Here is a 55,977-nt window from a genome sequence, read left to right on the forward strand (position 1 = left end):
GTCGCCAAACCGGCTGACCGGCAAACAAGGGCGAGGGCGGATAATGCCCCGCGCTGGCAGATTGTGCTATCGCGCCGGGGTATGCACCTTTGGGGTTGAGCATGATGTACACATCAGGTACTTGCCCGTCGCCCAGCAGCACACCGTCGACGAAGGCGAAACCTTGATGCCATTCAAGCTGCAGCGGCTCCCAGTCAGCAATAGCCGTCTCTATGTCTGTCATAGTATTGAGACCTGAACGTTTGTCATTGCTAGCCAAGGACTACAGTTTTTCCGCGAGCTCGACACTGGAGAGGTCGGGCCAAGAGTGTAAACTTCGGCAAGTTTTTCCCAAAGCAGACGAAGTCATGAGTACCCTGAACATCTCTCTGACGGACGCTCTCAAATCCTTCGTGGATGTTCAGGTTAGCCTGCGAGGCTACAGCACCCGTAGCGAATATGTGCGAGAGCTCATTGACAAGGATCAGAATCGACAGCACCTGCGCGGTCTGGTATTGGCTGGGGTGGAGTCGGCTCCCACTGTTCCAGTCAATAGCGACTACTTTGAATGCCTATGGGCCAAAGTACGGTGAGGATGAGGTCCGCGAACCTCCAGAGCCGCTGAGCCTGTAGCAGCCATGTAGGCGCTGACGAGTGCAACGAGGCTGCGATCGTTCCCCAGACACTTGGGGGCCAAGCGAAAGATCAAAAGATCGCAGGCTTCGCCAGCTCCAGAACCAAGCCACTGGCCGCCGCCACGCTCAAAAAACTAACTTGAACAGCGCAATTACCACGATCAGGCCAATCAGGAAAATGATACCTACGGTACCGCCAAGGAATTTCAACATAAAAACGCTCTCATCGGATGGGCTTAATCGTCTAGACCGCTACCGATAACGCGCGTTTCGTTGAATATTCAGTCGCGATGATCAATGGACCGCAAAGGACCTTGGCACCGGCACATGCTCGAATTTGGAAATGGTCTTGATCCAGTAACGGCGATAGTCCGTCTGATCCGGCGCCAGCGGTTTGTGGCTGGACCATGGATGTTTCTCCTTCAGGCTGGCGCGGTACGCTTCCCATTCTTTCTGTTCGGCCACTTCCCGGGCTTTGCTCCGGTCATCGAACCAGCCCAGAACGTAAGCTTCGCCCTGATCCGTGCCGTGCGCTATCAGCAAATAAATCTCTGTCATGACTGACCCACCGTTTTATCCTGCGCCCCGGCCGCGGGGGCTTATCCTGGGTATCGGCCGATATTGTCCGTTTTTTAGATGTATGGGTGAGCTGCGTTTATTGCGGATCTGGGCGATGAGGCGCCCCCCGGTTTACGACTGACCCACCCGCTTAGAACGTCTGCCCCAAGGAAAATTGGAACACTTGTGTATCAGCGTTATCCGGCATTCGGACCGCAAAGGCGACATTGGCGCTCATCGGTGGCCTTTATGCGGTCAAGGCGAAAGGTTAGGTGCGGCGACTTTCCCTACCGCCCAGTCGTCATCAGATCAGAGCCATCCTTGGCTCTCCCAGGCACTAGCGCCTAGAACTTGAAGCGCCCCACCAAGCCCTTGAGCTGCCCGGAAATATCGGTCAAGCGCCCCGAGCCGGTCTGCGCCGAGTGGGCGAATTCCTCGACCAACTGCGCATCGGCATGGATCTGCGCGATGTGCCGGTTGATGTCTTCGGCCACCTGGTGTTGTTCCTCTGCTGCTGTGGCGATCTGGGTGTTCTGGTCGCGAATCGAGTCCACCGAGTTGCGGATCTTGTCGAAGCTGTCACGGGCCTGCTGGATGCGCTCGACGCTGGTGTGCGACACCTGCAGGCTGCTTTGCATCTGTTGGGTGACTTCCTGGGTGCGCCGTGCGAGGTTGCCCAGCAGGCTGTCGATCTCACCGGTGGAGTCGGCGGTACGCCGTGCCAACGCCCGGACCTCATCGGCTACCACGGCGAACCCGCGACCTTGATCGCCGGCCCGTGCCGCTTCGATGGCGGCGTTCAGAGCCAGCAGGTTGGTCTGTTCGGCGATCGAGCGAATGGTGTCGAGGATGGTGTTGATGTTCTTGCTGTCCTGTTCCAGCGCCTGCATGGTCTGGGTCGATTGTTGCAGGTCTTCGCTCAGTTTCAGCACGCTGCCCGTGGCTTCGCCGATGTGATGCTGACCATTGTGTACATCGCGATAACCTTCGTCCGCACTGGAGGCGGCCTGGCTGCAAGAACGGGCCACTTCGTTGGCGGTGGCGACCATTTCGTTGAACGCGGTGCTCACCAGCTCCACGGCCTGGCGCTGGCGCCCGGCTGCGTCGTTCATGTTCTGGGCCACGTGGCTGGTATCGGCTGCGGCAGTTTGCAGGTCGGAGGAGGCGCTGCCGATACGCTGCATCAGTTGCGCGATCATGCCCAGGAACTGGTTGAACCAGCCCGCCAGGGTGGCTGTTTCGTCCTTGCCTTGCACGATGAGTTTGCGGGTGAGGTCGCCTTCACCTTCGGCGATTTCCTGCAGGCCGTTGGCAACACCGCGAATCGGTCGCACGATCACACTGGCGAAACTGGCGCCGACCAAAGCGAACACCGCAGCCAGCGCGGCAGCAATGGCGGCGATCAGCCAAGTCAGGCTCGAAGCCTTGGCCATCACCTCATCGCGTTTGATCAGGCCGATGAAGCGCCAGCCCAACCCTTTGGAACTGACCACGTTGGCCATGTAGGGCACACCGTCGATCTCGATCTGGGTCACGCCATCGCTGCTTTTTGCCAGCTCGGCATAGTTGGGGCCCAGGTCGGCCAGCGGCTTGAAGTTGTGCTTGGCATCGGCGGCGTCCACCAGGACGTTGCCGTTGGCTTCGACCAGCATCAGGTAGCCGCTTTCGCCCAGCTTGATGTTCTTGACCAGTTCGGTCAGTTGCTTGAGCGATACGTCCAGGCCAACCACGCCCACCAGTTTGCCGGCGGCGTCTGAAACCGTGTGCACGATGCCGATCAAGGACACATCATCCGGCGCCCAATAATAGGCATCTGTCCGTACAGTAGTGCCCGGCGCGGCGACGGCGGCCTTGTACCATGGACGCACCCGTGGGTCGTAGTTGGATATCTTGGGGTCGTCAGGCCAACTGGCATAACCACCGTCGGCCAGGCCCAGGGAAAGATAGGCGGTGGTCGGGTGGCTCTTGGCGAATCTGTCGAAGATCTCCAAAAGCTGTTTATTGTTCTCAGGGAGAGGGATTTGTGCGGCGTCGGCACCCGAGTAGTTTTTCAAGTCCTTGGCGGCGACGATCCGTGGATCCTTGGCGATGAATTCGACGTTCTGGCTGATCCCATCGAAAAACTGCTTCATGCCGTTGTCGATCTGGCGGATTTCACGGCCGCTGCTGTCCAGGAAGTTGGCCTTCGCGGCGTCGCGCAGGTTCATTACGACAAGCACCGCCACCAGGATAACCGGGAGGCAGGCGATGGTCGCGAACGCCCATGTCAGCTTTTGTTTGATATTCATGACTTCTCCCGCGGAATATTTTAAGTGTTGGAGCGGCGGAAACAGCAGTGTTTGGCGTTGCGAGTCTCTTAAAGGGAAAAGCGCCCATGCCTACTGCCAGTGTATCGACCAAAGTCATAGGCACTTGAGGCGTTCCCTTTTGGCGCGGGCCGATCAGTAGGGGGCGCAGGCGCGATTGCAGCCGGCTTGACTTGCCTGGAAGATAGCGTGGTCTGCTCTGCGCCTTCGCCCTGCGGCTCAAGGCGCCCACGTGCAGCACATCCTCATCGTCTTTAATGTATTCACGAGGCCCTATGCCAAGCGCATTCGAGAGCGTACTCAAAAACAAGAACATGGCTTATCGACCGCTCGGATCAGCGTCAGCCAGCCAGACGCCGATCCGCGTCGCGTTTATATTGATGGACAATTTCTCGATGATGTCCTTCACCGGTGCGGTGGACGCGCTGGTGACCGCCAATCTGATGAACGACATGCCCCTCTACGAGGTGCTGACGGTGGGGGTTTCAGGAGGGCAAGTGACGAGCGACCTGGGCATTGTCATCTCGACCGACATCGAACTGGCGCAGATGCCGGAAAACCAGGACGTGCTGATCGTCGCCGGGGGCTTTCGCGTGAAGTTGCAAGGTCATCCCTTGCTGCGCCGCAAGCTGCGCGCCCATGCGGCGTCCGGGGCGATCCTGGGCGGGTTGTGGAACGGTGCCTTCTTCGTGGCCGATGCCAATCTGCTGGACGGTTTCGAATGCGCTGTTCATCCGGAAAGCCGTGCCATGATGGTGGAGGTGTTTCCCCATGTGAAGGTATCCAGCCGGGCCTATGTCGTTGATCGGGAGCGGGTCAGTTGCGCGGGCGCCAACAGTTCGCTGCGCATGATGCTCCAGTTGATTCGCCAGACGGGCGGGGCGGCGCTGGTGGGCGCCATCGAGGAAATTCTTCGCTGTGATGAGTCAGGCGATGATGCGACGGACTTGCCTCCGGTTTTCGTCGAGACCGACCCGACGCTGCCGGAAAGCCTCAAGTTGGCGTTGGAACTGATGTGGCAAAACGTAGAAGAGCCGTTGACCATCGATGAGCTGGCAGCGTGCGTCAAGATTTCCAAGCGGCAGTTGGAGCGACGGTTCTGCAGTTTTCTCGGTGCGACCCCCACACGCTATTACCTGGAACTGCGCTTGACGCGTGCCCGCCAGCTCATCCAGCAAACCAATCGATCCGTGACCGAAATCGCCGTGGCGACAGGCTTCGTCAGCTCCCCGCACTTCCAGCGTCGTTTCCGGGATTTTTTTGGTGTGCCACCGGGTAGCTACCGCTCGAAATCGGAGCGCAAACAAACCGTGCGATGAAGACGCTGGCAGATCAGAGATGAGTTTTTAGCGTGGGGAAAGGGCGTTGCCGCGCTGTAGCGCCAGAGCTGTGTGGGAGCAGGCGCTCCTGCACAGCTCCCGCGCTACGGAGATAAATCAGGTGTTATCGCCTGCTTGTGTTTCGGTGGGCAGGTCTTCAGTTTGCTTCGCTGCTTGCGAAGCGGTCATGGTTGTTGTGTCCTTGCAGAGCACTTTTCCAACTTCGTCGGCTATCGAGCCGTCGACGATTCGTCCTTCCATCTGGTCGAACTGAGCTTTTTCCACCCCTGAAAGGCTGTTGTACATCCCCATGTGCCGAACATTGCGGGTGGCACAGTCGAGTTCGAACTTTGTGTAGTTGGTGAAGTAAGCGCCCGATCTTTGTACGGTGGCCTGGATGGCTGAACCACTGTCGACAAACGAAACGATGGAGTACACGGCATCCGAATCATCGTAGAGGTAAGTGATGTTCTGGACGTCCGCAGTTGCACTGCACGCAATGGAGAGTAAAGCGAGGGACATAGCGGTTTTCATGCTTTCTTCCGTGAATAAGCAAGTCAGGAGAATCAATGGCAAAGTGGAATCATTTTGCCTTGGCGCACGCATTGGGTCAATTCGCGCAGGATAGCATCCAACGACCATTGGTCGGAGTCGAGGTTCTTCCGGGAACTTTATAGATCGACCAAGCTTGTGGCAACAGACGAACGCATTTGAGGCGCTCCAGTGGCCTTCTCCCAATGCGCGGCTCTCCATTAGCAAAGCCTGGATTTTTCAAGTTGCCCGACTTTTTTTAGATGTTTTTCGCCTGAAATACGTCATTGATCATGGATTCAGGACTTTCGAGTTTTTTTCACTTATTGCGGGAGATAAACATTGTGGGCGCATGCTCGCTCCCACAATGGTTCTCGGTGGCTTCATGGCATCTGTGGCAGTTCCTGTGGCCGCAGATCGAACACCAGCACCTCGGCATCCTGACCGTTACTGAAGGTCAGGACCTGCTCCTCGCGCACCCGCACGCCATCACCTTCCAGTAACGGTATGCCGTTGAGCTCGACAGCGCCTCGTGCCACGTGCACGTAGGCATAGCGATCCGGCACCAGGGTCAGGGTGGCGCTTTGCTCGCCATCGAACAACCCGGCGTAGACCCGCGCATCCTGGCGCACCAGGAGCGAGCCGTCGGCACCGTCGGTGGAGATGATCAATTGCAGGCGACCGCGTTTCTGCTCGCTGCTGAAATGCTCCTGTTGGTAGCGTGGCGTGGCACCGCTGACGTTGGGCACGATCCAGATCTGCAGGAAGTGCACCCGTTCGTCCGCGCTATGGTTGAACTCGCTGTGGGCCACGCCGCTGCCGGCGCTCATCAATTGCACGTCACCCGGGCGAATGACCGAGCCTGTGCCCAGGGTGTCCTTGTGCTCCAGCGCCCCTTCGAGCACATAGGAAAAGATTTCCATGTCCCGGTGGGGATGTTGACCGAAACCCTTGGCGGCGGCGACCCGGTCATCGTTGATGACCAGCAGGTCGGAGAAGCCCTGTTCGTTGAGGTCACGGTAGCTGGCGAACGAGAAGGTGTGGAACGAGGTCAGCCAGCCGTGACGGGCAATGCCGCGATCCGAAGCTTTGCGAAGGGTCAGCATGATCAATTCTCCTGATGTCTGTGGGCGACGACTGGGCCGTTCGCCGGGTTCAGAAGAAGGTTAATGGTTATCCAGATGTTCAATAAGTAGGTTAAAAATGAAAGACTGTCCGCTTTGGGTGGACAATCGATAATGCCTACCGGCTGAAGCTTCGCTTCGACATAATGCTGAGGCTTTGAGGCTCTATAACCTGTGGGAGCGAGCCTGCAACATAGAATCTCCCACATGGGACATCTACACGTTCTGGATTTTTTGGCGTATCCCCGATGAAAACCGTTGCAATGGTGCTGTACCCGGATTTTTTGCTGCTCGACATGGCCGGGCCTCTGGAGGTGTTTTCCATCGCCAATCGTTACCTCGCAGCGGATCAGCGTTATCAACTGCTGACCCTGGGCACCGAGCGCGGGGCGTTACGAGCCTCCAACGGCGTGACGGTGCAGGCCGATATCCATATCGACCAGGCATGGGCGGCTTATGACGTGTTGTTGGTACCGGGCGGGCCGGGGGCCTATAACGACCAGCATCCGGGGCTGCACACTTGGCTGCGGGCCGCGGCGCAACGGGCTACGCGCTACGGCTCCATCTGCACCGGGGCTTTTGTGCTCGGTGAGGCGGGCTTGCTCGACGGTTATCGCGTCACCACCCACTGGCATTACACCGAACGGCTGATACAACGTTTCCCCAAGGCCCTGGTGGAAACCGACAAGATCTTCCTGCAGGACCGGCGCCTGATCACCTCCGGCGGCGTCACCGCCGGGATCGACATGGCCTTGTCCATCGTCGCTCAGGACCACGGTCGCAAGGTCGCGTTGGACGTGGCGAAGGTGTTGCTGGTGGTGATGAAACGCCAGGGCGGACAGGCGCAATTCAGCCCCTCGGTGGCGGCGGTGGCGACACAGGAGTCGGCCATTACCCGCGTGCAGAATCATGTGATGGAACATCTGGAAGAACCCTTCACCATCGAGCGCATGGCCGCGTTGGCCGCCATGAGCTCGCGGCATTTCGCCCGGGTCTTTGCCCGTGAAGTGAAGATGACGCCCATGGAGTTCCTCCAAGGTGCGCGCATCGACCGGGCGCGTCAGTTGCTGGAAACCACCGACCTGCCGCTCAAGACCGTGGCGTTTCGCAGTGGCTTCGGCAGTGTGCGGCACATGCGCTTTTTGTTCAGTGAAAAACTCGGCCTGACCCCGGTGCAGTATCGCCAGCAGTTCAGTTGAGCCATCGATGTCCGTCCAGGGCACCGTGATGTCCGTGACGCTCCCTGTGCCAGCATTGTCCTGAGGCCTGTGCCTGCCAAGATAACGGCGAACCCTTTGGAAAGGATGCGCAGGAGCCAGGGCAGACGTGTTCGGTGATCCGCACGCTGACGCCCAGACCGGTTATCCGGCGCTGGATCGCCCATGAACAGTTTCGTCAAACCTGATAGCGAGCCGGCGGTGGGCTTCGGTCCGTTTGCCTTCTACCGGCAGCAGCGGCTGGTCACCCGTGACGGCCAGCCCCTGGCGCTGGGCGGCCGCGCCTTGGATGTCCTGCAGGTGCTGGCGGAACACGCCGGCCACTACGTCAGCAAGCAAACACTCATCGCCCACGTCTGGCCTGACAGCGTCGTGGAGGCCATCAACCTGCGGGTGCACATCGCGGCGCTGCGCCGGGCCTTCGGTGACGGGCGCGATGGCGCTCGCTATATCCTCAATCATCCTCGACAAGGCTATTGCCTTGCGGTGCCCCTGGCGGTGCAAGAGCGCGTTGGCTCGCCTTTCAGTCACCCAACCGAGCGGCACAACCTGCCCATGCGGTTGAGTCCGGTGGTGGGTCGCGACAAAGTCCTGGGGCGGTTATTGGCGCAAGTACCCCGTCAAGCTGTGACCACCGTGACCGGCCCCGGCGGGGTCGGCAAGACCACTGTGGTATTGCGGGGGGCGGAGTTGCTGCTCGAACACTTTGAGGACGGTGCCTGGTTCGTTGACCTGGCGGCCGTCACCGACTCCTCGGAAGTGGTGGCGCAAGTGGCCGGTGTGCTAGGCGTGGAGCAGGGTGCTTTGGCCCGCTGCCTCGAACCCTGTCGGATGTTGCTGGTGCTCGACGGTTGTGAGCACGTGCTCGATGCTTGTCGGGAACTGGTCCAGGCAGTGGCTGCGGCGGCACCCGGGGTGTCTCTGCTGCTCAGCAGTCGCGCACCTTTGGACGTGCCGGATGAAAGGGTGGTGTCACTGCCGGGCCTGGCCGTGGCGTCGCCCCTGGAACCTGCGCACCAGATCGAGGCCTGTCCGGCGGTGCATTTGCTGATCGAGCGCGTTGGCGCCCGGCAGGAGGGTTTCAAACCGGGTGGCCACGATTGGCCGACGCTTGCACAGATCTGCCAGCGTCTGGACGGATTGCCGCTGGCGTTGGAACTGGCAGCGGCCCAGGTTGACGCCTTGGGAGTGGCCGGGGTCCTGGAGCAACTGGATTACGGTTTATCACTCTTGAGCCACGGGCGGCGTACGGCGGTAGCCCGGCACCGCAGCCTGGAGGCGGTTCTGGACTCGAGTTTTGAGCGTTTGAGCACTGACGAACAAACCGTATTCCAGCGTCTGGCGGTGTTCGAGGGGCCATTTACGCTCAAGGCGGCGCTGGCCGTGATCAGTTGCGCTGAACTGAGTGTCGGGCAATTACCCTCGCTGCTGTCACGGCTTGTGGACGTGTCACTGCTGATGGTCGAGCCGCTTGCCGAAGGGGGGCGCTTCCATCTGCTCCACACCACTCGCGCCTTTGCCATGGATAAACTGCGCCGCAGTGGTCAGTGGCCTGTGTTTCATCGACGTCACGTGCTGCAAGGCGCTTGGGGAGTCCGGCGTTCAAGGCTCCAACCGTTGGGGCAGCGCCTGGAGCAGCGCGCCGGCTTCCAATAGGTCGGGGCTCTCGAAACCTTCGGTGAAACGTCGATAGATGGGCTCAAGCAGTGCCTGCGCGGCATGCGCCTGCCCCTGGCGTTGCCACAACCGGGCCAAGGACGTGGCGCTGCGCAGTTCCCAGGCCAGGGCCTGGTGACGACGGGCCACGGCCAGGGCGCTCAGCAGTTGCGCCTCGGCTGCTTGCTCAAGAGACGGTTCGTTCCGGGCCAGTAAGGTCTCGGCGTCGGCCCGCAGGATCTCCGCCGAACACCAGCCTGCGGCGCCGCTGCGCGCCCGTTCGATTTGCGCCGGGCTGACGAAGTCGCTGCGCAGGGTGACGGCGATGTCCTGGACCAAGCCGTTTGTCGGGCGGGTTGCCAGGGGCTGGCCATCAAATGCGCAGTCGTAATGGCAAGCCCAGTCATGGAACAGCATCACCGAATGTTTCTTGGCCTGCTGCTTCAACAGGTCGAGCCTTTCCCGGGCGCTGGGGTAATCGCCGTTGTAGTGGGCGATCACGCAACCGGCCAGCGCCAAGGTGTAGCAGATCGAAATACCGTGGTTGATCTGCACGGCGATCTGCAGCGCCAGGTTGGCGGTGCGTCGGGCTTTCTCGGCAAAACCTTGCAGCCAGAGGATGCGCGCCAGAACCGTCAGCGAGGCCACGCTCTGATCGTATTGCACGCCGAAGCCGAGGCTGAAGCGGCTGAGGTGACCGCTCTGGGCCAGGCGCTGGATCACCTGTTCGGCTTCGCGCCGCGCCGCGCCCTGGTCGCCGGTGAAGTGCAACGCCAGCACCCGCAGGCGTTGGGTGCTCAAGGACAGGGTCGGGTCGCCCTGCAAGCCCAACCGGTCGAAATCCCGGCTGTGTGCCAGGGCTTGTTGGTAGTCGCCGCAACTGAGGTCGACGGTCATTTGCCCGGACACGGCCCGCAGTTCGCCGGCCAGGTCCTGGCATTGCCGGGCCAGTTGCCGGGCCGTGGCAAAGGCCCGCACGGTGGCCGGCGTGCCGCCCTCGGTGTGGTAGTTGAAACTGGCGTGGGCCAGCTCCAGGGCCAGGGTCAAGCGTGGGCATGGCGCGGGGCTGGCTCGCAACAATTGCAGCGCTTTGTTGACGTAGAGGCCGTGTTCCTTGAGCAACGACAGCTCCTGCCAGAGAGGCAGGGTGCGGGCGGTCAGGCGGATCGCTACGGCGTGTGAACCCTGCGGGCCCAAGCCTCGGTTGAGCGCCGCGCGGATGTCATCGCGATAGTCGGCGTAGCGGGCGATCCACAGTCGGCTGGGGGTGCTTTCCCAATCGCTTTGCGCTTGTCCCATGAGCGCCAGGCAGCGCTCGGCGTGGCGTTCCTGGCTGGCCGCCAGTTCCCCGGCTTCGGCCAGTTGCTCCAAGGCATGGCGGCGGGTGGTGTCCAGTAGGCGATAGCGCACCTCTTCATCGCCGATTTCTACATTGAGCAGCGATTTGGCGACCAACTGGCTGACCGACACCAGCACCTGGTCGGGCGCGACATGCTGGCCGACGATCACCGCAGCGGCCGAGGCCAGGTTGAAACTGCCCATGAACACCGCCAGCCGCCGCAGGCAAGTCTGCTCGCAGGCCGTGAGCAACGCGAAGCTCCAGTCCAGGGTGGCGCGCAGGGTTTGCTGGCGCGGTGCGGCGTCGGTGTCGTTGTGAAGCAGGGCGACGCTGTCTTGCAGTTGCCGGTGAAGTTCCTCCAGGGTGAAACGGCCGATTTGCGCGGCAGCCAGCTCGATGGCCAGGGGAATGCCGTCGAGCCGTTGGCAGATGTCGATCACCAACGGCACGTCGTGGTCGCTCAGTTCGAAGTCGTCACGACTGGCCAGCGCGCGCTCGGCAAACAGTTGCAGCGCCGGGTATTGCAGGGCGGGATAGCCCTCGATGGGCATTTCCCGGGGCGGGAACGCCAGGGCATCCAGGCGCTGCATGTGTTCGCCTTCGGCGCGCAGGCCTTCGCGGCTGGTGGCCAGGATGTGCAGGTGGGGGGCGCCGCGCAGCAGGGCTTCGCTGAGCTGGGCGACGGCGTCGATCAGGTGCTCGCAGTTGTCGATCACCAGCAGAAGATGCCGCTCCTTGAGCTGCCGGGCGATGGCGTCCAGCGGATCACCGTCCTGCAGTGGCAGGTCGAGCAACGCGCACAGGTTGGGGGCGACCATGGCCGCGTCGTTGAGCGATGCCAGGTCCAGCAGATGAGTGCCGTCACGGTAATGGCCGATCAGCCGTTCAGCGACCCGCAGGGCAACGGTGGTCTTGCCGATGCCGCCGGTACCGACCAGGGTAATGAAGCGTTTTCGCGGTAGTTGGGCCACCAGGTTTTCCAGCAGGGCCTGGCGTCCGATCATACGCGTGCGCTGCAGCGGCAGGTTGCGCGTCAAAGACGGATGAGGGATGCGCGCCCATTGTTCGAGCGGTTCGAATGACAGCGGCGCGACAAAACTGTAACCGCGCTGCGCCACGGTGACGATGTAGCGTTGCCCGGCCTGGCCATCCCCGAGGGCTTTACGCAGTGCCGCGACATGCACGCGCAGGTTGGTGTCTTCCACCACGCTCCTGGGCCAGACCCGGGCGATCAATTGCTGCTTGCTCACCACCTCGCCGGCGTGTTCGAGCAACACCAGCAGAATCTCCACGGCCCGCCGTCCCAGGCGCAACGGTTGCTCGCCCTCGAGCACGAGGCGCTGGCGAGGGTGGACTCGGTAAGGGCCGAAATGCACCGTCTGTTCAACGGGCAGGCTGAGGTATTGGCTCATGTTGCTCTCAATGTTCTGGACCCGGTGCCTGGGCTTTACCCGAGCATATTCCTCAGGTTTTGTGTCAAGCGCAACGGCGCAGGCTCTACGCCCAGCCTTCCAGACGCCGAACCTGTGGCGAGGGAGCTTGCTCCCGCTGGGCTTCTGTAGGCGCTGGCGAAGCCTGCGATCTTTTGATCTTTTGATTTTTCGCTTGAGATTCAAGTGGCTGGGGAAAGATCGCAGCCTCGTTGCACTCGACAGCTCCTACGCAGCTCTTACGGGGGGAGCCCGGCGGGAGCAAGCTTTCTCGCCACACAAGCGGGGTTTTAACACCGCCGTCCCGAAAAAATTAACAACGTTTAACTCACGCAGGTGCCCCCCTTGGCCGGACCATAAAGCGATCCACCCACCTCAAGGAGTCATGTCATGAGCACTTTCATCACCCGCGACGGCACCGAGATTTACTACAAGGATTGGGGCAGTGGTCAACCGGTGGTCTTCAGCCACGGCTGGCCGTTGAACTCGGACAGTTGGGAGGCGCAGATGATGTTCCTGGCGTCCAATGGCTACCGGGTGGTCGCCCATGACCGCCGTGGGCACGGGCGCTCCAGCCAGCCTTGGGACGGCAACGACATGGACACCTACGCCGATGACCTGGCCGAGCTGATCGAGCGCCTGGACTTGAAGGACGCGGTGTTGCTCGGCTTCTCCACCGGCGGTGGCGAAGTGGCGCGCTATATCGGCCGCCATGGCGCTGGCCGTGTCGCCAAGCTCGGGCTGATTTCGGCGGTGACGCCGCTGATGCTCAAGACCCCGGCCAACCCCGGCGGTTTGCCGGTGGAAGTCTTCGACGGCTTCCGCCAGGCCTCCCTGGCCGACCGTTCTCAGCTATACAAAGACGTGGCCAGCGCATTTTTCGGTGCCAACCGCCCGGGCGCCAAGGTGTCCCAAGGCATGATCGACTGGTTCTGGATGCAGGGCATGGTCGCCGGCCACAAGAACACCTACGACTGCATCAAGGCGTTCTCGGAGACCGATCTTTCCGAAGACCTGCGCAATATCGACGTGCCGACCCTGGTGGTCCATGGCGATGACGATCAGGTGGTCCCCATCGAAACAGCTGGCATCGCTGCCGCCAAATTGCTCAAGAACTCGCAGTTGCTGGTCTACCCCGGCGCACCTCACGGCCTGACCGACACCCACAAGGACCGCCTGAACGCGGACCTGCTGGCGTTCATCCAGGGTTGACGCAAGCAAGCTAAGACCTGTGGGAGCGAGCCTGCTCGCGAAGGCGTCAGGACAGTAGATATGAATGCAAGCTGACCCACCGCCATCGCGAGCAGGCTCGCTCCCACAGTTAAAACGGGACCTCACACCCATGAACCGCAATGATTTACGCCGTCTCGACATGAACCTGCTGGTGATCTTCGAGGCGCTGATGTTCGAGAAAAACCTGACCCGCGTCGCCGAAAAGCTGTTCATGGGCCAGCCGGCGGTGAGCGCGGCGCTGGGGCGGTTGCGGGATCTGTTCGATGATCCGTTGCTGATCCGCCACGGTCGCGGCATGGAGCCGACGCCGCGGGCCCTGGCGATCCTGCAAGAGCTGCAACCGGCCATGGACACCATCTCTGGCGCGGTCAGCCGGGCCAAGGCGTTCGATCCGTCCACCAGTTGCGACGTGTTTCGCATCGGTCTGTCCGACGATGCCGAGTTCGGCCTGTTTCCACCGCTGCTGAGCCAACTGCGCGATGAAGCGCCGGGGATCATCGTGGTGGTGCGCCGGGCCAACTTCCTGCTGATGTCGTCGCTGCTGGCCAGTGGTGAAATCAGCGTCGGAGTCAGCTACACCACCGATCTGCCGGCCAATGCCAAGCGCAAGAAACTGCGGGACATTCCTTGCAAAGTCTTGCGTGGCGATAAGCGCCCGGGGCCCTTGACCCTGGATGAATACTGTTCGCGGCCCCACGCCATGGTCTCGTTCTCGGGCGACCTGAGCGGCAACATCGACCTGGACCTGGCCCGCATCGGCCGGACCCGCAAAGTGGTGCTGGCGGTGCCGCAATTCAGTGGGCTGCGGGCCTTGCTGGCCGGCACCGAGTTGATCGCCACCGTGCCCGACTATGCCGCCTGCGCGCTGGTGGAAGGCTGCGCGCTGCGCGCCGAGGACCCGCCGTTCGAGATCAATGCCGCGGAACTGTCGATGGTCTGGAGCGGTGTGCATGACAACGACCCGGCCGAGCGCTGGCTGCGCTCGCGCATTGCCAGCCATATGTCCCAACCATTGCCGGCCGCTGCCTCGGCCGCCCCGGACGGAGCCCACCGATGAGCCTGACCGATGAGCGCCCGTTGCAGGACCTGGGCTTGTTGTTCCTGCGCCTGAGCGGCGGGCTGTTCCTGCTGTGGGTCCATGGGCTGCCGAAGCTGTTGCACTACAGCATCGAGCTGAGCCGCATCGAAGACCCGTTTCACTTGGGCGCGGCGCCGACCCTGATCCTGGCGATTTTCGCCGAGGTGCTGTGTCCGCTGCTGATCATGGCCGGTGTGCTGGTGCGCCTGGCGTGCCTGCCGATCCTGTTTCTGCTGGCCGTGGCGCTGCTGGTGGTGCACCCGCAGTGGAGCCTGGAAGAAGGCCAGTTTGGCTGGTTGCTGCTGATTGTATTTACCAGCGTGTTCATTGCCGGCCCTGGACGCCTGGTGCTGAACACGCGTTTTGATGGAGTGCTTCGTCATGTCTGAATCCAAAGCTCTGGAATCCACCGCAAGCCCGGCAGTGCCCGGTTTCGATGAAATCGTCACCTTGGTGGTCAAGCACCGGATCAAGGTTGGACAGAACGATGCCTACGAGGCCTGGTTGCGGCGCATCGTGACTGTGGCCGGTCAGTGGCCGGGGCACCTGGGCGTCGATGTGGTCCGGGGCAAGCTGGATGGGTTGTCGCTGTTTACTTGCGTGCTGCGTTTTCGCTCCACCGAGGCCATGCAGCGCTGGCTGGACTCCCCCGAGCGGCGCGAATTAGTGACCGAGGCCGCGCCACTGTTGGCCGACGGCGATCAGATTGAGGTCGGTTCCCACAAGGAGTTCTGGTTCGCCCCGCTGGCCGATGCCGCCACGCCACCGCCGCGCTGGAAACAATCGGTGGTGACGCTGCTGGTCATCCTGCCGCATACCTTGCTGGTGCCGCTGATCTGGGGCCCGTTGCTGCAACTCAACGCGTTTCTGTCCAACTACGTGGTCGCCACGTTTCTGATCACCGTAACCATCGTGCTCTCGGTGGTGTACGTGTGCATGCCGCTGGCGACCCGGCTGTTCGCGCCGTGGCTGGAAGCGTCCAAGGCCCATGAACACCTGGAGCCCTAAGCAGCGCCGAACTTTTGTGACAAGCACTGTGTGGCGAGGGAGCTTGCTCCCGCTGGACGCGTAGCGTCCGCTCTTTTTGGGGGCCGTTTCGCAGCCCAGCGGGAGCAAGCTCCCTCGCCACGGATTTGTCCGCATATCCATTGTTGAAGGAAAAACCGATGAACGCCGATCTGATTCTGTTCAATGGCCAGTTCCATACCGTCGACCGTGAAAAGCCCCGCGCCAGCGCGGTCGCTATCAGCCAGGGGCGCTTTGTCGCGGTCGGCACCGACGCCGAGGCCATGGCCTTGCGTGGCAGCGGCACCCAGGTCATCGACCTCAAGGGCCGCACCGTCATCCCCGGGCTCAACGACTCGCACTTGCACCTGATCCGCGGCGGCCTGAACTACAACCTGGAGCTGCGCTGGGAGGGCGTGCCGTCCCTGGCCGATGCCTTGCGCATGCTCAAGGACCAGGCCGACCGCACGCCAACGCCACAATGGGTGCGCGTGGTGGGGGGCTGGAACGAATTCCAGTTCGCCGAAAAACGCATGCCGACCCTGGAAGAACTCAACCAGGCGGCTCCCGATACGCCAGTGTTTGTGTTGCACCTGTATGACCGTGCCTTGCTCAACCGTGCCGCGCTGCGGGTGGCCGGCTACACCCGTGACACGCCGAACCCGCCGGGTGGCGAGATCGTGCGTGACAGCAAGGGCGAGCCCACCGGCATGCTGGTGGCGCGGCCCAACGCGATGATCCTTTACTCGACGCTGGCCAAGGGACCAAAGCTGCCGCTGGAATACCAGGTCAACTCCACCCGCCAATTCATGCGTGAACTCAATCGCCTGGGCCTGACCAGTGCCATCGATGCCGGTGGCGGCTTCCAGAACTACCCGGACGACTACGCGGTCATCGAGCAGTTGGCCCGCGAGCAGCAGTTGACGGTGCGCATCGCCTACAACCTGTTCACCCAGAAGCCCAAGGAAGAACTCAGCGACTTCAAGAACTGGACCGGCAGCGTCAAGTTGCACCAGGGCGATGATTTCCTGCGGCACAACGGCGCCGGGGAAATGCTGGTGTTCTCGGCAGCGGATTTCGAGGACTTCCTGGAGCCGCGTCCGGACCTGCCGCCGGGCATGGAGCAGGACCTGGAGCCGGTGGTCCGGCACCTGGTGGAGCAGCGCTGGCCGTTCCGTCTGCATGCCACCTATGACGAGTCCATCAGCCGCATGCTCGACGTGTTCGAGAAGGTTAACCGCGACATCCCATTCAACGGCCTGCCTTGGTTCTTCGATCACGCCGAGACCATCACACCGAAGAACATCGAGCGTGTGCGGGCGCTGGGCGGCGGGATTGCGATCCAGGATCGCATGGCTTTCCAGGGTGAATACTTCGTCGATCGCTACGGCGCCAAGGCCGCCGAAGCCACGCCGCCGATCAAGCGCATGCTCGCCGAAGGCGTGCCGGTGGGCGCCGGCACCGACGCCACCCGCGTCTCCAGCTACAACCCCTGGACCTCCTTGTACTGGATGGTCAGCGGTCGCACCGTCGGTGGCCTGTCGTTGCACGAAGAAGGCCTGCCGCGCCTGACCGCGTTGGAATTATTCACCCACGGCAGTGCCTGGTTCTCGTCGGAGCAGGGCAAGAAGGGGTTGATCAAGGTTGGCCAACTGGCAGACCTGGCGGCCCTGAGCGCGGACTTTTTCAGCGTCGAGGAAGAAGCCATCAAGTGGATCGAGTCGGTGCTGACCGTGGTCGATGGCAAGGTGGTGTACGCCGCCGGCGACTTCGAAAAACTCGGACCGGCCAGTGTCCCGGTACTGCCCGACTGGTCGCCGGTGGTCAAGGTCCCTGGCCACTGGCGCCCGACGTCACCGTTGCAGGCCCAGGTCCACCAGTGCAGCGGTCCGTGCACGGTGCATTCTCATAGCCATGAACGGGCGCGACTGTCGAACGTCCCGGTCAGCGACTTCCAGGGGTTCTGGGGCGCGTTTGGCTGTTCCTGCTTTGCCTTCTGACTAACGCACCGTTTCTCCCCTGTGGGAGCGAGCCTGCTCGCGAAAGCGTCGGCACATCCGACATCGCCGCAAGCTGACACACCGTCATCGCGAGCAGGCTCGCTCCCACATTGGTTTTCAATACATCCATCCCAAAGGAGTCATCCCATGAGCAACGTTCCCACCTACAACCGTCTGAACAAAGACGACGCGGTCGTCCTGCTGGTCGATCACCAGACCGGCCTGATTTCCCTGGTCCAGGACTTCTCGCCTAACGAGTTCAAGAACAATGTGCTGGCCTTGGCCGATCTGGCGAAGTTCTTCGAACTGCCGACCATCCTGACCACCAGCTTCGAACAAGGCCCCAACGGCCCGATCGTGCCGGAACTCAAGGAAATGTTCCCGGATGCGCCTTACATCCCGCGTCCAGGCCAGATCAATGCCTGGGACAACGAAGATTTCGTCAAGGCGATCAAGGCCACCGGCCGCAAGCAACTGATCATCGCCGGCGTGGTCACCGATGTCTGCGTGGCGTTCCCGACCCTGTCGGCGCTGGCTGAAGGTTTTGACGTGTTCGTGGTGACCGACGCTTCGGGCACGTTCAACGAAACCGTGCAACAGGCCGCCTGGGTCCGCATGACCGCTGCCGGCGCGCAGATGATGAACTGGTTCTCGGTGGCCTGTGAGCTGCACCGCGACTGGCGCAACGACATCGAAGGCCTGGGCAACCTGCTGTCCCAGCGCATTCCGAACTACCGAAACCTGATGAACAGCTACTCGGCGCTGACGGCCAAGTAAGCGGTTCATGCTGAACGACGCCCGCCTTGTGCGGGCGTTTTCGTGTTTGGCATTAACGCCTCGCAAGTTGTGCCACCGCTATCGCGAGCAAGCTTTGCTCCCACCGTTTTTCCCACAGATCCAATGTGGGAGCAAAGCTTGCTCGCGATGACGGTGGCACATTCCACACCTTCCAAATCTGTCTTAGCTCAACCACAATGGCCGACAGAAACGCCTGACTGTCCACCCCAGGAATGACAATGAACCCCTTCGAAGAAATGCGCATCTTTGCCCAGGTCATGGAGTCGGGCAGTTTCACCGCTGCGGCGGAAAAACTGGGGCTGTCCAAGCAGTTTGTCAGCCGCAAGCTGATGGAACTGGAACAACGCCTGGGTGTGCGCCTGCTCAATCGCTCGACCCGGCGGCTGGACGTCACCCCCCTGGGCCAGCGCTATTACGAGGCGGCGCTGCGCCTGCTCAATGACGTCGAACAGGTGGAGCAGGGTATCAGCGGCCAGACCAGCGAGCCCCGCGGCACCCTTCGCCTCAGCGCACCGCTGTCCTTCGCCGTGGCGCACCTGGGCAGTCTGCTTCCGCTGTTTCTGCAACGCTATCCGGGCGTCAGCGTCGAGGTGGACCTGAGTGATCGCTCGGTGGACCTGCTGGGGGAGGGCTACGACCTGGCGCTGCGCATCGGTGTGCTGGAGGATTCGACGCTGATTGCCCGGCGCATCGCGACCATCGAGCGGGTGTACTGCGCCAGTCCCAGCTACCTGGCGCAAAAAGGCACACCCGCGCGGCCTGAAGACCTGCGCAATCACGACTGCTTGCCCTATGGTCACAGCCGTCAGGTGCAGTGGCGTTTCGTGGGGGCCAGCAAACCGTTGACCCTGGAGGTCACGGGGCGCATGCGCGCTAATAACGGGGATTTGCTCAGGGATGCGGCCATTGCCGGCATGGGCATCACCTATCTGCCCGCTTTCATCCTCGGCGATGCCTTGAAGGATGGGCGGCTGATCAAGGTCCTTGAAGGCTTCGAGACCGAACCGCTGGCGCTGTCGGCGGTGTATCCACAGCATCGCCAAAGTGCACGCCCGGTGCAGGCATTGGTGGAATTCTTGCGTGAACAAATGCAATAAAGCGCCGCAACGCCTTCAGCCGTCACATGACGGCTGAAGCCGCTACGGCGCTTTGATCAGGCGGCGAGGTTGGCGCTGCTCAGTTCTTTCTTGTACTGCGCTTTCATGGTTTCCATGTCTGCACCCAAGGTGTCCAGTTTTGCCTTGCCCAGCAGTTTTTTCGCGTGGGGGAACATTTCCTTTTCTTCTTCCTCGATGTGGTGCTCAAGCAGTTCCTTGACCACTTTCACCCGGCCGGCGAATTCTGGCTGGGTTGGATCGGTGGCTTTCAGGTCCGGCAGCACCAGCGAGTCGACGGTACGGTGTTCTTCCTTGGCCTCGTAATACATTTCGGCCTCGTCCTTGCCACCGGCCTGCTTGAAAGCCGGATACAGAATTTCTTCTTCCAGGCGGGTGTGAATGGAAATTTCCATTTCCAGTTTCGCCAACAGGTCGGTGCGTTTTTTCACGGCGCGTTCGGTCGACTCGCTCAGTTGAGTCAGGATGGCTTTGACGCGTTCGTGGTCGGCTTTCAGCAGATCGATGGCATTCATAAGTAGCTCCTCGGCAATACACGGATGCGGGCAGGCTTCAAGCGCCGACGCCGCGTAGGTGCTGAATTGCATCAGCTGTGCCAGCCGGGGATCGATTTAAAACCCTTTAAAAACAATCAGTTGAGACGCTAATAATGTCCGGCGTCGTGCAGGCTGCATGAGCGGGGTGCAAAACGCGTTGCACTTTGCGCGGGTGACTAGAGACTTTCGATCTGTTGTCGGACCCGACTGGCGATTGCCAGGCAGGACGTCAGCCCTGGCGATTCGATCCCGAGCAGGTTGATCAACCCTGGCACCCGGTGTTCGGCCTCGCTGCTGATGACAAAGTCGCGGGCCGGTTCGCCGGGGGCAGAGATCTTCGGGCGGATGCCGCTGTAGGCCGGTTGCAGGCTCTGGTCCGGCAGGCCCGGCCAATAATTGCGGATCGCCGGGTAAAACGCTTCGGCCCGGGCCGGATCCACTCGGTAGTCCTCGGACTCGACCCACTCGGTGTCCGGCCCGAAACGCGCCTGGCCGGCCAGGTCCAGCGTCATGTGGATGCCCAGGCCGGCGGCTTCCGGGGCGGGATAGACCAAGTGCCGGAACGGTGCCCGCCCGGTGAGGCTGAAGTAGTTGCCCTTGCACAAAAAGTCCTCGGGCACCGATTGCATCTCCAGGCCTTCGATGCAGCGGGCGAGGGCGGGCGCCTGGAGGCCGGCGGCGTTGATCAGCAGGCGACAGGACAGGGTCATCTGCGCCGTGCCGCCCAATTCCAGCATGAAGCCCCCAGTGATGACGCGAGAGCCCAGTAAAGGCGTGTGGAAAACAATGTCCGCCCCGGCCGCTTCGGCGTCACCCAGCAAGGCCAGCATCAGAGCATGGGAATCGACGATACCGGTGGAAGGCGAATACAGCGCGGCGACACAGGCCAGGGCCGGTTCCAAAGCCTGCGCCTGTTCGTGGTCGAGCAGGCGCAGGTCGTCCACGCCGTTCATCAAGCCCCGCTCGAGCAGTGTTTCGAGTCCGGCCACCTGCGCCTGATCCGTGGCAACGATCAACTTGCCGAGCCGGCGGGTGGCGACGCCATGGCTTTCACAATAGGTGTACAGCCGGTGCCGGCCTTCGACGCACAGCTGCGCCTTGAGACTGCCCGACGGATAATAGATGCCCGCGTGGATGACTTCGGAGTTGCGCGAACTGATGCCCATGCCGATGGCTTCGGCGGCTTCGATCAGCAGCACTTCATGACCGGCTCGGGCCATTTTCCGTGCCACGGCAAGGCCAACGACGCCTGCGCCGACCACCACGCATTCGATATCGACGCTCATCCCTGCCGGACGTCGAATAAAAAAAGATTCTGCGTGACGGCAGTCAGTCCGCTCGAGCCCAAGTCATCGATCCTCACGTGTGTGCCACAGGCGTAGCAGGAAAAGGGTGGAACCGGCTATTTCATAGCGCATTTCGTAGCGCCCCACTTGGATTCTGCGTACGTCTCGAGGTTCGAACTCTTCCAGGCGTTCACCAATGCGCGGGTTAGCCAGCAGAGAGGTTGGCGCGGCCGTGAGTTGTTGCACTGTTCGCGCGGCCGCGGGTTGATTCACCGACGCCAGAAATTCATAAAGTTGAGCAATGTCGGAAAGCGCCTTGCTGGTCCACTTCAACTCCATCAGCGCGGTACCGGCAACGGGGCGTCGTTGCTGAGACTATCGGCCCAAGCCTGGACAGCCTGGTGGTCAATCACTCGGCCAGCGTCAACATCGGCCAAGGCCTCATGGGTCAGGCGGCTTCGCTCCTCCTCCTGCTCGATCCAGGCAGATAGCGCTTGTTTGACGATCCAGTTCCTGGAGCGCTCAAGGCGCTCGGCCATCAGGTCGACTTTTTCGGCCAGGTGCACCGGGACGTGAGCTGTGACCGACCGGGTTTTCGCGGTGGTTGTCATGGTGGATTTCTCTTAGGCAATTGGCAGTACAAGCCAGTCTTCTGAGCAACCGCTTCCGGGGCTACTTACTATCGGTGAATAATACCGAATCTATATTCAGCGAAATGATTAAGAATTAATCATATTGAATAATGGTGAAGCGTCAAGCACTCCGTTCGTAACAGCTCCGGATACTCAAAAGCATGTCGGAACATGCGCAGGTTCCGCAAAGCCGCCTCGAGATTGACTTGTCTGGCCATCCTCAGCACTATCCGACCATGATTTACATACGCCGAATGAACATGATGTGTACCTCCATGACCGCCTCTGGCGGGCCATGAGGTCATGCGTGCATAGAATTTGACGTGTTACCCCCAAGCCCCGCCAGAGATGGACGGGGCTTTTCAGTTCTCCGTCCGAACATGGCTGACGGAGAATGAAATGTTCGAGATTAGACGAGCCAGCCACAGCGATTCCCAGACAGCATTCGACATTCGCCTTCTAGCGATCCGGCATCAATGCATCGGCGCCTATACCCAGGCGCAGCTATTAGCCTGGACAGCTGGTGCGGCCGAGGATGGCTATGACACGCTGATGGAGAAGCACTTCTATCTGGGTTGTATTGATGGAGAGGCGGTGGCGACAGGAATGCTTGACCTGGAGAACAGCGAAATCGGCGCGATCTTTGTGCATCCTGACTTTATGCAGCGAGGTATCGGTAGGAGAGTCCTGGATTACCTCGAATGCCTGGCGCGGGAGTTGGGCCTGGAGGAAGTCAAGCTTGATGCGACTTTGAATGCGGCTGACTTTTACCGACGCTGCGGTTTCGTGGGTGAGGCGCCTGCGATTTACCAATCCCCTTCGGGGCTTCAACTGGCATGTGTTCCCATGGTGAAGAGGCTTTTATAGGCAAGTTTGATTGATCGCATAAGAACTGGAGCAAGAAAGGCTGCGATCACGGGGTTCTGAAAACCCATCATGCCCCAAACGCAAAAACGGCACCCAAAGGTGCCGTTTCTGTTTTCTACGAGCTACCGCTACGCGATCAGCCCGTCAAGCCAGCCTGCTGAACCAGGGTCAGCAACGGCTGTGGGTACACACCGAGGAAGAACGCCAGTGCGGCGATGGCCAGCAGCATCACGCCGCCTGCCTTCTGTTCCCAGTGCAACTCGGCGTCGTGGCGACGCAGGTTCGGTTCCATCAGGTACAGGGTGACCATGACGCGCAGGTAGTAGAACACGCCGATGGCACTGCCCAGCACCAGGGAGCCGACCAGCCACCATTGGTGGGCCTCGACGCCGCTGGCGATGATGTAGAACTTGCCGATGAAGCCGGCGGTCAGTGGGATGCCGGCCAGGGACAGCATCATCACGGTCAGCACGGCGGTCAGGTACGGACGGCGCCAGAACAGGCCGCGGTATTCGTACAGGGCGTCGGCGTCGCGGCCGTTGTACGGCGAGGACATCAGGGTGATCACGCCGAACGCACCGAGGCTGGTGATCACGTAGGTGACCAGGTACACGCCGATGGCTTCCATGGCCAGGCCCTTGCTGGCGATCAGGGCGATCAGCAGGTAGCCGAAGTGGGCGATGGACGAGTAACCCAGCAGACGCTTGAGGTTGCTCTGGGTCAGTGCCAGCAGGTTACCGAACAGGATCGACGCGATGGCGATGATGGTCAGTACGTTGCTCAGCACACCGCTGCTGGCCACTGGCGAGATCTGGAACAGACGCACCATGACCGCGAACACCGCCACTTTCGACGCGGTGGCCAGGAACGCCGCCACTGGCGCCGGGGCGCCTTCGTAGACGTCCGGGGTCCAGAGGTGGAACGGTACCAGCGACAGTTTGAACGCCAGGCCGATCAGCATCATGCCCAGACCCAGTTGCGCGATCGGGCTAGGCAGGCCGGTGGCCGCCAGGGCCTGGCCAATGCCAACGAAACTCAGGGTGCCGGCTTCGGCGTAGAGCAAGGCCATGCCGAACAACAGGAACGCCGAACCGGCTGCCGACAGCACCATGTATTTGATGCCGGCTTCCAGGGAGCGCTTGTTGAAGAAGGCGTAGGCCACCAGGCCGTAGACCGGTACCGAGAGCAGTTCCAGGCCGATGAACAGGCTAGCCAGGTGCTGCGCGCTGACCAGGACCAGGCCACCGGCGGCGGCCATCAGGATCAGCAGGTACAGTTCTTCGCGGTTGCCCGGGTAACCCGAACCGCCATCGCCGAGGTAGGCGTGGGCGAGGGTGACGCAGGCCAGGGTGGCGACCAGGATCAGCGCCATGTACAGGCAGGCGAAGCTGTCGATCTGTATCAGCGGGGTGACCGCCAGGGGCGCGACTTTCAGGGCCGGCAAAATCGACAGCAAGGCCAGGTTCAGCCCCGCCACCGACAGCAGGAAGGTTTGTGAGTGATTGCGCCGCCAGGCGATCGCCAGCATCACCACGATGATCGTGGCGCTGGTGATCAACAGCGGCGCAAGCGCGATAAAGTGTTGAATCGTGAATTCCATAGCGCTCTTACCGGGCCGAAGCGAGTTGAGAGAAGGCGGTGCCGAGCCACTGCTGCACGCCATGCATCGTGGCGGCAGAGGTGTCGAGGAACGGTTGCGGGAAAACGCCGAGGTAAACCAGCAGCACCGCAAGACCAAGCACCATGATCAGTTCGCGACCGTCCATGCCACGCAGCACTTCGTCCGACTTGGTTGGGCCGAAGTAGGCACGGTGGATCATGATCAGCGAGTAGACCGAACCGAACACCAGGCCGGAGGTGGCGATGGCGGTGATCCATGGAGCGCTGGCGAACGTGCCGATCAGGATCAGGAACTCGCCGACGAAGTTGCCAGTGCCTGGCAGGCCCAGGGACGCGGCGGCGAAGAACAGGCTGATGGCCGGCAGGTAGGCGATACGCGACCAGATGCCGCCCATCTCACGCATGTCCCGGGTGTGCAGGCGTTCGTACAACTGGCCGCTGAGGATAAACAGCGCTGCCGCCGACAGGCCGTGAGCCAGCATCTGGATCACCGCGCCTTGCAGGGCGAGCTGGCTGCCGGAGTAGATCCCGATCAGCACGAAGCCCATGTGCGAAACGCTGGAGAACGCGATCAGGCGCTTGATGTCGGTCTGGGCGAACGCCAGGAACGCACCGTAGAAAATCCCGATCAGGCCCAGGGTCATGGCGATCGGCGCGAACTCGGCCGAAGCGTTGGGGAACAGCGGCAGGGCAAAGCGCAGCAGGCCGTAGGCCGCGGTCTTGAGCAAGATACCCGCCAGGTCCACGGAACCTGCGGTCGGCGCCTGGGCGTGAGCGTCGGGCAACCAGGAGTGGAACGGCACCACCGGCAGCTTCACCGCGAAGGCGATGAAGAAGCCGAGCATCAGCACGTACTCGGTGGTCTTGGACATCTGCACTTTCAACAGGTCGGCGTAGTTGAAGGTAATCACGCCGGTGTTGTTGAAGTTGACCAGCACCAGACCAAGGATCGCCACCAGCATGATCAGGCCGGAAGCCTGGGTGAAGATGAAGAACTTGGTCGCCGCGTAGATCCGGGTTTTCTTGCCGTCCGAAGAACTGTGACCCCAGAGCGCGATGAGGAAGTACATCGGCACCAGCATCATTTCCCAGAAGAAGAAGAACATGAACAGGTCCAGCGCCAGGAACACGCCGATCACGCCGCCCAGGATCCACATCAGGTTCAGGTGGAAGAAACCGACGTGACGCTGGATCTCTTTCCAGGAGCAGAGTACCGAGAGGATACCCAGCAGGCCGGTCAGCAGGATCATCAGCAGCGACAGGCCGTCGAGGGCCAGGTGCACGCTGATACCGAAGCGTTCGATCCAGATGTGCTTGAACTCAAGCGCCCAGGTCGGATCGGCACCAGGGGCCGGTGCAAATGAATAGTCGCCGGTCGCCCACAGCCAGAGGCCGAGCGCGAGTTCCAGGGACATGGTCAGCAGCGCAATCCAGCGCGGGAGCGTGGAGCTGGAGCGCTCCGCGATCCAGCACAGCAGGCCGCCGATGAAGGGGATCAGGATTAGCCAGGGCAGAATCATGACGGGCTCGTTTCCTTTCGCAAGTTCGCAAGGTTCATATCAGACCGCTACCAGCACGATGGCGCCGATAACCAGCACGGCGCCAGCCGCCATGGAAGCCGCATACCAACGCAGTTGACCGGTCTCGGTACGGCTCAGGGCAGTGTGGCCGCCCTTGGCCATGCGCGGGATCAGGCCAATGGTCTGGTCGAGCGGGTCTTTGCGCAGAATGTGGCTGATCGCAAGGTATGGCTTGACGAACAGTTTGTCGTAGATCCAGTCGAAGCCCCAGGCGGCGAACCACCAGGCCGAAAGGAATCGCCCGATGCCGCTGTTGGCGATCGCCGTGACGAAACGACGCTTGCCCAGGAACAGCAGGGCGGCCAGCAGGATACCCGACAGGGCAATGGCGCCCGAGGCGATTTCCAGGCTGTGCTTGGCTTCGCCGCCGGCATGGCCGACGCTTTGCGGCAGCACATCGGCCAGCGGTGGGGTGATCAAGGCGCCGACGAAGGTCGACAGCACGATCAGCACCGACAGTGGCAGCCAGTGAGCAATGCCGTGGCCGGCATGGGCTTCGGTCTTGGCTTCACCATGGAACGCGATGAAGATTAGGCGGAAGGTGTACAGCGAGGTCATGAACGCACCCACCAGGCCGGCATAGAGCAGCGCCTGGTTACCGCTGGCGAACGCTTCCCAGAGGATCTCGTCCTTGGAGTAGAAACCGGCGGTGACCAATGGCAGGGCCGCCAGGGCCGCGCCGCCGACGATGAAACTGGCGTAGGCCAACGGCAGTTTCTTCCACAGGCCGCCCATCTTGAAGATGTTCTGCTCGTGGTGGCAGGCAACGATCACCGCACCGGAAGCAAGGAACAGCAGCGCCTTGAAGAAGGCATGGGTCATCAGGTGGAAGATCGCGCCTTCCCAGGCACCAACGCCCAGGGCCAGGAACATGTAGCCGATCTGGCTCATGGTCGAGTAGGCGAGGATGCGCTTGATGTCGGTCTGTACCAGGGCGGCAAAACCGGCCAGTACCAGGGTCACGCCGCCGACGATGCCGACCAGGTGCAGGATGTCCGGCGCCAGGGCGAACAGGCCGTGGGTACGGGCGATCAGGTAGACACCGGCGGTCACCATGGTCGCGGCGTGGATCAGTGCCGAGACCGGGGTAGGGCCGGCCATCGCGTCCGCCAACCAGGTTTGCAGCGGCAGTTGCGCGGATTTACCGACGGCGCCGCCCAGCAGCATCAGGGTCGCCAGGACGATCCAGAAGTCACCGACCTTGAAGTGCTCGGGTGCCTTGACCAGCAGTTCCTGGATGTTCAGCGTGCCCAGTTGCTGGAACAGGATGAACAGGCCGATGGCCATGAACACGTCGCCGATCCGGGTGACGATGAACGCCTTGAGTGCGGCATTCCCGTTGTTGCGGTTGCTGTAGTAGAAACCGATCAACAGGTACGAGCACAGGCCCACGCCTTCCCAGCCGAAGTACAGGAACAACAGGTTATCGCCGAGCACCAGGAACAGCATGCTAGCGATGAACAGGTTGGTGTAGGCGAAGAAACGCGAATAACCGGCTTCACCGCGCATGTACCAGGAGGCGAACAGGTGGATCAGGAAACCCACGCCGACCACCACGCCGAGCATGGTGATGGACAGGCCGTCCAGGTAGAGGGCGAAGTTCGGTGTGAAGCCTTCAACGGCCATCCACTGCCACAGCACCTGCACGTACCTGCCACCTTCCGGTGGGGCGACGTTGAATTGCCAGATCACGTAGGCCGTGACGATGGCAGACAGGCCGATGGAACCCACGCCAACCAGTGCCGAAAGATTTTCCGACCAGCGTCCACGAGAGAACGACAGCAGCAGGAAACCAATGAGGGGGAATACGAAAGTCAGAAAGAGTAGGTTCATCCGCGCATCTCGCTGGCAGCGTCGATATCGAGAGTGTGGAAGCGGCGATACAACTGCAACAGGATCGCCAGGCCGATACTGGCCTCGGCGGCTGCCAGGCTGATCACCAGGATGAACATGATCTGTCCATCCGGCTGCGCCCAGCGAGCGCCCGCGACGATGAAAGCCAGGGCGGAGGCATTCATCATGACCTCCAGGCTCATCAGCACGAACAGAATGTTGCGGCGGACCATCAGGCCAACCAGACCGAGGCAGAACAGGATGCCGGCAACCGCCAGACCATGCTCGAGAGGGATAGCAGGCATGTGATTACTCCTTCGCCTCGTTACGGCCCAAATGGAACGCCGTGACGGCTGCGGCAAGCAGCAACATCGAGGCGAGTTCGACCACCAGCAGGTACGGACCGAACAGGCTGATGCCCACGGCCTTGGCGTCTACGGTGGTGTGGCCGATGGCCTGGCCGCTCTGATGAGCGAACAGGACATACAGCAGTTCACCCAGCAGCAGGGCGGACAGGATCACCGGTCCCGCCCAGATGCCAGGCTTGAGCCAGGAGCGTTCCTGCTGGACCGCGGCCGGGCCGAGGTTGAGCATCATCACCACGAACACGAACAGCACCATGATGGCGCCGGCGTAGGCGATCACTTCCAGGGCACCGGCGAACGGTGCACCGAGGGCGAAGAAGGTCATGGCCACGGCGATCAGCGAAATGATCAGGTAGAGCAGGGCGTGCACAGGGTTGGTGTTGGTGACCACACGAAGCGTGGACACCACCGCGATACCCGATGCGAAATAGAAAGCGAATTCCATCTTTCTTCCTTAAGGCAGCAAGCTCTTCACGTTGATCGGTTCGGCTTCGTTCTGCGCGGCGCCTTTTGGCTTACCGGCAATGGCCATACCTGCAACACGATAGAAGTTGTAATCAGGGTTTTTACCGGGACCGGAAATCAGCAGATCTTCTTTCTCGTACACCAGGTCCTGACGTTTGAACTCGGCCATTTCAAAATCCGGCGTGAGCTGGATAGCGGTGGTCGGGCAGGCTTCCTCGCAGAGGCCGCAGAAAATGCAGCGCGAGAAGTTGATGCGGAAGAAGTCCGGGTACCAGCGACCGTCTTCGGTTTCAGCTTTCTGCAGCGAGATGCAACCCACCGGGCATGCCACGGCGCACAGGTTGCAAGCCACGCAACGCTCTTCGCCGTCGGGGTCGCGGGTCAGGACGATGCGGCCACGATAGCGCGGTGCCAGGTAGACCGGCTCTTCCGGGTATTGCAGGGTGTCGCGCTTGCGAAAGCCATGGCCGAAGATCATGACCAGGCTTCGCAGTTGGGTACCGGTACCCTTAACGATGTCGCCAATATATTTGAACATGGGTCAAATCCTCACTGAACCGCGGCCGCAGGCGCGTTCATCAAAACGATCGCAGCGGTCACCAGCATGTTGATCAGGGTCAGCGGCAGGCAGAATTTCCAGCTGAAGTCCATCACCTGGTCGTAGCGTGGGCGCGGGATCGAGGCGCGCAACAGGACGAACAGCATGATGAAGAACGCGGTCTTCAGGGCGAACCAGACGAAGGAAAGTTGCGGCAGGATGCCGAACGGACCGTGCCAGCCACCGAAGAACAGCGTTACCAGCAGCGCCGAGATCAGGATGATGCCGATGTATTCACCGACGAAGAACATGCCCCATTTCATGCCGGCGTATTCAATGTGGTAACCGTCGGCCAGTTCCTGCTCCGCTTCCGGCTGGTCGAAGGGGTGACGGTGAGTCACGGCCACGCCAGCGATGAAGAAGGTACAGAAACCGAAGAACTGCGGAATGATGAACCACAGGTTCTGGGCCTGGTACTCGACGATGTCGCGCATGTTGAACGAGCCGGCCTGGATCACGATGCCCATGAGCGCCAGGCCCATGAACACTTCGTAGGACACGGTCTGGGCCGAGGCCCGCAGGCTGCCCAGCAGGGCGAACTTGTTGTTGCTCGACCAGCCGGCGAACAGCACCGCGTACACCGACAGGCCGGCCATGGCGAAGAAGAACAGCAGGCCGATGTTCAGGTCCGCCACACCCCAGGTCGGGGTGATCGGGATGATCGCGAAGGCGATCAGCAAGGCGCTCATGGCCACGACCGGTGCCAGGGTGAAGATCACCTTGTCGGCAAACGGTGGCGTCCAGTCTTCCTTGAAGAACATCTTGATCATGTCGGCGGCGATCTGGAACATGCCGAACGGGCCGACGCGGTTCGGACCGTAGCGGTCCTGCCACCAGCCCAGCAGGCGACGTTCGACGAAGCTCAACAGTGCGCCTGCGACCACCACGGCCAGCAGAATCACGATGGCCTTGAGGACCGTCAGGATCACAGCGATCACTTCAGGGGTGAACCAGCTCATAGCGCTGCCTCCTGCAGACCGTCGACGGTTTTGCCGAAAATCGCTGGCGGGATGCCTTCCAGGCCGGCCGGCAGGGCCACCAGGCCGGCGCCCAGTTCTTCATTGATGCGCAGCGGCAGACGCAAGGTCTGGCCGGCCACGTTCAGGCTCAGCAGGGCACCGTCGTTGACGCCCAGGCGGTCGGCTTCGGACTTGGCCAGCGACACGTAGGCGGCCGGGATGCGTTCCTGCACCGGTGCGGCCTTGGAAGAGTTCTCTTCGCTGCCGAACAGGTGATGGAACGGCACGACCTGCCAGGTGCCCGGTGCCGGGTTGAAGGCGCGCGGTACGCTGGCGAACCAGCTCAGGCCATCGCCTTGGCTTTCGATCAGGCGGGTGCCCGGGTCACCGGCACGCAGGTGACCACCGACTTCGTCCTGGAACTTGTTCCAGGCTTGCGGCGAGTTCCAGCCCGGCGACCAGGCGAACGGCACTTGCGAGCGCGGTTCGGCGGAGCCCGAGTAACCTTCCATGGAGAACGAGAACGCGGTGTCGTTGTCCTGGGAGGTGCGCGGTTCGTGAACGCTGATGTCAGCGCGCATGGCGGTGCGACCGGAGTAGCGCAGCGGTTCGCGCGCCAGCTTCAGGCCTTTGATGCGGAACGCGGCGGACGGTGCGGCGTCGACGATGGCGGCCAGTTGCTGGCTGCTCGAAGCGACGGCGGCGGTAACGTGGTCCAGTTGCGTCCAGTCGATCGGCTGGTCCAGCAGGGTGGCGCGCAGGGCATGCAGCCAGCGCCAGCCTTCGTGGACCAAGATGCTGGCGTCCAGGTAAGTCGGGTCGAAGACCTGGAAGAAGCGCTGGGCGCGACCTTCCTGGCTGACCAGCGTACCGTCGCCTTCGGCGAAGCTCGCCGCCGGCAGCACCAGGTGGGCGCGGTCGGTGGTGGCGGTTTTCTGATGGTCGGCGACAATCAGCACTTTCGCGGCGTTCAGGGCGGCGTCCACCCGGGCCTTGTCGGTGCGGGTGTACAGGTCGTTTTCCAGCACCACGATGGCGTCGGCGCTGCCGTCGATCACCGCTTGCAGTGCGGCGTCCACCGATTCGCCGCCGAGCATGGCCAGGCCGAGGCTGTTGGCTTCCGGCACGATCAGGCTGATGGAACCGTTCTTCTCGCGCAGCTTCAAGGCCTTGGCGATGTTGGCCGCGGCTTCGATCAGCGCCTTGGAACCCAAGGAGGTACCGGCGATGATCAATGGACGCTTGGCCGCCAGCAGGGCGTCGGCGATGCGTTGGGCCAGGGCGGCCGCTTCGCTGTCCAGGCCGTCGACGGCCGGGGCGCTGGCGTCCAGGGCGTGGGCCACGGCGAAACCGATGCGGGCCAGGTCGTCAGGGGCAGCGTGGACACATTCTTCGGCCACGTCGTCGAGCTTGGTTTGCGCAAGGCTGGCGATGAACAGCGGGTTCAGCGCGTGCTGGCCGATATTCTTCACGGCGGCATCGAGCCATGGCTGCACGCGCATGGCGTCGGCCATGTCTTCGGCCTTGCCCTTGACCGACTGGCGCAGGGCCAGGGCCATGCGGGCGGCGGTCTGGGTCAGGTCTTCGCCAAGGACGAATACCGCGTCGTGGTCTTCGATGTCGCGCATGTTCGGCACGGGCAGCGGGCTGTCCTTGAGCACTTGCAGCACCAGGCGGATGCGATCCAGCTCACCGGCTTCGATGCCACTGTAGAAGTGCTCGGCGCCGACCAGCTCACGCAGGGCGTAGTTGCTTTCCAGGCTGGCCCGTGGCGAACCGATGCCGACGATGTTGCGACCGCGCAGCAGTTCGGCGGCCTTGTCCAAGGCTTGGTCCAGGCTCAGCTTGGCGCCACCCGCCAGCTGCGGCTGGCGTGGACGATCCTTGCGGTTGACGTAGCCATAGCCGAAACGGCCACGGTCACACAGGAAGTACTGGTTGACCGAACCGTTGAAGCGGTTTTCGATGCGACGCAGCTCACCGTAGCGCTCGCCCGGGGAGATGTTGCACCCGCTGGAGCAGCCATGGCAGATGCTCGGCGAGAACTGCATATCCCACTTGCGGTTGTAACGCTCGGAGTGAGTCTTGTCGGTGAACACACCGGTCGGGCAGACCTCGGTGAGGTTGCCGGAGAACTCGCTTTCCAGGGTGCCGTCTTCAACGCGACCGAAGTACACGTTGTCGTGGGCACCGAACACGCCCAGGTCGGTGCCGCCGGCGTAGTCCTTGTAGAAACGCACGCAGCGGTAGCAGGCGATGCAGCGGTTCATTTCGTGGGAAATGAACGGGCCGAGGTCCTGGTTCTGGTGAGTGCGCTTGGTGAAGCGATAGCGGCGCTCGTTGTGGCCGGTCATCACCGTCATGTCTTGCAGGTGGCAGTGGCCGCCTTCCTCACAGACCGGGCAGTCGTGAGGGTGGTTGGTCATCAGCCATTCGACGACGCTGGCGCGAAACACTTTCGCTTCTTCGTCGTCGATGGAGATCCAGCTGCCGTCGGTGGCGGGGGTCATGCAGGACATGACGATCCGACCACGCTTGTCGTTTTCGTCGGTGTACTGCTTGACCGCGCACTGGCGACAAGCGCCAACGCTGCCAAGGGCGGGGTGCCAGCAGAAATAAGGAATGTCGAGGCCCAGCGACAGACATGCCTGTAACAGGTTGTCTGCGCCATCGACTTCGAGCTCTTTGCCGTCTACGTGGATAGTGGCCATGGTTCAAAGTTCTTCGTTGGCCCGGTGTCAGCGGGCGTGGCTAATGGAATCTTGTTATTCGCGTGAATCAACACAGCCGTTTACGGCGTCATCACACGAAAAGACGAAGGGCACGGACCCTTCGCCTTTTTAAGCGTTTACGCGCCGACTACGATCGGCTTTGCCAGAGGCGGGACGACGGCGCTGATGGGCGCGATGCCGGCTTCGAACTCTGGACGGAAGTATTTGATGGCGCTGCCCAACGGCTCCACGGCACCCGGTGCGTGAGCACAGAAGGTCTTGCCTGGGCCGAGGAAACCCACCAGACCCAGCAGGGTCTCGATGTCGCCGGGTTGGCCCTCACCTTTCTCGATGGCCATCAGCAGCTTGACGCTCCAGGGCAAGCCATCACGGCAAGGGGTGCAGAAACCGCAGGATTCGCGAGCGAAGAACTGCTCCATGTTGCGCAGCAGCGACACCATGTTGACGCTGTCGTCCACCGCCATCGCCAGGCCGGTACCCATGCGGGTGCCGACCTTGGCGATGCCGCCGGCGTACATTTGGGCGTCCAGGTGTTCCGGCAACAGGAACCCGGTACCGGCGCCGCCAGGCTGCCAGCACTTGAGCGTGTAGCCATCGCGCATGCCGCCGGCGTAGTCTTCGAACAGCTCGCGACCGGTGACGCCGAACGGCAGTTCCCACAGGCCAGGGTTCTTGACCTTGCCGGAGAAGCCCATGAGCTTGGTGCCCATGTCTTCGCTGCCGTCGCGGGCCAGGGATTTGTACCAGTCCACGCCGTCGGCGATGATCGCCGGCACGTTGCACAGCGTCTCGACGTTGTTCACGCAGGTCGGCTTGCCCCACACGCCGACGGCGGCAGGGAAGGGCGGCTTGGAGCGTGGGTTGGCGCGGCGGCCTTCCAGGGAGTTGATCAGCGCGGTTTCTTCACCGCAGATGTAGCGCCCGGCACCGGTGTGGACGAACAGCTCGAAATCGAAACCGCTGCCCAGGATGTTCTTGCCCAAGAGGCCGGCGGCCTTGGCTTCTTCCACGGCACGGTTCAGGTGCTTGGCGGCGGTGGTGTATTCGCCGCGCAGGAAGATATAGCCACGGTAGGTTTTCAGCGCGCGGGCGCTGATCAGCATGCCTTCGATCAGCAGATGGGGCAGTTGCTCCATCAGCATGCGGTCCTTCCAGGTGTTGGGCTCCATTTCATCCGCGTTGCACAGCAGGTAGCGGATGTTGATGGACTCGTCCTTGGGCATCAGCCCCCACTTCACACCCGTGGGGAAGCCCGCGCCGCCACGGCCCTTGAGGCCGGCGTCTTTCACGGTCTGGACGATGTCGTCCTGAGCCATGTCGCTGAACGCCTTGCGCGCGGCGGCGTAGCCGTTCTTGGCCTGGTACTCGTCCAGCCATACGGCTTCGCCGTCGTCACGCAGGCGCCAGGTCAGGGGATGGGTTTCGGCCGAACGCTGGATGCGGTTGGCGGGCCCGAAGGAAGTCAGGGTCATACGTAGCCCTCCAGCAATTTGGCGACGCCGTCAGGCTGGACGTCACCGAAGGTGTCGTCGTCGATCATCAGCGCTGGCGCCTTGTCGCAGTTGCCCAGGCAGCACACCGGCAGCAGGGTGAAGCGGCCGTCGGCGGTGGTCTGGCCCAGGCCGATGCCCAGCTTGCTCTGGATCTCGCCGACCACCGATTCGTGGCCGCCGATGTAGCAGACCATGCTGTCGCAGACACGAATGATGTGACGGCCCACTGGCTGGCGGAAAATCTGGCTGTAGAAGGTGGCCACGCCTTCGACGTCGCTGGCCGGGATGCCGAGGATCTCGCCGATGGCGTAGAGCGCGCCGTCAGGCACCCAGCCACGTTCCTTCTGGACGATCTTCAGGGCTTCGATCGACGCCGCGCGCGGGTCTTCGTAGTGATGCAGCTCGTGCTCGATGGCCGAGCGCTCGGTTTCGCTCAGGGCGAAACGGTCTGTCTGGATAAGCGTGCTGTTCATGCTTAGCGGTCCACGTCGGCCATAACGAAATCGATACTACCCAGGTACGCAATCATGTCCGCGACCATGCTGCCTTTGATCACCGAAGGGATCTGTTGCAGGTGTGGGAAGCTTGGGGTGCGAATCCGGGTGCGGTAGCTCATGGTGCCGCCATCGCTCGTCAGGTAATAACTGTTGATGCCCTTGGTCGCTTCGATCATCTGGAAGGATTCGTTGGCCGGCATGACCGGGCCCCACGAAACCTGCAGGAAGTGCGTGATCAGGGTCTCGATGTGTTGCAGCGTGCGCTCTTTTGGCGGTGGCGTGGTCAGCGGGTGGTCCGCCTTGTACGGGCCTTCCGGCATGTTGCGCATGCATTGGTCGATGATCTTGATGCTCTGGCGCATTTCCTCGACACGAACCATGCAGCGATCGTAGGCATCGCCATTGGCGGCCAGCGGTACTTCGAACTCGAAGTTCTCGTAGCCGGAGTAAGGACGCGCCTTGCGCAGGTCGAAGTCGCAACCGGTGGAACGCAGGCCGGCACCGGTGACGCCCCATTCCAGGGCCTCTTTGGTGTTGTAGGCGGCGACCCCGATGGTACGACCCTTGAGGATGCTGTTCTGCAGGGCGGCCTTGGTGTATTCGTCCAGGCGCTTGGGCATCCACTCGACGAAGTCCTTGACCAATTTCTCCCAGCCGCGTGGCAGGTCGTGGGCAACGCCGCCGATGCGGTACCAGGCCGGGTGCAGGCGGAAACCGGTGATGGCTTCGATCACCGTGTAAGCCTTCTGGCGGTCGGTGAAGGTGAAGAACACCGGAGTCATGGCCCCCACGTCCTGGATATAGGTGCCCAGGAACAGCAGGTGGCTGGTGATACGGAAGAACTCGGCCATCATGATGCGGATGACGTCGACCTTCTCCGGTACCTTGATCCCGGCCAGTTTCTCCACCGACAGCACGTACGGCAGGTTGTTCATCACGCCGCCGAGGTAGTCGATGCGGTCGGTGTACGGGATGAAGCTGTGCCAGGACTGGCGCTCGGCCATTTTTTCGGCACCACGGTGGTGGTAACCGATGTCAGGCACGCAATCGACGATCTCTTCGCCGTCCAGCTGCAAGATGATGCGGAACGCACCGTGGGCCGAAGGGTGGTTCGGGCCGAGGTTGAGGAACATGTAGTCCTCGTTGGCGCCCGAACGCTTCATGCCCCAGTCTTCGGGCTTGAAGCGTGCGGCTTCTTCCTCGAGCTGTTGCTTGGCCAGGGACAGGCTGAACGGGTCGAACTCGGTGGCACGAGCCGGGAAGTCCTTGCGCAGCGGGTGACCGTCCCAGGTCGGCGGCATCATGATGCGGGTCAGGTGCGGGTGGCCGGGGAAGTCAATTCCGTACATGTCCCAGACTTCGCGCTCGTACCAGTTGGCGTTCGGCCATATGCCGGTCACGGTCGGCACGCTAAGGTCGCTCTCGGATAAGGCGACTTTGATCATGACGTCACTATTACGTTCGATCGACATCAGGTGATAGAACACGGTGAAGTCGACGCCGTCGGGCAGCCCTTGACGCTTGGTGCGCAGGCGCTCGTCCACGCCGTGCAGGTCATAGAGCATGACGTACGGCTTGGGCAGGTTGCGCAGGAAAGTCAGGACTTCGACGAGTTTGGCGCGGGCAACCCAAAGCACCGGCATGCCGGTGCGGGTCGGCTGGGCGGTGAACGCCTCGGGGCCAAAACGGTTGTTCAGTTCGACGACCACATCCTGGTCGTCTGCCTTGTAAGGCGGGATGTACAGAGCACTGCCTGTAGTCATGGTTATTTATCGCTTTCGGTCAACGTAAAGAATGAAGCCAGGTTCTCGTTTCTTGTAGAGGAACAGAGCTGGATCAGACTTCGTCGGGGCTGCGCAGGTTGGTGACTGCGATACGCTGTTCGCGGCGCTGTTCCTTTTGCGATGGCATGTCGGCGCGATAGACGCCTTGATCGCCAACGACCCAGGACAGTGGGCGACGCTCCTGGCCAATCGACTCCTGCAACAACATCAGGCCTTGCAGGAAAGCTTCAGGGCGAGGCGGGCAGCCGGGCACGTAGACGTCCACGGGCAGGAACTTGTCCACCCCTTGAACGACGGAGTAGATGTCGTACATGCCACCGGAGTTGGCGCACGAACCCATGGAGATAACCCACTTGGGCTCGAGCATTTGCTCGTAGAGACGCTGGATGATCGGCGCCATCTTGATGAAGCAGGTACCGGCGATAACCATGAAATCCGCCTGGCGTGGCGATGCCCGGATCACTTCGGCGCCAAAGCGCGCGATGTCGTGGGGCGCCGTGAAGGCGGTGGTCATTTCCACGTAGCAGCACGAAAGGCCGAAGTTGTACGGCCACAGGGAGTTCTTGCGACCCCAGTTGACCGTGCTGTTCAGCACGTCTTCGAGCTTGCCCATGAAGATGTTTTTGTGGACTTGATCTTCTAACGGATCGGCGACGGTTTCCCGTTCGCCAATCGGATACTGCTCGTTAGGAGCATCGGGGTCGATCCTGGTGAGATTGTATTGCATTGCCAAAGCCTCATTGTTTCAGCTTCGCTTGCCGCTTGCGCCGAGCTTCCGGAGCCCAATCAAGCGCCCCCACTCGGTAAAGGTAGACAAGACCTGCCAACAGAATTGCTATGAAAACGAGAGCTTCGACGAATCCGGTCCAGCCGCTTTCGCGGACGGACACAGACCATGCAAAGAGAAAGAGGGCTTCGATATCGAAGATCACGAAGAGCATCGCGACCAGATAGAATTTGGCTGAGAGCCGCAAGCGGGCGCCACCGGTAGGTAGCATGCCGGACTCGAACGGTTCGTTTTTGCTGCGGCCCCAGGCTTTTGACCCGAGCAGGCTCGATACCCCGAGCATGAAGGCGCAGAGGCCGACAACGCCCAGAAGGAAAATGGCAAAGCCCCAGTTGTGGGCCATGAGTCCTGTCGCTTCGGGCATGCTGGAAATCCTTAACAGAGAGCAAAGGTCTCTGAGCTTGAAAAGAAATAACGCAGTGACGATATGTCGCAGCAATCAATCGCGGTGATTTTATGGCTAAACACCGGGCAAGTAAAATTCCTATAGCGAAATTATTTATTGGAATAAGGACATAGCGCGCCTCCATGGCCCTGCGGCCCCGGCCGGGCGGGCATTGACCGTTTATTCGTCAATAATATTTCGTGCAGGGCGTAACAACGAAACACCAGCCTAAATGATAATTATTATTGTTTGCCTGGCTTTTTCATCAATAACCCGGCACAGCGGCTGAGAACTCTTCTTACATGCTCGCTACTGCAACTGTCAGCGCCGGCCGTTTTACTCTTTTTCAGGCAGCCCAATACTGCGTTCGATCAATTTTTTTATCGGTTCGCAGATTTGTGTATGGGAATGCCTCGGTGGGGGCAAAGCGTGTTCGCGATGCCGGCGAGGGGATCTTTCCAGACGGACCGCGTTATCGTTCATCGCGGGCAAGCCTTGCTCCACTAGGTTGCTTTGAAGGGAAGTGTGTTGCCTCTCGAAGCATAGGCGAAAAAAAGCCCCGAACCAGTCGGGGCGTTAGATCATCGGCTTTGCGGTTAGCTTTTACTCGGTCCGCAAGGGCCGTTTACGGCGTGGGTCAGTGGAACTGTTCTTCTTCGGTGGAACCGGTCAGTGCGGTGACCGACGAAGTGCCACCCTGGATCACGGTGGTCATGTCGTCGAAGTAGCCGGTGCCCACTTCCTGCTGGTGAGCCACGAAGGTGTAGCCCTTGGCGGCGTCAGCGAACTCTTGCTCTTGCAGCTTCACGTAGGCGGTCATGTCGTTGCGGGCGTAGTCGTGCGCCAGGTTGAACATGCTGTGCCACATGTTGTGAATGCCGGCCAGGGTGATGAACTGGTGCTTGTAGCCCATGGCGGACAGTTCGCGCTGGAACTTGGCGATGGTCGCGTCGTCCAGGTTTTTCTTCCAGTTGAAGGAAGGCGAGCAGTTGTACGACAGCAGTTGGTCCGGGTATTCCTTCTTGATCGCTTCGGCGAAGCGACGAGCCTCGTCCAGGTCCGGCTTGGCGGTTTCGCACCAGATCAGGTCGGCGTATGGCGCGTAGGCCAAACCGCGGGCGATGGCCTGGTCGAGACCGGCGCGCACCTTGTAGAAGCCTTCCTGGGTGCGGGTGCCGGTCACGAACGGCTGGTCGTACGGGTCGCAGTCGGAGGTCAGCAGGTCAGCGGCGTTGGCGTCGGTACGGGCCAGGATGATGGTCGGTACACCGGCAACGTCGGCAGCCAGGCGGGCGGCGGTCAGCTTCTGTACGGCTTCCTGGGTTGGAACCAGTACCTTGCCGCCCATGTGGCCGCATTTCTTCACCGAAGCCAATTGGTCTTCGAAGTGAACGCCGGCGGCGCCTGCCTCGATCATGCTCTTCATCAGCTCGTAGGCGTTCAGAACACCACCGAAGCCGGCTTCAGCGTCAGCCACGATCGGCGCGAAGTAGTCGATGTAGCCTTCGTCGCCCGGGTTCTTGCCGGCTTTCCACTGGATCTGGTCGGCGCGACGGAACGAGTTGTTGATGCGTTTGACCACGGTTGGAACCGAATCCACCGGGTACAGCGACTGGTCAGGGTACATCGACTCGGCGGAGTTGTTGTCCGCGGCCACTTGCCAGCCCGACAGGTAGATCGCCTGGATGCCGGCTTTGACTTGCTGCACAGCCTGGCCGCCGGTCAGGGCACCCATGCAGTTGACGAAATCTTTCTCGGGACGGAAGGCTGGCTTGGCGCCCTGGGTGACCAGGTTCCAGAGCTTCTCGGCGCCCAGTTTCGCAAAGGTGTGCTCAGGTTGAACCGAGCCACGCAGACGGACGACGTCAGCAGCGGAATAATTGCGCTTCACGCCTTTCCAGCGCGGGTTTTCAGCCCAGTCTTTTTCAAGGGCTGCAATTTGCTGTTCGCGTGTCAGTGCCATGGAGATAAACCTCGTCGCATAGGTCTTGGTGGAAAATTCCTGCTCCTGCCGACCAGGGGTGGCGTACAAGTCGGTTCAGGCGGGGAGGCGACGGGATGAACGATGGGCTCGAGGGGAAAGTGAGCAGGTAGGGGCGAACTGCGGGCGCATTCGGGCGTCGTGGGCCTTCATACGAACTCAGAGTGATGCCGGGTTACCTAGTTACGCTTCCGTCCCTCGGGACAACTTCGTTCCAGTCGCAACCTCGTCAAACACACCTTGTGGGCGGTACAGACACGAATCGGCTCGCAGGGTAGTTGCAAGCGTCGACCCGAAGGCCCTTGCCAGGGCCCCTGATTAGCGGGAGCGAGGCCATCATGCCTTCGGTTTTTTGGCTCGTCAAACGTTTTGTAGTGCTTTTTTTGTGGCACTACATCTTTGGTCTAATACGACTCATCAGTCAGTTTTTGGTGCTTCAGTTCAGGGTATCGACCTTGACCCGCAGAATCATGTCGTCGCGGCCCTGGGTAGAATAGCTGCGGGTCAGGCCCTGCTTGTCGGCTTGAGTCTGGCGATTCACGCCGGCCAGGGTGATCCATTCCCCCAGGCGACCGCTGACCGTTGTGTCGGTACTCTGGACGTTCACTACATCGGGACGTTCCTGGCTCATGCGGTCACGGTTGGTACTGATACTGAGATGAACGGTCTCGCCGGTGACGCTCGCCGTGACATAAAAACCCTGGGTGACGTTGCGGTATTCGGTCTGGCTATGCAGGCGGCCGTAGCCATCGCTCTGGCTACTGGTGAAGGGCACGCTCTGGCCGACCTGGATCAGCGCCGGCTGGCCTTCGCTGGCTTGCACCTGCTGCACGCCGCCGTCACGGCTGGCGGTGCTGCGGTTGATGATGCGGGTCTGGCTCGGCGCGGCACCGTTAATCGAGTAGCCCTGGTCGCCCTGCAGGTTGTTTTCGTTGGTGTCGACTGTGATCAGCAGGCGCTTGGGCGCGGTGTCCAATTGGGCCAGCAATTGCCGGAGTTCTTCGATCTTGCCGGGTTCGGCGTTGACGATCAGTTGGTTGCCGTAGGCGCTGACTTGGCCGTCCTTGCCGATGAAGTTCTGTGCCACCGGCAGCAGGTCGGCGCTGGTGCGGTAGTTCAGCGGTACGATTTGCGTGTCGGCCATGGCTGACAGGTCGCTACCAAGCAGCAAGAGGGTCAGCAGGGTGCGTGCAAGCATGTCCATTTCTCCGTGAGACAAAGGCCTGATATTGCCAGTTTGTCGGCCCCGGGTGGTGCAAGTTGAATGCTAGACGGCAAAACGCCCCGACATCGGTGGATGGCGGGGCGTTTTGGGTAAGGCTTGAGGGCCTCATCGCGAGCAGGCTCGCCCCACATGGGGACAGGTGTACATGAGTCAGAGGTTCACCATCGGCCTCCTGTGGGAGTGAGCTTGCTCGCGATGGCCGCGCTGCGGTTTCAGGCCGAGCGCCGCACCATGTCCACATGAGGAATCCCGGCTTCCAGGAACTCCTCGCTGACCACCGCAAACCCCAGTCGCTCGTAGAACGGCGTGGCATGCACCTGGGCGCTGAGCATCTGTTGCTGGAGCCCACGTTTCTCGGCTTCGGCGATCACGGCGTGCATCAGCGCATCGCCCACCTTCAGACCGCGCCAGTCCTTGAGAACCGAGACACGGCCGATATGGCCGTCGGTCAACAGGCGGGCGGTGCCGATGGGAAAGTCGCCTTCAAATGCCAAAAAATGCACCGCATTCTGGTCATCGGCATCCCATTCCAGCTCAGGTGGAACGGACTGTTCGGCAATGAACACGGTCTCACGAATGCGCCGGATCTCGGCGTTATCCTTTTGCCAGTCTGCGACACGAGCGTGAATTTTATTCATCGGCGAACCCCAGGCTGCCTTGTTTGACCAGCTCGCAGACCAGGCCGCGACCGTCTTCGTCGGCCAACCACGGACCGAGGTTTTCGATGTGCAGGGCGTCGGCGGCACAGATCATTTTCAGCAGTTCACGCAGCTTGCCCGGCAGGTAACGGCTCTGGCCGCTGGCGAACAGCAGCAGGTCGTCATCGACTTCCGACCAGGCCAGGCGCGCGCTCGGGTTGCGAATGATTACCGCGCCTTGTTCCAGGCTGGCCAGCAGGTCGTCTTCTTCCAGGTCCGGACCCGCCACCAGTTCCGGGTAGCGCGGCTCGGTCATGAACTGGCCGAACCAGGTCAGCAGCAGGCGCTCATCGCTCATGTGCTCGGCCAGCAAGCCCTTGAGGCGGTCGAGGGCGTCCTGCTGGATCTGGTGCGGGTCGGCGACAGGGCGTGCGTCGGCGTCGGTGTAGCGTTCTTCGTCCGGCAGGAACTGGCTGAGGAAGTCGGTGAAGTGGGTCAGTACTTCTGCGGCGCTCGGCGCACGGAAGCCCACCGAGTAGGTCATGCAGTCGTCCACGGCCACACCGCAGTGCGCCAGGCGAGGCGGCAGGTAGAGCATGTCGCCCGGTTCCAGGGTCCACTCATCGGTGGCTTCGAATTCGGCGAGGATGCGCAGGTCGGCGTGCGGCAGCAGGGAGCTTTCGGAGTCGCACATCTGGCCGATTTTCCAGTTGCGCTGGCCGTGACCCTGCAGCAGGAACACGTCATAGTTGTCGAAATGCGGACCCACGCTGCCGCCGGGAGCGGCGAAACTGATCATCACATCGTCGATGCGCCAGCTCGGCAGGAAGCGGAAGTTCTCCAGCAGCTCGCTGACTTCCGGTACGAACTGATCGACCGCCTGTACCAGCAGGGTCCACTCGCGCTCTGGCAGCTTGCTGAATTCGTCTTCGGCGAACGGGCCGCGACGCAATTCCCAGGGGCGTTCGCCGTGCTCGATCACCAGGCGCGATTCGACTTCTTCTTCCAGGGCCAGGCCGGCCAGTTCATCGGCATCGATCGGGTTCTGGAAGTCAGGAATCGCCTGACGGATCAGCAGGGGTTTTTTCTGCCAGTAGTCGCGCAGAAACTCCCGCGCCGTGATGCCGCCCAGGAGTTGCAGAGGAATATCAGGATTCATGTGTAACCTATTGAAAAAATATACTTTTCAGACGCGAATAAAAACGCCCGGCGCGGCCGGGCGTCTCAAAGGTAAAGCCGTGGATCAGATGCGCTTGGCTTGTGCCGCCGCGTTGCCGATGTAGTTGGCCGGTGTCAGCTTCTTCAGCTCGGCGCGGGCCTCGGCAGGCATATCCAGGCCATCGATGAAAGTCTGCAACGCTTCAGGGCTGATGCCCTTGCCACGGGTCAGTTCTTTGAGCTTTTCATACGGGTTTTCGATGTTGTAGCGACGCATCACGGTCTGGATCGGCTCGGCCAGGACTTCCCAGCAGGCGTCCAGGTCGGCGGCGATCTTCTGCTCGTTCAGTTCCAGCTTGCTGATGCCCTTGAGGCTGGCTTCGTAGGCAATGACGCTATGGGCAAAACCCACGCCCAGGTTGCGCAGCACGGTGGAGTCGGTCAGGTCGCGCTGCCAGCGGGAGATCGGCAGCTTGCTCGCCAGGTGCTGGAACAGCGCGTTGGCGATGCCCAGGTTGCCTTCGGAGTTTTCGAAGTCGATTGGGTTGACCTTGTGCGGCATGGTCGAGGAACCGATTTCGCCGGCGATGGTGCGCTGCTTGAAGTAACCCAGGGAAATGTAGCCCCAGATGTCACGGTCGAAGTCGATCAGGATGGTGTTGAAGCGCGCGATCGCATCGAACAGCTCGGCGATGTAGTCATGCGGTTCGATCTGGGTGGTGTAGGGGTTGAAGCCCAGGCCTAGTTCGTCTTCGATGAAAGCGCGGGCGTTGGCTTCCCAGTCGATGTCCGGGTAGGCCGATAGGTGGGCGTTGTAGTTGCCCACGGCGCCGTTGATCTTGCCCAGCAGCGGCACGGCGGCCACCTGGGTGATCTGGCGTTCCAGGCGGTAGACCACGTTCGCCAGTTCCTTGCCCAGGGTGGTCGGCGAAGCCGGCTGACCGTGGGTGCGCGAGAGCATCGGTACGTCGGCGAAGCGGATCGCCAGCTCGCGGATGGCCTGGGCGGTCTGGCGCATCAGTGGCAGCATCACCTCATCACGGCCTTCGCGCAGCATCAGGGCGTGGGACAGGTTGTTGATGTCCTCGCTGGTGCAGGCGAAGTGGATGAACTCGCTGACATTGGCCAGTTCCGGCAGCTTGGCCGCCTGCTCCTTGAGCAGGTATTCGATGGCTTTGACATCGTGGTTGGTGGTGCGCTCGATCTCTTTGACGCGCTCGGCGTGCTCCAGCACAAAATTTTCTGCCAGGGTGTTCAGCACCGCGTTGGCTTCGGCGGAAAACGCCGGGACTTCGCTGATGGCAGGGTGGGCGGCCAGGCGCTGGAGCCAGCGCACTTCAACTAGGACGCGGGCACGGATCAGGCCGTACTCGCTGAAAATCGGGCGCAGGGCCTGGGTTTTGCCGGCGTAGCGGCCGTCAACAGGGGAAACCGCAGTGAGCGAAGAGAGCTGCATGGGGTGTTCTCGGACAGTCGGGCAACGAAATGGGGCGCGTATCATACATGAAAACAATCGCCGGTCCGTCGCCAACTGACCGGCGTATTACGCGTAACGAAATAAAACTCTTGATGCCTATGGCGAGGGCGCTTGCTCCTGCTGGGTCTGTAGGAGCTGTCGAGTGCAACGAGGCTGCGATCTTTCCCTTGGCGCTTGAATCCCAAGCGAAAGATCAAAAGATCGCAGCCTTCGGCAGCTCCTACAAGTCCAATGGGAGCAAGCTCGCCACAAAAAACGGGTTGAGGCGACTTATTCGTTGCGCATCAACGGGTAAAGCTCTTTAAGCAATTTGCGCCGGCTGATCACCAGTTGCCAGCGATGACCGCCCAACTGCCGCCACAGCCGTGCCGAGCGAATCCCGGCCAGCAACAGCGCGCGGATCTTCGAGGCATTGCTTGGCTGTTGCAGGTTGCGCATGTCGCCATGCACCTGGATGCGCTGGCGCAAGGTGCTCAGGGTGTCCTGGTACAGCGAGCCGCAGGCTGCGACGACGTTTTCGTGGGAAGGGCCGAAGTGCTCGACCTGGGACTGGATCTGCGGCAAGCGTTTGCCGATGGTCTCCAGCAGGTCGTCGCGTTTGGCCAGCTGACGCTCAAGGCCCAGCATCGACAGGGCATAGCGCAGCGGTTCGCGTTGCAGGGTACTGGGATCGCGCTCCAGGGCGCCGATCAGCGCACGATAGCCTTCGCGCAGGTTCAGGTCGTCACCGCCGTAGACTTCCAGGGTGTCCTTGGGGTCGCGAACCAGCAGGCTGCCGAGCATGCAGGCCACGCCCGTTTCGGTGGCCTGGCCGGTCTTGGCGATCCTGTCCACTAGCACGGCGGCGAGAAACACACCGCCCAATGCTGTCAGTTGTTCCTGGGTGGGGGTCATGCCTTGCTGCTCCAGGGCTCTGCGACTTCGATCACGCCGCCGCCCAGGCAGATTTCGCCGTCATAGAACACCACTGACTGGCCGGGCGTGACTGCCCGCTGCGGGTCATCGAAGATGGCACGGTAGCCTGTGGCAGTTTTTTCCAAGGTGCAGGGTTGGTCGCTCTGGCGGTAGCGAACCTTGGCCGTCAGCCGGCGTGGTTCGCTGAGGTCGATCGGGTTGACCCAATAGATATCGGAGGCGAGCAGGGCGCGGGAAAACAACCAGGGATGGTCGTTGCCCTGGCCGACGATCAGCTCGTTGTGCTCCAGGTCCTTGACCAGTACGTACCACGGCTCTTCGCCGGCGTCTTTGAGCCCGCCGATGCCCAGGCCCTGGCGCTGGCCGATGGTGTGGTACATCAGGCCATGGTGGCGGCCGATGACGTCGCCTTCGGTCGTCTTGATCTCACCCGGCTGGGCCGGCAGGTATTGCTTGAGGAAATCGCTGAAACGGCGCTCGCCAATGAAGCAGATCCCGGTGGAATCCTTTTTCTTGGCGGTGGCGAGCTGGTGTTTTTCAGCAATGGCGCGCACTTCAGGCTTTTCCAGTTCGCCTACCGGGAACAGGGTCTTGGCGATCTGCTCGCCGCCCACGGCATGCAGGAAATAGCTTTGGTCCTTGTTCGGGTCCAGGCCCTTGAGCAGTTCGGTGCGGCCGTCGATGTCGCGGCGGCGCACGTAGTGGCCAGTGGCGATCAGGTCGGCGCCGAGCATCATGGCGTAGTCGAGGAACGCCTTGAACTTGATTTCGCGGTTGCAGAGGATGTCCGGGTTCGGCGTGCGGCCGGCCTTGTATTCGGCCAGGAAGTGCTCGAAGACGTTATCCCAGTATTCGGCGGCGAAGTTGGCGGTGTGCAGCTTGATGCCGATCTTGTCGCACACGGCCTGGGCGTCCGCCAGGTCATCCATGGCGGTGCAGTATTCGGTTCCGTCGTCTTCTTCCCAGTTCTTCATGAACAGGCCTTCCACCTCATAACCCTGCTCGATCAGCAGAAGGGCGGAAACGGAAGAGTCCACGCCGCCGGACATGCCGACTATGACGCGCTGCTTGGATGTGTCAGAAGGAGCTGGATCACGCATAGGAATTCAATGAGTGTCTTGAAAAAGGACGCGATTCTATCAGGCCCGGGCGCGCAAGGCTAAAGAGAAGGACGGATCAGCGTCAGACTGTGGCGGTGGCCGGCCAGATAATCGTCGATGCAGTGGATGATCAGCTCGCTGCGCCAGTGTTCGCGCTGCTCGAGCAGTTCGTCGCGGGTCAGCCATTTGGCGCCGAGGATGCCGTCGTCCAGTTGATACCCGGGGTGGTGTTTCAGGGCCTTGGCGGCGAAGCAGACTCGCTGGTAGGTCACGCCGTTGCTCGGGGCGGTGTAGAGGTAGATGCCGGTGACGCTGGTGGGCTCGACGTCCCAGCCGGTTTCTTCGAGGGTTTCGCGTACGGCGGCTTCGATGAGGGTTTCGTTGGGGTCCAGGTGGCCGGCGGGCTGGTTGAGTACTGCGCGCCCGGCCTTGGATTCTTCCACCATCAGGAAGCGGCCGTTGTCTTCGACGATGGTGGCGACGGTGATGTGGGGGTGCCAGTTCATAAGGCTCCTTTATTTCTCAGATTGGAATGTGGGGCTTGCAGTTGGCCGGGTGGCATTTGCACTCATGAAAAACCAGAGCGATTATCAGCCGAATTTAAGGCTGCAGGGTTCCCCTGCAGCATAGAATCTCCCACAGGGGTGGGTTCTGGTTGATGAATGGTGTAAATGCCAGAAACACAAACCCCGGCACAAGGCCGGGGTTTGTGGTGCTTCCTTACAACCTTATACCAGCGCAGCAATCGCCGCGTTGAAGGTGTTGCTCGGGCGCATGGCCTTGCTGGTCAGCTCCGGGTTGGCGAAGTAGTAACCGCCGATGTCCATGGGCTTGCCTTGCACGGCATTGAGTTCGGCAACGATTTTTTCTTCGTTGTCGGTCAATGTCTTGGCCAGGGTAGCGAACTGGGCCTTGAGGGCTGCGTCGTCGTCTTGAGCGGCCAGTGCCTGGGCCCAGAACAGGGTCAGGTAGAAGTGGCTGCCGCGGTTGTCGATGCCGCCGACCTTGCGCGAAGGCGACTTGTTGCGGTCCAGGAACTCACCGGTAGCCTGGTCCAGGGTCTTGGCCAGCACCAGGGCTTTCGGGTTGTTGTAGGTCACGCCCAGGTGCTCGAGGGACGCGGCCAGGGCCAGGAACTCGCCCAGGGAATCCCAGCGCAGGAAGTTTTCTTCCAGCAGTTGCTGCACGTGCTTGGGTGCCGAGCCGCCGGCGCCGGTTTCGAACAGGCCGCCGCCGTTCATCAGCGGCACGATCGACAGCATCTTGGCGCTGGTGCCCAGCTCCATGATCGGGAACAGGTCGGTCAGGTAGTCGCGCAGTACGTTGCCGGTCACCGAGATGGTGTCCTTACCTTCGCGGGTGCGGGCCAGGGTGAACTTCATCGCGTCGACCGGCGACATGATGCGGATGTCCAGGCCAGCAGTGTCGTAGTCCTTCAGGTAGCTCTGGACTTTCTCGATCACGACGCCGTCATGGGCGCGCATCGGGTCCAGCCAGAAGATCGCTGGGGTGCTGCTGGCGCGGGCACGGTTGACGGCCAGTTTGACCCAGTCCTGGATCGGCGCGTCTTTGGTCTGGCACATGCGGAAGATGTCGCCGGCTTCGACGCTCTGCTCCAGCAGGGTGTGACCGTTGTTGTCCGAAACACGGACCACGCCGTCGGCCTTGATCTGGAAGGTCTTGTCGTGGGAGCCATACTCTTCGGCTTTCTTGGCCATCAGGCCAACGTTTGGCACGCTGCCCATGGTGGTTGGGTCGAAGGCGCCGTGTTGCTTGCAGTCTTCGATCACCGCCTGGTAGATGGTGGCGTAGCAGCGATCCGGGATCACGGCCTTGGTGTCGTGCAGCTGGCCGTCGGTGCCCCACATCTTACCGGAGTCACGGATCATGGCTGGCATCGAAGCGTCGACGATGACGTCGCTCGGCACGTGCAGGTTGGTGATGCCTTTGTCGGAGTTGACCATCGCCAGGGATGGGCGCGCCGCGTAGACCGCCTGGATGTCGGCTTCGATCTGCGCCTGCTGCTCGGCCGGCAGCGCTTTGATGCGGGCGTACAGGTCGCCGATGCCGTTGTTCAGGTTGAAGCCGATCTGTTCCAGCACTTGTGCGTGCTTGGCCAGGGCGTCTTTATAGAACTCGGCAACGATCTGGCCGAACATGATCGGGTCGGAGACCTTCATCATGGTGGCCTTGAGGTGAACCGACAGCAGGACGCCTTTTTGCTTGGCATCTTCGATTTCAGCGGCGATGAAGTCACGCAGGGCGTTTTTGCTCATCACGGCGCAGTCGAGGATCTCACCGGCTTGTACGGTGGTTTTTTCCTTCAGGACAGTGGCAGTGCCGTCCTGGGCGATCAGCTCGATTTTTACGCTGCCGGCGGCGTCGATCAGGGCGGCTTTTTCGCTGCCGTAGAAATCGCCGGTGCTCATGTGGGCCACGTGGGACTTGGAGTCGACTGCCCAAGCGCCCATTTTGTGCGGGTGCTTGCGGGCGTAGTTCTTGACCGACAGCGGCGCGCGACGGTCGGAGTTGCCTTCGCGCAGGACCGGGTTCACGGCGCTGCCCTTGATTTTGTCGTAGCGCGCGCGAGCGTCTTTCTCGGCGTCGCTGGTCACGGTTTCCGGGTAGTCCGGCAGTGCGTAGCCCTGGGCCTGCAATTCCTTGATCGCGGCCTGCAGTTGCGGCACCGAGGCGCTGATGTTCGGCAGCTTGATGATGTTGGCTTCAGGCGTAACGGCCAGGTCGCCCAGTTCGGCGAGGTGGTCGGCTACGGCTTTGTCACCCAGTTGCTCGGGGAAGCTGGCCAGGATGCGCCCTGCGAGGGAGATATCGCGGGTTTCCACGGCGATATCGGCCGAAGCGGTAAAGGCTTCGACGATCGGCAGAAGCGAATAGGTGGCGAGGGCGGGCGCTTCGTCGGTGAAGGTATAGATGATCTTCGAGCGGGTGGGCATATTCGGATTAACTCTCTTCTTTGCTAAAGCATGCGCAGAAACTCGAGGGGCGCCGGGTAAGCGCGTTCGTTCAAAGTCATCCGTGAACCGAATGTCGAGGTTTCTTCGCGGTGATGTTGGGTGCATCAGTCGAGCGTCAAGCGGTTGGGCCGCGGTAACGGTCCGGCTTCTAAACTGACGGAAAGTCCTGTGATAGAGCACTCAGCCAGCGTGACCCTGTGGTCAGCGGCGGCATTATACATAGGTAGCTGGCAATCTGCCGATGGTTCATAGACTTCCGTACACGTCCATTGGTCTAAACGTCGCAGTACCTAAGGGGGCGGCTATGCTCAAGTTTGGCGCTTTTCCCTTGGTTTTCAGGGTTGTACACCGCGAACTGCAACGCTTTACCCCGGATGAGCCTAACGTAGGGTTTGCGCGCCGATTCAAGTGGGGTACGCTCGAACGCAGCCAGATGTTCAATCCAAGCAATGGAGTTCAGCATGGGGTATCAAAAGATTCAGGTTCCAGCCGTCGGTGACAAAATCACCGTCAATGCAGACCATTCTCTTAATGTTCCCGACAACCCGATCATCCCCTTCATCGAAGGCGACGGCATTGGCGTCGATATCAGTCCGGTCATGATCAAGGTTGTGGACGCTGCGGTTCAGAAGGCCTATGGCGGCAAGCGCAAGATTTCCTGGATGGAAGTCTACGCCGGTGAAAAAGCGACTCAGGTCTATGACCAGGACACCTGGCTACCCCAGGAAACCCTGGATGCGGTCAAGGATTACGTCGTTTCCATCAAGGGGCCGCTGACCACGCCGGTGGGCGGTGGTATCCGTTCGTTGAACGTGGCGCTGCGCCAGCAGCTCGACCTGTACGTGTGCCTGCGTCCAGTGCGCTGGTTCGAAGGCGTGCCAAGCCCGGTCAAGAAGCCTGGCGACGTGGACATGACGATTTTCCGCGAGAACTCCGAGGACATCTACGCTGGCATCGAGTGGAAGGCCGGTTCGGCTGAAGCCACCAAGGTCATCAAGTTCCTGAAAGAAGAAATGGGCGTGACCAAGATCCGTTTCGACGAGGACTGCGGCATCGGCGTCAAGCCGGTTTCCAAGCAGGGCACCCAGCGCCTGGCTCGCAAGGCCTTGCAATATGTTGTCGACAACGACCGCGATTCGCTGACCATTGTGCATAAAGGCAACATCATGAAGTTCACCGAAGGTGCCTTCAAGGAATGGGCTTACGAAGTGGCGGCCGAGGAGTTCGGCGCGACCCTGCTCGACGGTGGGCCGTGGATGCAGTTCAAGAACCCGAAGACCGGCAAGAACGTCGTCGTCAAGGACGCCATCGCGGATGCCATGTTGCAGCAGATCCTGCTGCGTCCTGCTGAATATGACGTGATCGCCACCCTGAACCTGAACGGTGACTACCTGTCCGACGCCCTGGCGGCGGAAGTGGGTGGTATCGGTATTGCGCCAGGCGCCAACCTGTCCGACACCGTGGCGATGTTCGAAGCCACCCACGGTACCGCGCCCAAGTATGCCGGCAAGGACCAGGTCAACCCGGGCTCGCTGATCCTGTCGGCGGAAATGATGCTGCGTCACATGGGGTGGACCGAAGCGGCCGACCTGATCATCAAGGGCACCAATGGCGCAATTTCGGCCAAGACCGTGACCTATGACTTCGAACGCCTGATGGAGGGTGCCAAGCTGGTGTCGTCCTCAGGCTTCGGTGACGCTCTGATCTCGCATATGTAAGCGAATCGGCGCTCAGCGCGAATGCCCGGCTCGAGTGATCGAGCCGGGCATTTTCATTTGACCGGTGCGACGGCCGGTCAATGGGTCTCGGTGACCCTGACCTGGACAGGGATGGGCGTTTCTTCGACGGTGACAACCCTGATGTTGACCGCGTGCAGACCCTTGGGTCCCTGGATGACGTCGAACGTTACCGGCTGTCCGGCCTTCAGGGTTTTATAGCCTTCCATGTTGATGGCCGAGTAATGGGCGAAAAGGTCTTCATCATCCCTGCCGGCCGCAATAATGAAGCCGTAGCCCTTGGCATTGTTGAACCACTTTACCTTGCCATTCATCTTCACAACCGACATAACCCATTTCCCTCTGCAACGCACTCCATCACTGGAGTATCATCCAGTCCATCCGCAGGCTAATCTTGAAGCATAAGATAGATTCCACGGACCTTTTTAACCCGCGATGGGCTCTATTGGTTGTAACACCGTTTTACCGATAGTCAAGGTGACCGGGTGGTCGTGGTTGAAATCGCCCACAAACGCCCCCATCACTGTATTCGCCAACTAAACGAACCTTTCTTTCCATGCATGCAGTCAGCCAGATTCGACTAACATTCAATCAGGATCGCCCGGATTTACACGACGACGATTCCTCGGGCATTGCTGTTCAGGAAGCAAAGCCCGCATTACAGGCACCGCCGATGTACAAGGTGGTTTTGTTCAACGATGACTACACACCGATGGATTTCGTCGTCGAAGTGCTCGAGGTGTTTTTTAACCTGAATCGCGAGCTGGCGACCAAGGTCATGCTGGCCGTCCATACAGAGGGGCGGGCAGTATGTGGAGTGTTTACCCGCGACATCGCCGAGACGAAGGCCATGCAGGTCAACCAGTACGCCCGGGAAAGCCAGCATCCGCTACTCTGTGAAATCGAGAAGGACGGTTAACGCCGACCACTTGGGTATGAGGTGAAGCTATGTTAAACCGCGAGCTCGAAGTCACCCTCAATCTTGCCTTCAAGGAGGCTCGTTCGAAGCGTCATGAATTCATGACCGTCGAACACCTGCTGCTGGCCCTATTGGATAACGAGGCTGCCGCCACCGTTTTGCGTGCCTGCGGCGCGAACCTCGATAAACTCAAGCACGATCTGCAGGAGTTCATCGACTCCACCACGCCACTGATCCCCGTTCATGACGAGGATCGCGAAACCCAGCCAACCCTGGGCTTCCAGCGTGTCTTGCAGCGTGCTGTCTTCCATGTGCAGAGCTCGGGCAAGCGTGAAGTCACCGGTGCCAACGTGCTGGTTGCCATTTTCAGCGAGCAGGAAAGCCAGGCGGTGTTCCTGCTCAAGCAGCAGAGCGTTGCGCGTATCGATGTCGTCAACTACATCGCCCATGGCATCTCGAAGGTACCAGGGCATGGCGATCATTCCGAGGGTGAGCAGGATATGCAGGACGACGAGGGCGGTGAGTCTTCTTCTTCAGGCAACCCATTGGATGCTTATGCCAGCAACCTGAACGAGCTGGCGCGTCAGGGACGTATCGACCCGCTGGTCGGGCGCGAAGCGGAAGTCGAGCGTGTTGCCCAGATCCTGGCTCGGCGTCGCAAGAACAACCCATTGCTGGTGGGCGAGGCGGGCGTAGGCAAGACCGCAATCGCCGAAGGTCTGGCCAAGCGCATCGTCGACAACCAAGTGCCAGACCTGCTGGCCAACAGCGTGGTGTATTCCCTCGACCTGGGGGCCTTGCTGGCCGGTACCAAGTACCGCGGTGATTTCGAGAAACGCTTCAAGGCGTTGCTCGGCGAGTTGAAAAAACGTCCGCAAGCGATTCTGTTTATCGACGAAATCCACACCATTATTGGTGCCGGGGCGGCGTCGGGTGGCGTCATGGATGCGTCGAACCTGCTCAAGCCCTTGCTGTCATCGGGTGATATCCGGTGCATCGGCTCGACCACGTTCCAGGAATTTCGCGGGATCTTCGAGAAGGACCGTGCCCTGGCCCGGCGCTTCCAGAAGGTCGATGTGTCGGAACCTTCGGTGGAAGACACCATTGGCATCCTGCGCGGCCTGAAGGGGCGTTTCGAGTTGCACCACAACATCGAGTACAGCGATGAAGCCCTGCGCGCGGCGGCTGAGCTGGCCTCGCGCTACATCAACGATCGGCATATGCCGGACAAGGCCATCGACGTCATCGACGAAGCGGGTGCCTACCAGCGCCTGCAACCGGTGGAGAAACGCGTCAAGCGCATCGAAGTGCCTCAGGTTGAGGACATCGTGGCGAAAATCGCGCGTATTCCGCCTAAACACGTCACCAGTTCCGATAAGGAGTTGCTGCGTAACCTGGAGCGTGACCTGAAGCTGACGGTGTTCGGCCAGGATGCGGCCATCGACTCGCTGTCGACCGCCATCAAGCTGTCCCGCGCCGGTCTCAAGTCGCCGGATAAACCAGTGGGTTCGTTCCTGTTTGCCGGTCCGACCGGTGTCGGCAAGACCGAGGCAGCACGGCAACTGGCCAAGGCAATGGGTATCGAGCTGGTTCGCTTCGACATGTCCGAGTACATGGAGCGCCACACCGTATCGCGTCTGATCGGTGCGCCTCCAGGCTATGTCGGTTTCGACCAGGGCGGCCTGTTGACCGAAGCCATCACCAAGCAGCCACACTGCGTATTGTTGCTCGACGAAATCGAGAAGGCGCATCCGGAAGTCTTCAACTTGCTCCTGCAGGTCATGGACCACGGTACGCTCACCGATAACAACGGGCGCAAGGCGGACTTCCGCAACGTGATCGTCATCATGACCACGAATGCTGGTGCCGAAACCGCAGCTCGCGCTTCGATCGGTTTCACCCATCAGGACCACTCGTCCGATGCGATGGAAGTGATCAAAAAGAGCTTTACGCCTGAATTCCGCAACCGCCTGGACACCATTATCCAGTTTGGTCGCCTCAGCCATGAGGTTATCAAGAGCGTGGTGGACAAGTTCCTTACCGAACTTCAAGCGCAGCTCGAAGACAAGCGTGTATTGCTGGAAGTCACCGATGCGGCCCGCAGTTGGCTGGCAGAAGGTGGTTACGATGTGACGATGGGCGCGCGGCCGATGGCTCGCTTGATCCAGGACAAAATCAAGCGTCCACTGGCCGAGGAGATCCTCTTTGGCGAACTGGCCGAACATGGCGGTGTGGTGCACATCGACATCAAGGACGGCGAGCTGACCTTCGACTTCGAAACCACAGCCGAAATGGCCTGATCGATAGCTGCAACAAAGCAAAAGGCGCCGCAAGGCGCCTTTTTGCTGGCTTCAGAAAACGCCGACCTCCTGTGGGAGCGGGCTTGCTCGCGAATGCGGTGGCACATTCAGCATGTGAGCAAGCTGACCCGTCGTCTTCGCGAGCAAGCCCGCTCCCACAGTTTGTCTTGGGCAGGGCACAAGATTGAGTTTCCCCGCCAATTCCCACAAACAAAAACGCCCGGCATCAGCCGGGCGTTTTGTATTGACTTGTTAGCGAGCGCGGTAAGTGATGCGCCCTTTGCTCAAGTCATAGGGCGTCAGCTCGACGCGCACTTTGTCACCGGTAAGAATACGAATGTAATTCTTGCGCATCTTGCCGGAGATATGCGCGGTTACGACGTGCCCATTTTCCAACTCCACACGAAACATGGTGTTGGGCAGGGTGTCGACGACAGTGCCTTCCATTTCGAAGCTGTCTTCTTTCGACATGCAGTAAAGCCCTCGGTATCCAGTGAATGGCCCGGTGCAACTGCGCCAGGCAAAAGCGGCGTGCATTGTGCCCGAAAAAGGGGGTTCAAGCCAAGGGGTTCTAGCTTTTAAGCCGAAGGGTTCTAACTCAGGACAACCCACCGCTGGTTAATCAGCAGTTCAATGGGGCGATATTGGGTCTTGTAGTTCATTTTCTTGCAGTTCTTGATCCAGTAGCCCAGGTACACCGCTTCCAGTTCCAGGCGCTGGGCTTCGTTGATTTGCCAGAGGATGGCAAACCGCCCCAGGCTGCGCCGTTCTTCGTCCGGCTCGTAGAAGGTGTACACCGCCGAAAGCCCGTTGGGCAGCAGGTCCGTGACGGCGATGGCGACCAGTCGTCCGTCCAGTCGGAACTCGTAGAACCGGGAAAACGGCAAGTCACGCACCAGGAAGGTCGTGAACTGATCCCGACTGGGCGGGTACATGTCGCCATCGGCATGGCGTTGTTCGATATAGCGCTGGTACAGGTCGAAATATTCTTCGGTGAACTGCGGCTTGGCTGGGCGGACCTGAAGGTCGGCGTTGCGCTTGAAAATGCGTTTCTGCTGGCGATTGGGCAAAAATTGCGCCACAGGGATGCGCGCCGGGACGCAGGCGTTGCAATGCTGGCAATGGGGCCGGTAGAGGTGGTCGCCGCTACGACGAAAGCCCATTTCCGACAGGTCTGCGTAGACATGCACATCCATGGGCTGGCTAGGGTCGAGGAACAGCGTCGTGGCCTGTTCCTCCGGCAGGTAACTGCAAGAGTGGGGCTGAGTGGCATAGAACTTCAAGCGCGCCAACTCGGTCATGATCAACCCTCGGATAAGCTTTTAGATTTAAGTGTAAGCCACGAGCGCGAATGTCGCTCAGCAAACCCAGGTTGCGTGGTTGGGTTGATCCAGGTGGGCCTTGAGATAGCCCGCAAATTCAGTTCGTGGAATCGAGCGGGCGCCCAGGCTGTGCAGATGTTCGGTGGGCATCTGGCAGTCGATCATCACGAAGCCGGCGGCCTTGAGGTGTTGGACCAAGGTGGTGAAGCCCAATTTCGAGGCGTTATCGGCCCGGCTGAACATTGATTCGCCAAAAAACAGCTGCCCCATGGCCAAGCCATACAGGCCGCCCACCAACGCCCCTTGGTCCCACACTTCCACCGAATGGGCGAAACCGCGTCGGTGCAGTTCCAGATAAGCGGTTTGCATGGCGTCGGTGATCCAGGTGCTCTCGGCATAGTCTCGCGGCGCGGCGCAGCCCTGGATGACCGCCGCAAAATCCCGATCGAACGTCACTTCATAGCGCTGCTTGCGCAGCAGTTTACCCAG

General features: G+C 61.0%; 52 protein-coding genes and 1 pseudogene (2 of these 53 running past the window's edge). 15 read left to right on the forward strand and 38 right to left on the reverse strand.

What is annotated here, in order from left to right:
• A protein-coding gene (locus AACY31_RS05375) for a DKNYY domain-containing protein (RefSeq protein WP_339504064.1) crosses the window boundary here: on the reverse strand, positions 1-223 show its beginning. Its footprint begins 1,799 nt before the window's first position; 223 of the gene's 2,022 nt are visible here — the first part of the coding sequence; the start codon lies at positions 221-223; the stop codon falls past the left edge of the window.
• 124 nt (positions 224-347) lie between these two features.
• On the opposite strand from AACY31_RS05375, the gene AACY31_RS05380 reads away from it, so the two are divergent.
• Positions 348-572: a ribbon-helix-helix domain-containing protein gene (locus AACY31_RS05380; RefSeq protein WP_339481819.1), complete on the forward strand. Its 225-nt coding sequence runs from the start codon at positions 348-350 to the stop codon at positions 570-572.
• Between the two features lie 168 nt (positions 573-740).
• On the opposite strand, the gene AACY31_RS28845 is transcribed toward AACY31_RS05380, so the two are convergent.
• The 4 genes and pseudogenes from AACY31_RS28845 to AACY31_RS28855 form a co-directional block, all read right to left on the reverse strand.
• The gene (locus tag AACY31_RS28845) at positions 741-827 is read right to left on the reverse strand and encodes a hypothetical protein (RefSeq protein ID WP_442963079.1); all 87 of its coding nucleotides are present in this window, start codon (positions 825-827) and stop codon (positions 741-743) included.
• Positions 828-908: 81 nt separating this feature from the next.
• Positions 909-1,172, reverse strand: coding sequence for a hypothetical protein (locus AACY31_RS05385; protein ID WP_003203536.1), 264 nt, complete (start codon positions 1,170-1,172; stop codon positions 909-911).
• 344 nt (positions 1,173-1,516) lie between these two features.
• Positions 1,517-2,371, reverse strand: coding sequence for a methyl-accepting chemotaxis protein (locus AACY31_RS28850; protein ID WP_445261525.1), 855 nt, complete (start codon positions 2,369-2,371; stop codon positions 1,517-1,519).
• Positions 2,372-2,377: 6 nt separating this feature from the next.
• A pseudogene (locus AACY31_RS28855) lies at positions 2,378-3,460 on the reverse strand (HAMP domain-containing protein); the annotation flags it as partial.
• 293 nt (positions 3,461-3,753) lie between these two features.
• On the opposite strand from AACY31_RS28855, the gene AACY31_RS05395 reads away from it, so the two are divergent.
• Positions 3,754-4,797, forward strand: a complete 1,044-nt coding sequence (locus tag AACY31_RS05395; RefSeq protein WP_339481817.1) for a GlxA family transcriptional regulator — start codon at positions 3,754-3,756, stop codon at positions 4,795-4,797.
• A gap of 117 nt (positions 4,798-4,914) precedes the next feature.
• Here AACY31_RS05395 and AACY31_RS05400 read toward each other — a convergent pair whose 3' ends face one another.
• On the reverse strand, positions 4,915-5,331 hold the full coding sequence (locus AACY31_RS05400; RefSeq protein WP_339481816.1) for a hypothetical protein: 417 nt from the start codon (positions 5,329-5,331) through the stop codon (positions 4,915-4,917).
• A 380-nt stretch (positions 5,332-5,711) separates the two neighbouring features.
• Positions 5,712-6,434, reverse strand: coding sequence for a pirin family protein (locus AACY31_RS05405; RefSeq protein ID WP_339504066.1), 723 nt, complete (start codon positions 6,432-6,434; stop codon positions 5,712-5,714).
• A gap of 266 nt (positions 6,435-6,700) precedes the next feature.
• Here AACY31_RS05405 and AACY31_RS05410 point away from each other — a divergent pair, with 266 nt between their 5' ends.
• Together AACY31_RS05410 and AACY31_RS05415 are read left to right on the forward strand one after the other, a co-directional pair.
• The gene (locus tag AACY31_RS05410) at positions 6,701-7,651 is read left to right on the forward strand and encodes a GlxA family transcriptional regulator (protein ID WP_339481814.1); all 951 of its coding nucleotides are present in this window, start codon (positions 6,701-6,703) and stop codon (positions 7,649-7,651) included.
• A 183-nt stretch (positions 7,652-7,834) separates the two neighbouring features.
• Positions 7,835-9,325, forward strand: coding sequence for an ATP-binding protein (locus AACY31_RS05415; protein WP_339504068.1), 1,491 nt, complete (start codon positions 7,835-7,837; stop codon positions 9,323-9,325).
• Here AACY31_RS05415 and AACY31_RS05420 read toward each other — a convergent pair.
• A complete protein-coding gene (locus tag AACY31_RS05420; RefSeq protein WP_339504070.1) occupies positions 9,272-12,076 on the reverse strand; it encodes an ATP-binding protein in 2,805 nt (934 codons plus the stop codon). The two genes, AACY31_RS05415 and AACY31_RS05420, sit on opposite strands and share 54 nt — an antisense overlap.
• A 408-nt stretch (positions 12,077-12,484) precedes the next feature.
• Between AACY31_RS05420 and AACY31_RS05425 the strand changes: the two genes are divergently transcribed.
• The 7 genes from AACY31_RS05425 (at position 12,485) to AACY31_RS05455 (ending at position 19,305) form a co-directional block, all read left to right on the forward strand.
• Positions 12,485-13,306, forward strand: coding sequence for an alpha/beta fold hydrolase (locus tag AACY31_RS05425; protein WP_339481810.1), 822 nt, complete (start codon positions 12,485-12,487; stop codon positions 13,304-13,306).
• A 130-nt stretch (positions 13,307-13,436) separates the two neighbouring features.
• On the forward strand, positions 13,437-14,384 hold the full coding sequence (locus tag AACY31_RS05430) for a LysR family transcriptional regulator (protein ID WP_339481809.1): 948 nt from the start codon (positions 13,437-13,439) through the stop codon (positions 14,382-14,384).
• Positions 14,381-14,794 (forward strand): DoxX family protein, encoded by a 414-nt coding sequence (locus AACY31_RS05435; RefSeq protein WP_339481808.1) that lies wholly within the window; start codon positions 14,381-14,383, stop codon positions 14,792-14,794. Before AACY31_RS05430 ends, AACY31_RS05435 begins: the two co-directional genes overlap by 4 nt.
• Positions 14,787-15,413, forward strand: a complete 627-nt coding sequence (locus AACY31_RS05440; RefSeq protein ID WP_339481807.1) for an antibiotic biosynthesis monooxygenase — start codon at positions 14,787-14,789, stop codon at positions 15,411-15,413. Before AACY31_RS05435 ends, AACY31_RS05440 begins: the two co-directional genes overlap by 8 nt.
• A gap of 158 nt (positions 15,414-15,571) precedes the next feature.
• Positions 15,572-17,410, forward strand: coding sequence for an amidohydrolase (locus AACY31_RS05445; protein ID WP_339481806.1), 1,839 nt, complete (start codon positions 15,572-15,574; stop codon positions 17,408-17,410).
• A gap of 147 nt (positions 17,411-17,557) precedes the next feature.
• Positions 17,558-18,187, forward strand: a complete 630-nt coding sequence (gene ycaC, locus AACY31_RS05450; protein ID WP_339481805.1) for an isochorismate family cysteine hydrolase YcaC — start codon at positions 17,558-17,560, stop codon at positions 18,185-18,187.
• Between the two features lie 239 nt (positions 18,188-18,426).
• A complete protein-coding gene (locus tag AACY31_RS05455; RefSeq protein WP_339481804.1) occupies positions 18,427-19,305 on the forward strand; it encodes a LysR family transcriptional regulator in 879 nt (292 codons plus the stop codon).
• Positions 19,306-19,361: 56 nt separating this feature from the next.
• Here the strand turns inward: AACY31_RS05455 and AACY31_RS05460 are convergent, their stop codons facing one another.
• The 4 genes from AACY31_RS05460 to AACY31_RS05475 all read right to left on the reverse strand — a co-directional run bounded on the left by AACY31_RS05460 (position 19,362) and on the right by AACY31_RS05475 (position 21,756).
• Positions 19,362-19,838: a hemerythrin domain-containing protein gene (locus AACY31_RS05460; RefSeq protein ID WP_339481802.1), complete on the reverse strand. Its 477-nt coding sequence runs from the start codon at positions 19,836-19,838 to the stop codon at positions 19,362-19,364.
• Between the two features lie 197 nt (positions 19,839-20,035).
• The gene (locus AACY31_RS05465; RefSeq protein ID WP_339504073.1) at positions 20,036-21,145 is read right to left on the reverse strand and encodes an NAD(P)/FAD-dependent oxidoreductase; all 1,110 of its coding nucleotides are present in this window, start codon (positions 21,143-21,145) and stop codon (positions 20,036-20,038) included.
• A 63-nt stretch (positions 21,146-21,208) separates the two neighbouring features.
• Complete coding sequence (locus AACY31_RS05470; protein ID WP_339481798.1) at positions 21,209-21,484, reverse strand: type II toxin-antitoxin system RelE/ParE family toxin; 276 nt, start codon at positions 21,482-21,484, stop codon at positions 21,209-21,211.
• A complete protein-coding gene (locus AACY31_RS05475; protein ID WP_339481796.1) occupies positions 21,484-21,756 on the reverse strand; it encodes a CopG family ribbon-helix-helix protein in 273 nt (90 codons plus the stop codon). The genes AACY31_RS05470 and AACY31_RS05475 overlap by 1 nt, the downstream gene beginning before the upstream one ends.
• 420 nt (positions 21,757-22,176) lie before the next feature.
• On the opposite strand from AACY31_RS05475, the gene AACY31_RS05480 reads away from it, so the two are divergent.
• Entirely contained in the window at positions 22,177-22,644 is a 468-nt protein-coding gene (locus AACY31_RS05480; RefSeq protein WP_339481794.1) for a GNAT family N-acetyltransferase, read from the forward strand.
• A gap of 136 nt (positions 22,645-22,780) precedes the next feature.
• On the opposite strand, the gene nuoN is transcribed toward AACY31_RS05480, so the two are convergent.
• The 22 genes from nuoN to AACY31_RS05590 form a co-directional block, all read right to left on the reverse strand.
• Positions 22,781-24,244, reverse strand: coding sequence for an NADH-quinone oxidoreductase subunit NuoN (gene nuoN / locus AACY31_RS05485; RefSeq protein WP_339481793.1), 1,464 nt, complete (start codon positions 24,242-24,244; stop codon positions 22,781-22,783).
• A 7-nt stretch (positions 24,245-24,251) separates the two neighbouring features.
• Positions 24,252-25,784: an NADH-quinone oxidoreductase subunit M gene (gene nuoM, locus AACY31_RS05490; RefSeq protein WP_339481792.1), complete on the reverse strand. Its 1,533-nt coding sequence runs from the start codon at positions 25,782-25,784 to the stop codon at positions 24,252-24,254.
• A gap of 39 nt (positions 25,785-25,823) precedes the next feature.
• Complete coding sequence (nuoL, locus tag AACY31_RS05495; RefSeq protein WP_339481790.1) at positions 25,824-27,677, reverse strand: NADH-quinone oxidoreductase subunit L; 1,854 nt, start codon at positions 27,675-27,677, stop codon at positions 25,824-25,826.
• Positions 27,674-27,982 (reverse strand): NADH-quinone oxidoreductase subunit NuoK, encoded by a 309-nt coding sequence (nuoK, locus tag AACY31_RS05500; RefSeq protein WP_003180046.1) that lies wholly within the window; start codon positions 27,980-27,982, stop codon positions 27,674-27,676. The genes nuoL and nuoK overlap by 4 nt, the downstream gene beginning before the upstream one ends.
• 4 nt (positions 27,983-27,986) lie before the next feature.
• The gene (gene nuoJ / locus AACY31_RS05505) at positions 27,987-28,487 is read right to left on the reverse strand and encodes an NADH-quinone oxidoreductase subunit J (RefSeq protein ID WP_003203382.1); all 501 of its coding nucleotides are present in this window, start codon (positions 28,485-28,487) and stop codon (positions 27,987-27,989) included.
• 9 nt (positions 28,488-28,496) lie between these two features.
• Positions 28,497-29,045 carry an NADH-quinone oxidoreductase subunit NuoI gene (nuoI, locus tag AACY31_RS05510; protein ID WP_003180051.1) on the reverse strand — a complete coding sequence of 183 codons (549 nt, stop codon included), beginning with the start codon at positions 29,043-29,045 and terminating at the stop codon, positions 28,497-28,499.
• An 11-nt stretch (positions 29,046-29,056) separates the two neighbouring features.
• The gene (gene nuoH, locus AACY31_RS05515; RefSeq protein ID WP_024617389.1) at positions 29,057-30,064 is read right to left on the reverse strand and encodes an NADH-quinone oxidoreductase subunit NuoH; all 1,008 of its coding nucleotides are present in this window, start codon (positions 30,062-30,064) and stop codon (positions 29,057-29,059) included.
• Positions 30,061-32,775 (reverse strand): NADH-quinone oxidoreductase subunit NuoG, encoded by a 2,715-nt coding sequence (nuoG, locus tag AACY31_RS05520; RefSeq protein WP_339492778.1) that lies wholly within the window; start codon positions 32,773-32,775, stop codon positions 30,061-30,063. Before nuoG ends, nuoH begins: the two co-directional genes overlap by 4 nt.
• A 137-nt stretch (positions 32,776-32,912) precedes the next feature.
• Entirely contained in the window at positions 32,913-34,268 is a 1,356-nt protein-coding gene (nuoF, locus tag AACY31_RS05525) for an NADH-quinone oxidoreductase subunit NuoF (RefSeq protein ID WP_339481785.1), read from the reverse strand.
• Positions 34,265-34,762, reverse strand: coding sequence for an NADH-quinone oxidoreductase subunit NuoE (gene nuoE / locus AACY31_RS05530; protein WP_014337676.1), 498 nt, complete (start codon positions 34,760-34,762; stop codon positions 34,265-34,267). The genes nuoF and nuoE overlap by 4 nt, the downstream gene beginning before the upstream one ends.
• 2 nt (positions 34,763-34,764) lie before the next feature.
• Positions 34,765-36,549 (reverse strand): NADH-quinone oxidoreductase subunit C/D, encoded by a 1,785-nt coding sequence (gene nuoC, locus AACY31_RS05535; RefSeq protein WP_339481782.1) that lies wholly within the window; start codon positions 36,547-36,549, stop codon positions 34,765-34,767.
• 73 nt (positions 36,550-36,622) lie between these two features.
• The gene (locus tag AACY31_RS05540; RefSeq protein ID WP_013693708.1) at positions 36,623-37,297 is read right to left on the reverse strand and encodes a NuoB/complex I 20 kDa subunit family protein; all 675 of its coding nucleotides are present in this window, start codon (positions 37,295-37,297) and stop codon (positions 36,623-36,625) included.
• 10 nt (positions 37,298-37,307) lie between these two features.
• The gene (locus AACY31_RS05545) at positions 37,308-37,721 is read right to left on the reverse strand and encodes an NADH-quinone oxidoreductase subunit A (protein WP_030141323.1); all 414 of its coding nucleotides are present in this window, start codon (positions 37,719-37,721) and stop codon (positions 37,308-37,310) included.
• A 658-nt stretch (positions 37,722-38,379) separates the two neighbouring features.
• On the reverse strand, positions 38,380-39,705 hold the full coding sequence (gene aceA, locus AACY31_RS05550; protein ID WP_053123202.1) for an isocitrate lyase: 1,326 nt from the start codon (positions 39,703-39,705) through the stop codon (positions 38,380-38,382).
• 454 nt (positions 39,706-40,159) lie between these two features.
• The gene (locus tag AACY31_RS05555; protein WP_339504077.1) at positions 40,160-40,921 is read right to left on the reverse strand and encodes a secretin N-terminal domain-containing protein; all 762 of its coding nucleotides are present in this window, start codon (positions 40,919-40,921) and stop codon (positions 40,160-40,162) included.
• A gap of 239 nt (positions 40,922-41,160) precedes the next feature.
• Positions 41,161-41,586, reverse strand: a complete 426-nt coding sequence (locus AACY31_RS05560) for a GNAT family N-acetyltransferase (RefSeq protein WP_339481779.1) — start codon at positions 41,584-41,586, stop codon at positions 41,161-41,163.
• Positions 41,579-42,745, reverse strand: a complete 1,167-nt coding sequence (locus AACY31_RS05565) for a ribosomal protein uL16 3-hydroxylase (protein WP_339504079.1) — start codon at positions 42,743-42,745, stop codon at positions 41,579-41,581. The genes AACY31_RS05560 and AACY31_RS05565 overlap by 8 nt, the downstream gene beginning before the upstream one ends.
• Before the next feature lie 84 nt (positions 42,746-42,829).
• Positions 42,830-44,200, reverse strand: coding sequence for an adenylosuccinate lyase (gene purB / locus AACY31_RS05570; RefSeq protein ID WP_339481777.1), 1,371 nt, complete (start codon positions 44,198-44,200; stop codon positions 42,830-42,832).
• A gap of 291 nt (positions 44,201-44,491) precedes the next feature.
• Complete coding sequence (gene hflD, locus AACY31_RS05575; protein WP_339481776.1) at positions 44,492-45,115, reverse strand: high frequency lysogenization protein HflD; 624 nt, start codon at positions 45,113-45,115, stop codon at positions 44,492-44,494.
• Positions 45,112-46,236 (reverse strand): tRNA 2-thiouridine(34) synthase MnmA, encoded by a 1,125-nt coding sequence (gene mnmA, locus AACY31_RS05580; protein WP_339504081.1) that lies wholly within the window; start codon positions 46,234-46,236, stop codon positions 45,112-45,114. Before mnmA ends, hflD begins: the two co-directional genes overlap by 4 nt.
• A 59-nt stretch (positions 46,237-46,295) precedes the next feature.
• A complete protein-coding gene (locus AACY31_RS05585) occupies positions 46,296-46,742 on the reverse strand; it encodes an NUDIX hydrolase (RefSeq protein ID WP_339481774.1) in 447 nt (148 codons plus the stop codon).
• Between the two features lie 222 nt (positions 46,743-46,964).
• A complete protein-coding gene (locus tag AACY31_RS05590; protein WP_339481772.1) occupies positions 46,965-49,190 on the reverse strand; it encodes an NADP-dependent isocitrate dehydrogenase in 2,226 nt (741 codons plus the stop codon).
• A gap of 482 nt (positions 49,191-49,672) precedes the next feature.
• Here AACY31_RS05590 and icd point away from each other — a divergent pair, with 482 nt between their 5' ends.
• Positions 49,673-50,929 (forward strand): NADP-dependent isocitrate dehydrogenase, encoded by a 1,257-nt coding sequence (icd, locus tag AACY31_RS05595; protein WP_018609234.1) that lies wholly within the window; start codon positions 49,673-49,675, stop codon positions 50,927-50,929.
• A 77-nt stretch (positions 50,930-51,006) separates the two neighbouring features.
• On the opposite strand, the gene AACY31_RS05600 is transcribed toward icd, so the two are convergent.
• Positions 51,007-51,276, reverse strand: a complete 270-nt coding sequence (locus tag AACY31_RS05600) for a cold shock domain-containing protein (protein ID WP_445261523.1) — start codon at positions 51,274-51,276, stop codon at positions 51,007-51,009.
• A gap of 227 nt (positions 51,277-51,503) precedes the next feature.
• Here AACY31_RS05600 and clpS point away from each other — a divergent pair, with 227 nt between their 5' ends.
• Entirely contained in the window at positions 51,504-51,866 is a 363-nt protein-coding gene (clpS, locus tag AACY31_RS05605; protein WP_339481771.1) for an ATP-dependent Clp protease adapter ClpS, read from the forward strand.
• A 29-nt stretch (positions 51,867-51,895) separates the two neighbouring features.
• Positions 51,896-54,166, forward strand: coding sequence for an ATP-dependent Clp protease ATP-binding subunit ClpA (gene clpA, locus AACY31_RS05610; protein WP_024616766.1), 2,271 nt, complete (start codon positions 51,896-51,898; stop codon positions 54,164-54,166).
• A 252-nt stretch (positions 54,167-54,418) separates the two neighbouring features.
• On the opposite strand, the gene infA is transcribed toward clpA, so the two are convergent.
• The 3 genes from infA to aat form a co-directional block, all read right to left on the reverse strand.
• The gene (infA, locus tag AACY31_RS05615; protein ID WP_002553999.1) at positions 54,419-54,637 is read right to left on the reverse strand and encodes a translation initiation factor IF-1; all 219 of its coding nucleotides are present in this window, start codon (positions 54,635-54,637) and stop codon (positions 54,419-54,421) included.
• Positions 54,638-54,759: 122 nt separating this feature from the next.
• A complete protein-coding gene (locus tag AACY31_RS05620; protein ID WP_339481769.1) occupies positions 54,760-55,467 on the reverse strand; it encodes an arginyltransferase in 708 nt (235 codons plus the stop codon).
• 57 nt (positions 55,468-55,524) lie between these two features.
• Positions 55,525-55,977, reverse strand: the 3' portion of a protein-coding gene (gene aat / locus AACY31_RS05625) for a leucyl/phenylalanyl-tRNA--protein transferase (RefSeq protein ID WP_339504083.1). Its footprint extends 228 nt past the window's final position; only the last 453 of its 681 coding nucleotides appear in the window; the start codon falls outside the window, past its right edge; its stop codon occupies positions 55,525-55,527.

It is taken from the genome of Pseudomonas sp. RL_105y_Pfl2_101 (assembly GCF_963970585.1).
Classification (GTDB): Bacteria; Pseudomonadota; Gammaproteobacteria; order Pseudomonadales; family Pseudomonadaceae; genus Aquipseudomonas.

Excerpts from the sequence above, each read along its gene's own strand:
- nuoJ (WP_003203382.1), bottom strand. The coding sequence starts at position 28,487 with ATGGAATTCGCTTTCTATTTCGCATCGGGTATCGCGGTGGTGTCCACG.
- AACY31_RS05585 (WP_339481774.1), bottom strand. The coding sequence starts at position 46,742 with ATGAACTGGCACCCCCACATCACCGTCGCCACCATCGTCGAAGACAAC.
- AACY31_RS05470 (WP_339481798.1), bottom strand. The coding sequence starts at position 21,484 with ATGGAGTTGAAGTGGACCAGCAAGGCGCTTTCCGACATTGCTCAACTT.
- AACY31_RS05590 (WP_339481772.1), bottom strand. The coding sequence starts at position 49,190 with ATGCCCACCCGCTCGAAGATCATCTATACCTTCACCGACGAAGCGCCC.
- AACY31_RS05410 (WP_339481814.1), top strand. The coding sequence starts at position 6,701 with ATGAAAACCGTTGCAATGGTGCTGTACCCGGATTTTTTGCTGCTCGAC.
- AACY31_RS05545 (WP_030141323.1), bottom strand. The coding sequence starts at position 37,721 with ATGCCCGAAGCGACAGGACTCATGGCCCACAACTGGGGCTTTGCCATT.
- AACY31_RS05420 (WP_339504070.1), bottom strand. The coding sequence starts at position 12,076 with ATGAGCCAATACCTCAGCCTGCCCGTTGAACAGACGGTGCATTTCGGC.
- AACY31_RS05460 (WP_339481802.1), bottom strand. The coding sequence starts at position 19,838 with ATGAATGCCATCGATCTGCTGAAAGCCGACCACGAACGCGTCAAAGCC.
- AACY31_RS05465 (WP_339504073.1), bottom strand. The coding sequence starts at position 21,145 with ATGAGCGTCGATATCGAATGCGTGGTGGTCGGCGCAGGCGTCGTTGGC.
- AACY31_RS05440 (WP_339481807.1), top strand. The coding sequence starts at position 14,787 with ATGTCTGAATCCAAAGCTCTGGAATCCACCGCAAGCCCGGCAGTGCCC.
- AACY31_RS05565 (WP_339504079.1), bottom strand. The coding sequence starts at position 42,745 with ATGAATCCTGATATTCCTCTGCAACTCCTGGGCGGCATCACGGCGCGG.
- AACY31_RS05405 (WP_339504066.1), bottom strand. The coding sequence starts at position 6,434 with ATGCTGACCCTTCGCAAAGCTTCGGATCGCGGCATTGCCCGTCACGGC.
- nuoG (WP_339492778.1), bottom strand. The coding sequence starts at position 32,775 with ATGGCCACTATCCACGTAGACGGCAAAGAGCTCGAAGTCGATGGCGCA.
- AACY31_RS05555 (WP_339504077.1), bottom strand. The coding sequence starts at position 40,921 with ATGCTTGCACGCACCCTGCTGACCCTCTTGCTGCTTGGTAGCGACCTG.
- AACY31_RS05385 (WP_003203536.1), bottom strand. The coding sequence starts at position 1,172 with ATGACAGAGATTTATTTGCTGATAGCGCACGGCACGGATCAGGGCGAA.
- nuoC (WP_339481782.1), bottom strand. The coding sequence starts at position 36,549 with ATGACTACAGGCAGTGCTCTGTACATCCCGCCTTACAAGGCAGACGAC.
- AACY31_RS05540 (WP_013693708.1), bottom strand. The coding sequence starts at position 37,297 with ATGCAATACAATCTCACCAGGATCGACCCCGATGCTCCTAACGAGCAG.
- AACY31_RS05395 (WP_339481817.1), top strand. The coding sequence starts at position 3,754 with ATGCCAAGCGCATTCGAGAGCGTACTCAAAAACAAGAACATGGCTTAT.
- AACY31_RS05435 (WP_339481808.1), top strand. The coding sequence starts at position 14,381 with ATGAGCCTGACCGATGAGCGCCCGTTGCAGGACCTGGGCTTGTTGTTC.
- nuoI (WP_003180051.1), bottom strand. The coding sequence starts at position 29,045 with ATGTTCAAATATATTGGCGACATCGTTAAGGGTACCGGTACCCAACTG.
- AACY31_RS05400 (WP_339481816.1), bottom strand. The coding sequence starts at position 5,331 with ATGAAAACCGCTATGTCCCTCGCTTTACTCTCCATTGCGTGCAGTGCA.
- clpS (WP_339481771.1), top strand. The coding sequence starts at position 51,504 with ATGCATGCAGTCAGCCAGATTCGACTAACATTCAATCAGGATCGCCCG.
- AACY31_RS05560 (WP_339481779.1), bottom strand. The coding sequence starts at position 41,586 with ATGAATAAAATTCACGCTCGTGTCGCAGACTGGCAAAAGGATAACGCC.
- AACY31_RS28845 (WP_442963079.1), bottom strand. The coding sequence starts at position 827 with ATGTTGAAATTCCTTGGCGGTACCGTAGGTATCATTTTCCTGATTGGC.
- AACY31_RS05445 (WP_339481806.1), top strand. The coding sequence starts at position 15,572 with ATGAACGCCGATCTGATTCTGTTCAATGGCCAGTTCCATACCGTCGAC.
- AACY31_RS05475 (WP_339481796.1), bottom strand. The coding sequence starts at position 21,756 with ATGACAACCACCGCGAAAACCCGGTCGGTCACAGCTCACGTCCCGGTG.
- AACY31_RS28850 (WP_445261525.1), bottom strand. The coding sequence starts at position 2,371 with ATGATCGCGCAACTGATGCAGCGTATCGGCAGCGCCTCCTCCGACCTG.
- ycaC (WP_339481805.1), top strand. The coding sequence starts at position 17,558 with ATGAGCAACGTTCCCACCTACAACCGTCTGAACAAAGACGACGCGGTC.
- nuoE (WP_014337676.1), bottom strand. The coding sequence starts at position 34,762 with ATGAACAGCACGCTTATCCAGACAGACCGTTTCGCCCTGAGCGAAACC.
- nuoN (WP_339481793.1), bottom strand. The coding sequence starts at position 24,244 with ATGGAATTCACGATTCAACACTTTATCGCGCTTGCGCCGCTGTTGATC.
- mnmA (WP_339504081.1), bottom strand. The coding sequence starts at position 46,236 with ATGCGTGATCCAGCTCCTTCTGACACATCCAAGCAGCGCGTCATAGTC.
- AACY31_RS05600 (WP_445261523.1), bottom strand. The coding sequence starts at position 51,276 with ATGTCGGTTGTGAAGATGAATGGCAAGGTAAAGTGGTTCAACAATGCC.
- nuoF (WP_339481785.1), bottom strand. The coding sequence starts at position 34,268 with ATGACCCTGACTTCCTTCGGGCCCGCCAACCGCATCCAGCGTTCGGCC.
- infA (WP_002553999.1), bottom strand. The coding sequence starts at position 54,637 with ATGTCGAAAGAAGACAGCTTCGAAATGGAAGGCACTGTCGTCGACACC.
- clpA (WP_024616766.1), top strand. The coding sequence starts at position 51,896 with ATGTTAAACCGCGAGCTCGAAGTCACCCTCAATCTTGCCTTCAAGGAG.
- AACY31_RS05455 (WP_339481804.1), top strand. The coding sequence starts at position 18,427 with ATGAACCCCTTCGAAGAAATGCGCATCTTTGCCCAGGTCATGGAGTCG.
- icd (WP_018609234.1), top strand. The coding sequence starts at position 49,673 with ATGGGGTATCAAAAGATTCAGGTTCCAGCCGTCGGTGACAAAATCACC.
- nuoL (WP_339481790.1), bottom strand. The coding sequence starts at position 27,677 with ATGAACCTACTCTTTCTGACTTTCGTATTCCCCCTCATTGGTTTCCTG.
- AACY31_RS05380 (WP_339481819.1), top strand. The coding sequence starts at position 348 with ATGAGTACCCTGAACATCTCTCTGACGGACGCTCTCAAATCCTTCGTG.
- AACY31_RS05430 (WP_339481809.1), top strand. The coding sequence starts at position 13,437 with ATGAACCGCAATGATTTACGCCGTCTCGACATGAACCTGCTGGTGATC.
- AACY31_RS05425 (WP_339481810.1), top strand. The coding sequence starts at position 12,485 with ATGAGCACTTTCATCACCCGCGACGGCACCGAGATTTACTACAAGGAT.
- nuoH (WP_024617389.1), bottom strand. The coding sequence starts at position 30,064 with ATGAGCTGGTTCACCCCTGAAGTGATCGCTGTGATCCTGACGGTCCTC.
- aceA (WP_053123202.1), bottom strand. The coding sequence starts at position 39,705 with ATGGCACTGACACGCGAACAGCAAATTGCAGCCCTTGAAAAAGACTGG.
- AACY31_RS05620 (WP_339481769.1), bottom strand. The coding sequence starts at position 55,467 with ATGACCGAGTTGGCGCGCTTGAAGTTCTATGCCACTCAGCCCCACTCT.
- AACY31_RS05415 (WP_339504068.1), top strand. The coding sequence starts at position 7,835 with ATGAACAGTTTCGTCAAACCTGATAGCGAGCCGGCGGTGGGCTTCGGT.
- nuoM (WP_339481792.1), bottom strand. The coding sequence starts at position 25,784 with ATGATTCTGCCCTGGCTAATCCTGATCCCCTTCATCGGCGGCCTGCTG.
- hflD (WP_339481776.1), bottom strand. The coding sequence starts at position 45,115 with ATGACCCCCACCCAGGAACAACTGACAGCATTGGGCGGTGTGTTTCTC.
- purB (WP_339481777.1), bottom strand. The coding sequence starts at position 44,200 with ATGCAGCTCTCTTCGCTCACTGCGGTTTCCCCTGTTGACGGCCGCTAC.
- nuoK (WP_003180046.1), bottom strand. The coding sequence starts at position 27,982 with ATGCCTGCTATCCCTCTCGAGCATGGTCTGGCGGTTGCCGGCATCCTG.
- AACY31_RS05480 (WP_339481794.1), top strand. The coding sequence starts at position 22,177 with ATGTTCGAGATTAGACGAGCCAGCCACAGCGATTCCCAGACAGCATTC.